Consider the following 49,037-nt stretch of genomic DNA (forward strand, 5'->3'; position numbering starts at 1 on the left):
AGCCGCAGCCGCAGCCGCAGCCGCAGCCGCAGCCGCAGCCGCAGCCGCAGCCGCAGCCGCAGCCGCAGCCGCAGCCGCAGCCGACCGTGCCGGGCGACAAGCTCTCCCCGCCGCGCGAAGCTCTCGGCAACGCGGCAACGACGACTGCCAGTCTTCCTCCGGCCGAAGTGACTCCCGCAGACCTGCCGTCTCGGCCCACTCAGCGAAACCGCCCGACAGCAAGGCGACCGCAGCACTCACACGCCCGACAACCAGCCGCCCCGCCCGCAGACCCGCAACAGACGGCAGTGAGGGCGTCGCCACTCCAGGGGCGGGGAGCAGCCCGGCCGCAACTGTCGGCAGTGAGGCCAGCCGCTGCGCCCAGGGCCGGCGGGCCGCCCAACCAACAAAGACCGCATCCGGCCGCACTCACCCCAACCAAGGCGCTCCTCGCCTGGCGAGCCGCCTGGCCACATCGAGACCGCATCTGGCGGCACTCACGCCGGCCACGGCGTCGCTTGCCTGGTCAGCCGCCCGGCCACAGCGGAACCGCAGCTGGCGGCACTCACGCCAACCACCGCGCCGCTCGCCCGGCCACAGAACGACCGGAAGTGGCGGCAGCGAGAGCGACCACGACGCCCAAGGCCTGGCGAGCCGCCCAGCCACCGAAGACCGCATCTGGCGGCACCCACGCCAACCACGGCGCCGCTCGCCTGCTCAGCCGCCCAGCCACCGAAGACCGCATCTGACGGCACCGACGCCAACCACGGCGCCGCTCGCCTGGTCAGCCGCCCGGCCAGAGAACGACCGGAACTGCGGCAGCAACGGCGACCACTACGCCCAGAGCCTGGCAAGCAGCCCACCCACCGCGAGACCCCCGTCTGGCGGCACCCGCCCAACCACGGCGCCCACGGACACCAACTACGAAGCCCAGCCGCCCGCCCAGGGAAAGGGCAGCGCCGACAGAGACCCCCTAATCGAGCGCCACAGCACCCCCACTGACCCGAACCCCCGGATCCCCGGGAACCAACGTGACAGTCAGCCGACTGGGCCGCCCAAGGTCGTCCCCCTGACGCAGATGCAAGGTCGAATCCGGCCCGACCAGCCGCAGCGCCCGCAGGTAACCACCGAGCGCCGCCGCAGCCGCCCCCGTAGCCGGGTCTTCCACGACCCCGCCGACCGGGAACGGGTTGCGGACGTCGAAGCTGTCGTCGCCGGTGCGGAAGACCAGCTGGATCGTGGTCCAGCCGCGCGCCTCCATCAGGCTCTTCAGCGCGTCGAAGTGGTAGTCGAGGCGGGCGAGCCGGTCGCGGGAGTTGGCGGCGATGATCGGGTGGTAGGCGCCGGCGTAGGCGACCTGCGGGGGCAGGGCCGGGTCGAGGTCGTCTGCCGACCAGCGCAGGGCGGTCAGCAACGCGGCCAGGGTGGAGTCGGGCAGCTCGTCGATGGTCGGGGCGACGCTGGTCAGAGTGGCTTGGCCGTCCGCGACCACGACGGGCACCTCGCCCGCCTTGGTGGTGAAGACGTGTTCGCCGGGGCCCAGGGCCACCCCGGTGGCGATGGTGGCGTGGCCGCAGAACGGGACCTCGGCGAGCGGGCTGAAATACCGCACCCGGTGGTGCCGCTCGCCCAGGGTCCTCGTCACGAACGCCGTCTCCGAGTAACCCACGTCGGCCGCGATCTTCAGCATGGTCGCGTCGTCCAGGTCGGCCGCGTCCAGCACCACGCCGGCGGGGTTGCCGCCGGCCGGGTTGTCGCTGAAGGCCACGTACCGTCGCACCACAGTCATGCCGTCAGCCTGCCGCCCCTGACCGGGCGCTGCCAAGGGTGTGGCACACACCGAACCTAGACCCAGGTCGGGGTCATGTCGCCCGCGTACCGGGCGCCCACCCCACCGGACGGCAGGATCTCGGCGATCGCAGCGAGGTCGTCGGCGGACAGCGACAGGCCGGCGGCGGCGAGGTTCTCCTCGACCCGGGCCACGCTGCGGCTGCCGGGAATGGGCACGATGTCGTCGCCCTGCGCCAGCAGCCAGGCCAGGGCGAGCTGCGAGACGGTGGCGCCCCGGGCGGCGGCGAGATCGCCCAGGCGCCGTACGGCGTCGAGGTTCTTCTCGTAGTTGCCGGGCTGCCAGCGCGGGTCGTGGCGGCGCATGTCGCTCTCGTCGTACGCGGCGGCCGGCTGGGCCGCGCCGGTGAGAAAGCCTCGGCCCAGCGGCGAGTAGGCGACGAACCCGATGCCCAGCTCGCGCAGTGTCGGGAACAGCTGCTCGACGTCGCGCTCGAACAGCGAGTACTCCGTCTGCAGCACCGAGACCGGCTGCACCGCGTGGGCCCGGCGAATGGTGGACGGGCCGGCCTCGCTGAGCCCGAAGTACTTCACCTTGCCGGCGTCGATGAACTCCTTGACCGTGCCCGCGACGTCCTCGATCGGCACGGTGGGGTCGACGCGGTGCTGGTAGAGCACGTCGATCGTGTCGACGCCCAGGTAACGCAGGCTGTTGTCCACGACCTCACGAATGTGCGAAGGGCGGCTGTCGAAGCCGAAGTCGTGGGTGAAGCCGAACTTGGTGGCGATGACGATGTCGTCGCGGAAGTCCTTGACGGCCCGGCCGACGACCTTCTCGTTCTCACCCCACCCGTACAGCTCGGCGGTGTCGAAGAACGTGACGCCCAGCTCGTGGGCCTTGCGGATGGCGGCGATGCCCTGCTGCTCGTCGCCGGGGCCGTAGGCGAGGTTGATGCCCATGGCGCCGTAGCCGAGGGCCGAGACGGTGAGTCCCTGCGTGCCGAGAGTGCGTTGCTGCACGGTCATCTCCCTGAGGAAGTAGTCAAACCAAACGGTTCGGTTTGACGTTAGCCCGCGATCCCGGCGAAGCCAAGCCGGCCGTAATCTTGTGACCATGGACTCGACCGAGGAGCGCATCGTCGCCGCGGCCACGGCCGAGTTCGCCCGGCACGGCATCGCCGGCGCGCGTGTCGAGCGCATCGCCAAGGAGGCACGCACCAGCAAGGAGCGCATCTACGCGTACTACCGCGGCAAGGAGGCGCTCTACCGGCACGTCGCCGCGCAGGAACTCACGGCCATCGCCGAGGCCACCCGGCTCGACCCGCAAGACCTTCCCGAGTACGCCGGTCGCGTCTACGACTACTTCACGACCCACCCGGAGCAGTACCGCCTGATGATGTGGGGCCAGCTCGAACTGCCGGCCGACGACCCGGCCGACGACCCGGCCGAAAACCCGCTGCGCACCTCGATGGGCCGCAAGATCGAAACGCTCCGGCAGGCCCAGGCGGACGGTCAGCTGGATCCGGGCTGGGACGCCGTCGACATCCTGATGTTCGTCAATCAGATCGCCATGGCCTGGGCCGGGCAGTCCGGCGTCACCCCGGTCCGGCCCGAGACGGCCGAACGTCGCGCGGCGGTCGTGGCCGCGGTGCGGCGGTTGTTCCCGCCGGGCGAGCGGCGGCAGATTGTCACAGGGCCGGAGTAGCGTTCGTGCGGTGACAGATGCACCAACCGCGATCACACCGCCCTCCGACCTTCCGCGCACCCTGGGCGAGCTGCGGGCCTCCGGCCACGAGTTCCGCACCGTCAAGGAAGAGCTGCGCGACAACCTGCTGGCCCGCCTGCGTTCGGGCGAGCCGCGCTTCCCCGGCATCGTCGGCTACGACGACACCGTCCTGCCCGAGGTCGAACGGGCCCTGCTGGCCGGGCACGACATGGTCCTGCTGGGCGAGCGTGGCCAGGGCAAGACCCGCCTCATCCGCGGCCTGATCGACCTGCTCGACGAGTGGACGCCGGTCATCACCGGCTCCGAGCTGCACGAACACCCCTACCACCCGCTCACCCCGGCGTCCCGGCGGCTCGTCGCGGAAACCGGCGACCTGCTGCCGATCTGGTGGCTGCACCGCTCCGAGCGCTACGGCGAGAAGCTGGCCACCCCCGACACCAGCGTGGGCGACCTGATCGGCGACGTCGACCCGATCAAGGTCGCCGAGGGCCGCGCCCTGGGCGACCCCGACACGATCCACTTCGGGCTGGTGCCGCGCACCAACCGGGGCATCTTCGCCGTCAACGAGCTGCCCGACCTGGCCGAGCGGATCCAGGTGTCGCTGCTCAACGTGCTCGAGGAACGCGACATCCAGGTCCGCGGCTACCAGCTGCGCCTGCCGCTCGACCTGCTGCTCGTGGCCTCGGCCAACCCCGAGGACTACACCAACCGCGGCCGCATCATCACGCCGCTGAAAGACCGGTTCGGCGCCGAGATCCGCACCCACTACCCGGTCGACCTGTCGCTCGAGACCGAGCTCATCCGGCAGGAGGCCGCGCTGGTGGCGGCCGTGCCGGAACACCTGATCGACGTGCTGGCCCGCTACACGCGCGCGGTGCGCGAGTCGCCGGCCGTCGACGCGCGGTCGGGCATCTCGGCGCGGTTCGCCATCGCGGGCGCCGAGACCACGGCCGCTTCCGCGTTGCGGCGCAGCGGACTGCGGCAGGAAAGAGAGGCTGTGGCGCGCGTCTGCGACACGGTCTCGGTGACGTCCACGCTGCGCGGCAAGGTCGAGTTCGAGAGCGGCGAGGAGGGGCGCGAGACCGAGGTGCTCGCCCACCTGCTGCGGGTCGCCACGGCCGAGACGTTCCGCGACCGGCTGGCCGGTCTCGACCTGTCCGGCTTCACCGACCTGGTGGCCGAGGGCGCCATCATCGAGACCGGCGACCTGGTCAGCGCCGACGAGCTGCTGGGCCAGATCGGCACGGTCCCGGGGCTGGCCAAGGTGCTCGACCGGCTCGGCCTGGGCGACGCGCCCTCCCCGGGCCAGGCGGCGTCGGCCATCGAGTTCGTGCTCGAGGGGCTTCACCTGACCAGGCGGCTGGCCAAGGAGATGACCGACGACGGCCGCACTCTGTACGGGAGCTGATCATGGCTTCAGGGCGATTCAGGTACGGCGCGTGGCGGGACGGGCCCGACCCGCTCGCCCCGCCGTACGATGTGCGGGCGGCCGTCGACGAGGTCGGCGAGCGCGTCCTGGCCGGCGACAGCCTGCGCGACGTGCTGCGTGACCTGGTCCGCCGGGGCCCGCAGGACGGCCGCGGGCTCGACGCTCTGCGCGACCGGGCCCGCCGGCTGCGCCGCGAGGCGCTGCGCCGGGGCAACCTCGACGGCGCCGTCACCCGGGCCCAGCAGCTGCTCGACCAGGCCCTCGCGGCCGAGCGCGACGAGCTGACCCGGCGCGACGACGACGCGGCCCGGTTCAGCGAGGCCGTGCTCGACAACCTGCCGCGCTCGACGTCGCGCGCGGTCGAGGAACTGTCCGACTACCAGTGGGCGTCGTCCGAGGCCCAGCAGCTCTACCAGCAGATCCTCGACGGTCTGCGCCGCGAGGTGGTCGAGCAGCGGTTCGCCGGCATGAAGCAGGCGCTGCAGCAGGGCGACCTCGAGGGTGTCTCCGAGATGGTGTCCGACCTCAACGACCTGCTGGCCAAGCACGCCCGCGGCGAGGACACGTCCGACGCGTTCCAGCAGTTCATGGCCAAGCACGGCCAGTTCTTCCCGGAGAACCCGAGCAACGTCGAGGAGCTGATCGACTCCCTGGCCCGTCAGGCCGCGGCGGCCGAGCGGCTGATGCGATCGTTGTCGCCGCAGCAGCAGGAAGAGCTGTCACGCCTGATGGACCAGGCGCTGGGCGACGGGCCGCTGCGCGGTCAGCTCGGCGAGCTGACCGACAACCTGCGGGCGTTGCGGCCCAACCTCAACTGGGGTCGCGGCGAGCGCATGCGGGGTCCGCAGGATCTGGGCTACGGCGACGCGGCGGCCGCCCTGGGCGAGATCGGCGAGCTCGACGAGCTGCTCGACCAGCTCGGGCAGGAGCACCCGGGGGCCACGCTCGACGACGTGGACGTCGAGATGGTCGAGCGCCAGCTCGGCCGGGGCGCGGCCGACGACGTCCGCCGGTTGCGCGAGCTCGAACGCGAACTCAGCCGGCAGGGGTGGGTCACCCGCGACTCCGAGGGGCTGACGCTCTCGCCCAAGGCGCTGCGGCGGCTCGGCCGTACGGCGCTGGCCCAGGTCTTCGACGATCTGTCGGGCCGCAAGCAGGGGCAGCACGACCTGCGCGACGCGGGCGCGGCGGGCGACCTGATCGGCTCGTCGCGGCGCTGGGAGTTCGGCGACGAGCAGCCGCTCGACGTGGTGCGGACGATCGGCAACGCGGTGCGGCGGCAGGCGGCCGGGGGTGGCGTGGGCGTGCTGCCCGTACGCCTCGAGCCCGACGACTTCGAGGTGGCCGAGACCGAGCGGCGGGCGTCGGCGGTGGTCGCGCTCTGCGTCGACCTCTCCTACTCGATGTACGCCGACGGCCGCTGGGGCCCGATGAAGCAGACCGCGCTGGCCCTGTCGCACCTGGTCGCGACCCAGTTCCCGCAGGACTCGCTGCAGATCATCGGCTTCGGCAAGTACGCCAACGCGCTGTCGCAGGGGCAACTGGCCGCGATCGACCCGACGGCCGAGAAGGGCACCAACCTGCAGCACGCGCTCAAGCTGGCGGGCCGGCACCTGCGCCGGCACCCGGGCGCCGAGCCGGTGGTGCTGGTCGTGACCGACGGCGAGCCCACGGCCCACCTCGAACCGGACGGGGAGGCCATGTTCTGGTGGCCGCCGCTGCCCGAGACGATCCGGGCCACCATCGGTGAGGTCGACCACCTGACCCGCTTCGGGGCCACGCTCAACTTCTTCATGCTGGGCGAGGACGACGGCCTGCAGAGGTTCGTGGCCGCGGTGGCCGAACGCAACGGCGGCCGGGTGTTCAGCCCGGACGCCGACGAGCTGGGGCGGTACGTGGTCGACGACTACGTGCGGGCCCGGCGCGGAAGGCGCTGATCCGTCATCCGTGCCGCGCGACTGATCAATCTGGTGTTGCTGCTGCAGTCGCGCGGCACGATGACGGCGGCCGAGATCGCGGCTGAGCTCGAGGTCTCGGAACGCACGGTCTATCGCGACGTCGTCGAACTGTCGTCGGCCGGGGTGCCGGTCTACGCGTCCCAGGGCCGCACCGGCGGCTACCAGCTGGTCGACGGCTACCGCACCCGGCTGACCGGGTTGTCCCGGGCCGAGGCCGAGGCGTTGTTCCTGGCCGGGCTGCCCGGTCCGGCCCGCGAGCTGGGGCTGGGCGAGCCGGCCCGCACGGCGCAGCTGAAGATGCTGGCGGCCCTCCCGCCGGGGCTGCGCGACGCGTCGTCGATCGCCGGGCAGCGGTTCCACCTCGACGCCCCCGGCTGGTTCCACGACCCGCAGACGCCGCCCGTGCTGGGCGAGCTGGCCCAGGCCGTGTGGCAGGACCTGGAACTCACCCTGCGGTACAAGCGCCACGACGAGGTGACGCGGACGGTCGAACCGTACGGCCTGGTGTTGAAGAACGGCGTCTGGTACCTGGTCGGCCGGGTGGGGGAGACCCTGCGCTCCTATCGGGTCGACCGGATCACCGAGGTGACGCCGACCGGGCGGACGTTCGAGCGCGACCCCGGGTTCGACCTGCCCTCGTTCTGGGCGGCCCGGGCGGTCGAGTTCGTCCGGCAGATGCTGCGGGATGAGATCACGATCCGGCTGTCGCCCGACGGGCTCCGCTTGCTGCGGTTCGCGGTGGAGGAGGTCGCGGCGCAAGCGGCGGTGACGGACGAGCCCGGCCCGGACGGTTGGGTCCGGACCAGGCTCCCCGTGGAATCGCTCGACGTGGCTTACACGTACATGTTGCGGCTCGGACCGGAGGTGGAGGTGCTGTCACCGCCGTCGCTTCGGTCGCGGATGGCCTCCGCCGCGGAGAGGACCAGCACGCTCTACCGGTAACCGGTCACGTCGGCCGGTTTGCCGGGGTCCTGCACCTCGACCAGGTAGCGCCAGGCGTCGGGCCGGCTGCCGTCGAGGTCGGTGAAGCCGTACACCTGAGCCAGCTCGCCGCTCGAGACGGACTTGCCGTTCCACCGGGCCTTGTCGTTGTCGCCGGCGAGGGCGGCCACGGCCCGGCCGACGTATGCCGGGGATTCGGAGATCGCGAAGTGCGGCTCCTTCGCGGTGGCGTCGCGCCAGTTCTCCTCGGTGACGCCGTAGACGTCGAGCATCATCTCCGAGCGCAACCAGCCCGGTGTCAGCGCGACCGCGGTTCCGCCGTGCGGCGCCAGCTCCTGCGACCACGCGAACGCCAGCCGGTTGACGCTCGACTTGGCGAGGTCGTAGAAGACCGACAGACGGTAGTTCTTCTCGTTGTACGCGGTCGTGCCGTCGCCGACCTCGATGACGAGGCCGCCCGGCTGCCGGATGAGCAGCGGCATCGCGTGATGGGCGGTGACGATGTGCGTGTCGACGGCCAGCCGCAGCAGCCGGAAACCCTTCTCGAGCGACTGCTCCCACACCGGCTTGTCCCAGGTGGCCAGCGGATCGCCGCCCCATACGTCGTTGACCAGCACGTCGAGCTTTCCCTGCTCGCGGTCGATGCGCCGGACGAGCTCGCCGACCTGCTCGGGCACCAGATGGTCGACGGCCACCGCGATGCCCTGCCCGCCGGCCGCCGTGACCAGGCCGGCCGTCTCCTCGATGGTCTCCGGGCGGTTCATCTCCGAGCGCTTGCCCCGGGTGCTGCGCCCGGTCGCGTACACGGTCGCGCCGGCCGCTCCGAGCTGCACCGCGATCTGACGTCCGGCGCCCCGGGTCGCCCCGGCGACGAGTGCCACCTTGCCCTGCAACGGTTGTTCTGCCATGAGAGCCATGCTCGCGGCAAAACCTGACAACCGGTGGCACCCTTTACCGGGGAACCTAGGCTGCGCGGCATGATCAGCGGAACGCGGGACGAGTTGCTCACCCACCTGGCCGACCTCGCCGAAGCGGTGACCCGGCCGCACCCGGCGCGGGTCGCGGTCGACGGACGGCCCGCGGCAGGCAAGACCACGCTGGCCGATGAACTGGCCGGGGTGTTGCGCGCGCGAGGCCGAGAGGTGATCCGGACGTCGATCGACAGCTTCCTGCGGCCCCGGGCCGAGCGCTACCGGCGCGGCGAGTTCTCGGTCGAGAGCAACTACCAGGATTCCTTCGACTTCGACGCCCTGCACCGGCTGCTGCTCGGACCGCTCGGCCCCGGTGGTGATCGGCGGTATCAGCCGGCGATCCGGGACCGGGCCACCGATGTCCCGGTGAACCTGCCCTTCCGGGAGGCCGCGCCCGATGCCGTGCTGCTGTTCGACGGGGTGTTCCTGATGCGCCCGGAGCTGAACGACCGGTGGGACCTGCGGCTGCTCGTCTCCACGTCGTTCGAGGTCACGCTCGACCGTGCGCGGATCCGCGACCGGGCCGAGTACGGCTCGACGAGTGTGGTCGAGCGACGGTTCCACCATCGTTACCGGCCCTCGCAGCAGCACTACCTCGACACGGTCCGCCCGGCCGAGCGGGCCGATGTCGTCGTCCACAACGACACGCCGGAGCAACCGCGCTGGGAAGTCCGGCGATAATGAACTAGGTTCCTAGGACGGCGCACGCGGTGTGCGACACGTGACGGGTCCGCGACTGTGATTCTGAAGCTCGTTATAGTTGCTCCGCGAGTGGCCGGTCGGGGGTCCGGGCGTCGGGGGACGCATGCATCCGGGCAGTGCCGTGCCGCTCGCCGGGGATGCTGCCGGGAAGCCCGGCGCCTGAGGGGGAGAGGAAGTCGCGATGTCGCAGCAGCCTGCGCCGTCCACTGTTTCCGCCCCCTCCAACCGGATCTGGACGATCCCCAACGTCATCAGCTTCATCCGGCTGCTGGGCGTGCCGCTCTTCCTCTATCTGCTGCTCGGTCCGCAGCACGACGTGGCCGCGGTGATCGTGCTGGCCGTCGGGGGCACGACGGACTGGGTCGACGGCTTCGTGGCCCGGCGGATGAACTCGGTCAGCCGCCTCGGCGAGCTGCTCGACCCGTTCGCCGACCGCCTCTACATCCTGGCCACGCTGATCGGCTTCACCGTGCGCGGCGTGGTGCCGTACTGGCTGACCGGCGCTCTGTTGCTGCGCGAGCTGGTCCTGGGCATCGCGCTGCTGGTCCTGCGGCGCCACGGGTACGGCCCGCCGCCCGTCCACTACGTCGGCAAGACCGGCACGTTCGTGCTGCTGGCGGCGTTCCCGGTGATCCTGCTGGCTCGGGCCGTGCCGTCGATCGACCCGTGGGCCGGACCCCTCGGCTGGGGGCTCGCCTGGTGGGCGCTCGGCCTGTACTGGGCCGCCGGCGTGCTCTATCTGCTGCAGGCGACCCGGCTTGTGCGGGCCTCCCGGGCGGCGGCCTGATGACCGACCCGCCCGGCGAGAAGGGCGAAGAGGTGCAGCCGCCGAAGCGGGTCTACGCGCCCGACTTCCTCACCGAGTTGTTCCGCAACCCGCTCGACCCCGGCTACGCCGACGCCGCGGCTCGCAAACAGCGTGAGGGCGAGCCCACCGGCACCCCCAAGGCGCTGCGCAGCGCGTCGCTCGCGGTGGCCCTCGTGGTGCTCGGCTTCCTGCTGGTCGTGGCGTATCAGCAGACCGTCGCGGAGGAGCCGGCCCGCACCACGGCCCGCGCCGAGCTGATCGACCAGGTCAAGAACCGCCGCGAGACCACCACCGAGCTGCAGCAACGCGCCGACCGTCTGGCCGGCGAGGTGTCGCAGCTGCGGGAGCGCGAACTCGGCGGCGAGGCGGCCCGGAAGATCGAGGACACCGAGGCCGCGACGGGGCTGGCGCCGGTGCGAGGCTCGGGCGCCAGGATCACCGTGGCCGACGGGCCGACCCCGATCAACCCGGTCACCGGCGAGCGCAACACCGCGGCCCGGGTCAAGGACTCCGACCTGCAGCTGGCCGCCAACGCCCTGTGGTCGCTGGGGGCCGAGGCGATAGCGGTCAACGGGCAGCGGCTGACCGCGACGTCGACGATCCGGCAGGCCGGTGAGGCGATCCTGGTCGACCTGAGCCCGGTCACCACCCCGTACGAGGTGTCGGCGATCGGCCCGGACGAGCTCGCGCGCGACTTCCACGACAGCTACGCGGGCCGGTTCTTCGAGCAGCTCGCGGCCAAGTATGGGATGTCGTTCGACGCCCGCCCGGCCGAGGACCTGCGGCTGGAGGCGGCGACCGAGCTCAAGCTGCGGGTCGCCGAACCGTCCGTCGCGCCGTCGGCCCCGCCGTCCGCCCCCTCCACCTTTCCCTCCGGCTCGCCGTCCACCCCGGCCGGGTCGTCCCGCCCATCGTCGGAAGGCGGCCGATGATCGCCGTACTTGCCCTGATCGCCGGTGTCGCCCTGGGCATCGTGTTCCATCCCACCGTGCCGCCCGAGCTGGCGCCGTACCTGCCGATCGCGGTGGTGGCGGCCCTGGACGCGGTGTTCGGCGGGGTGCGGGCCAAACTCGACGGCATCTTCGACGACAAGCAGTTCGTCGTCTCGTTCATCTCGAACGTGCTGGTGGCGGCCCTCATCGTCTATCTCGGCGACCAGCTCGGGGTGGGCACGCAGCTGTCCACCGGCGTCGTCGTCGTGCTCGGCGTCCGCATCTTCGGCAATGTGGCGGCGATCCGCCGGCACCTGTTCCGGGCGTGAGCGGCATGACCGACAAGAACGAGCGCGAGCACGAGCACGACGCCGAGCCGGGCATGCCCACGGCCGGCCGTGAGCCGCTGCCCGTCGAGAACGAGGCCGACGAGGTCACGCAGCTGCTGGGCGCCGACAGCGAGGGGCCGACGGTGGAGACGCCACGCAAGGCCCTGCTCGACCCGACGACGATCGATCTCGACGGCCCGACGCGGCGGCTGTCCCTGCCGTCGGCGTCACCCGAACCGGTGACTCCGGCCGAGGCCGTCCCGCCCACAGCGGCGCCGGCCGACGACGCACGCGTGAATCCGCCGCCTACGGCAGCGCCGGCCACTGACATACACGTGAGTGCGCCGATGGACGCAGCGCCGGGTGACGACCTGCGGGCGGACGCACCGCCCACGGTTGAGCGGCCAGAAGTCGTACCAGAAAAAGCTCCGCCACCGAAGGCCGGCATCCTGCGCCTGCTCGGCAAGCGCCCGTCGAGCCCGGCGGGTCTGCTGATCCTCGCGTTGCTGGCGTTGTTCGGCTTCACGCTGGTGGTGCAGCTGCGCAGCAACGACGGCGACGACGGACTGGCCGGCGCCCGGCAGGAGGACCTCGTCCGGATCCTGAGCGATCTGGAGGCGCGCGACAGCCGGCTGCAGAGCGAGATCAGCGCCCTGGAGACCAGTCAGCGCCAGCTGACCTCCGGGGTGGCGGGCCGGCAGGCGGCGCTCGCCGAGGCCGAGAAGCGGGCCGACGAGCTGGGACTGCTGGCCGGAACGGTCGCCGGCCGCGGGCCGGGTCTGCGGATCGTGATCGACGGGGTGAAGGCCTCGGCGATCCTCAACACCGTGCAGGAGCTGCGCGGCGCCGGGGGCGAGGTCATGCAGATCGCCGGGGCCGGGGGCAAGGCCGTCCGGATCGTGGCGTCCAGCTATTTCGTGGACGCCGAGGGCGGCGGCATCATCGTCGACGGCGACCAGCTGCCCGGGCCGTACGTTCTGACCGTGATCGGGGTGCCTCAGGTCATGCAGACCGCGTTGCAGATCCCCGGCGGGGTGGTCGCGTCGGTGAACTCCGGCGGCGGTAGCGTGACGTTGGAACAACGGACCTTGGTCGAAGTGACCGCGGTGCGTGACGCCACGACATTGCAATACGCACGGCCGGCGTCCTGAAAGGTGCGCCGGGGATTGATGAAAACGGGAGAGAACGCGTGATTCCTGAGGACCTGCGGTACACGGCTGAACACGAGTGGGTGGCCGGAGACGGCAGCGGGCCCGTGCGCGTGGGCATCACCCACTTCGCGCAGGACGCGCTGGGCGACATCGTCTTCGTCGACCTGCCCGAGGAGGGCACCGAGGTGACGGCGGGCGAGACGTTCGGCGAGGTCGAGTCGACCAAGAGCGTCTCCGAGCTGTACGCGCCGATCTCCGGCACAGTGGTGTCCAAGAACGCTTCGCTGGGCGACGAGCCGGAGCTCATCAACGCCGAGCCCTATGCGGCCGGATGGCTGGTGGAAATCGCGCCGGCCGATCCGGATGCGGTCGCGCAGCTGCTCGACGCGAACGCATACAAAGCTTTGACGGAGAGCTGACGCAAGTCAGTGTGTCCGGTTGCCCCGCGATATTGGCGCTGACTAGGCTCGCGGGGCACCACGTTTGTTATGCCTATAGAAAACCGATAGTCGTGCGTCCAAGCCTTCCGGCTGCGGCGGGGGAGACCCGTGCCGCGAGGCGACGACCAACTGATCCGCGAGGTGGTCCATGACGCGCCCAGACGACGAGTTCCCCCCACTCGACGTCACGTCCACGCTGAACCTCGGAGCCCTCGACGAGGTGCTCGAGGGTCCCGACACCGACGTGGTGCCGAGCCGCATGTCCGGCTCGCTCCCGCCCGGGATGGCGCTGCTGGTGGTGCGCCGGGGTCCCAACGCGGGTGCACGCTTCCTGCTCGACCACGACGTGACGACCAGCGGACGACACCCTGACAGTGACATCTTCCTCGACGACGTGACGGTGTCCCGCCGCCACGCCGAGTTCCACCGCGACGGCGGCACCTTCACGGTGCGCGACGTGGGCTCGCTGAACGGCACGTACGTCAACCGCGAGCGGGTCGAGGCGGCCACGCTCAGCAACGGCGACGAGGTCCAGATCGGCAAGTTCCGGCTGGTGTTCATCGCCGGCCCGCGGCCCGAGGGAGAGGGCAACTAGCAGTGAACGCGTCGGGGGCGGCGGCACGCGACCCGGGGGCCTCGCGCCCCCAGGGCGGGCGTGAGCAGGCGCTGATGAGCATCGGGGAGGTGCTGGCCCATCTGCGCACCGAGTTCCCCGACACCACCATCTCCAAATTGCGGTTCCTGGAGGCGGAGGGGCTGGTCGATCCCCAGCGCACCGCCTCCGGGTATCGCAAGTACTCGTGGAACGACATCGCGCGCCTGCGTTTCGTGCTGACGGCGCAGCGCGACCAGTACCTCCCGTTGCGGGTCATCCGCGAGCAGTTGGAACAGATGGAGTCCGAGCCGGTGGCGCCCAGCCGCCCGGCTCTGGTCGCCGTGGGCGCCGAGAAGGCGGCCGATCCGTCAGACACCCGGGTTCCCCGGGAGGATGTGATGGAACGCACGGGCGCCACCGCCGAGGTTCTCGACGAGCTCGAGCGGATGGGCCTGGTCACCGCGCGGCCGCCGGGCTGGTACGACGGCGACGCCGTGGTCATCGTGACGGCGGTTGTCGGTCTGACCAGGTACGGGCTCGAACTGCGCCACCTGCGCGGGTTCCGGGCCGCCTCGGACCGCGAGGTCGGCCTGTTCACGCAGTTGCTGGCGCCGCTGGTGCGGCAGAGCGACCCGGCCGCGCGTGCCCGGGCCAACGAGACCGCCCGCGAACTGCAGGCGCTCTCGCAGCGTCTGCACGCCGCTCTGGTCCGGGCCGGACTGCGGAGCGAACTCGGGCGTTGAGGCGCTTTTTAGGGGTATGCCGCAGCGGTGGGAAGCTCACTCCGTGCGTGTAACGTGCAGGTGAGGTGCAAATGCGGGGCGAGAACGACACGGAGGCGGGGCTGTGCGCGAGCTTAGCGTGGTCGGAGTTCGGGTGGAGCTACCCAGCAACCAGCCGATCGTCCTGCTGCGGGAGGTGGACGGTGATCGCTACCTGCCCATCTGGATCGGCGCCGTCGAGGCGACCGCCATCGCGTACGAGCAACAGGGTGTCAAACCGGCCCGGCCGCTGACCCACGATCTGCTGCGCGACATCCTGACGGCGCTCGAGGCGCCGCTGACCGCGGTCGAGATCACCGAGCTGAAGGACAACGTCTTCTACGCCGACCTGCTGATCGGCGAGGACGTGCGGGTCTCGGCCCGCCCGAGCGACTCGATCGCGCTGGCGCTGCGGGTCGGCGCGCCGATCCGCTGCGCCGAGCAGGTGCTCACCGAGGCCGGCATCGTCATCCCCGACGAGCAGGAGGACGAGGTCGAGAAGTTCCGCGAATTCCTCGACCAGGTGCGCCCCGAAGACTTCGCCGGCTGATCCTCGCCGTCGATCTTCGCGTCTGATCAGAAGCAGCCAGAAACCACCTGAGTGATCGACAACTGCCTCGCTCCCGCGCGGCGTGTCGCCGCGTTACTTCTCTGTTTCCGCGGGCGCTGAGATATACGCTCGTGAAGTCCAGGTGAAGCGGCGGCACCGCGCAGCGGGGAGGTGGTCGCGTGCACGAGCAGCCTCTTGAACAAGATGCTCCCCTCGTCGGCGAGGACGGCTCGGTCGGTTATCGCGGAGTCACGGCGTGCCAGGCGGTGGGCATCAGCTACCGCCAGCTCGATTACTGGGCGCGCACGACGCTCGTGGTCCCGAGCATCCGCGACGCGTCCGGCTCGGGCACCCAGCGGCTCTACTCCTTCCGCGACCTCGTGGTCCTCAAGGTGGTCAAGCGCCTGCTCGACGCCGGGGTCTCGCTGCAGAACATCCGCCGGGCGATCGAGGCGCTGCGTTCGCGCGGCGTCGACGACTTGGCCGGCATCACGCTGATCTCCGACGGCACCACGGTCTACGAGTGCCGCTCGCCGGAAGAGGTCGTCGACCTGCTCCAGGGCGGTCAGGGCGTGTTCGGCATCGCCATCGGCGGCGCCTTCAAGGAGATCCAGGGCTCGCTGTCCCACCTGCCGGCCGAGCCCGCGGGCGGCCCGGTGCCGCTCGGCGCCGAGCCCGAGCCGGCCGCCGGCGACGAGCTGGCGGCGCGACGGGCCCGCCGCCGCGCCGGCTGACTTTGCCGTTCCGGCAAGTTTCATTGGCGTGTTCCGGGGTGTGCCGCAGGCTGGGCGCATGAGCGACGAACAAGCGTGGGACGCCCGGTACAACGAGAACACCCGCATCTGGAGCGGCAAGCCGAATGTCGTGCTGGTGCGCGAGGTCGGCGACCTGCCGCCCGGCACGGCCCTCGACCTGGGGTGCGGCGAGGGCGGCGACGCGATCTGGCTGGCGAAGCGGGGCTGGCGGGTGACCGCCGTGGACATCTCCGGGGTGGCTCTCGCCCGGGCCCAGGAGCACGCCGATGATGCCGGGGTCAGCGTCGACTGGCGCAAGCACGACCTGCTCAACGACTTCCCGGACGGGATGTACGACCTGGTCAGCGCGCAGTTCCTGCACTTCTGGGGCGAGTTCGACCGGGAGAGCATCCTGCGCCGGGCGGCGGCCGCGGTGGCGCCGGGTGGCATCCTGCTGATCGAGGGACACATGGACACCGGACCGGTGCGCCGCCCCGAGCACGAGAACGCGCCCGAACTGCCCGGCCCGGACCAGGTGATCGAGCGGCTGGAGCTCGACGAGGGCTGGGACGTGCTGCTGGCCGAGGTGCACCCGCGCGAGCACATCATCGACGGGGTCGCGCACGAACGCTCCGACAACACGGTGAAACTTCGCCGCCGGGCTTGACCCTCACACTGTGTCAGTCGGCAGGGTCGAGACATGACGCAATCAACGATGACCGATCTCGGACGCCACGCGGACGCGGTGGCCGGGCTGCCGGGTGACCTCGCCTCGATCGTCGCCACCGTGCAGGGGCTGTTCATCCATGAGGGCTGGGCCGAGCGGTACGGGGTGAAGGTCGCCCATCCCGAGACCGCCAACCTCCGGCGTACGGAGGAACTGCTCGACGCCGCCGGTGATCGGCCGCTCGGCGAGGCCCGCGAACCGGCGGACCGGGTGGCCACCATGTGCCGCAGCTTCTCGGTGGTCACGGCCGCGATGCTGCGCGCGCACGGCGTCGACGCCCGCGCCCGGGCCGGCTTCGCCACCTACTTCCTGGACGGCTTCCACGAGGACCACTGGGTGGTGGAGCTGCGCGACGGCGACCGGTGGCGGCTGGCCGACCCGCAGATCGACGCCCTCCAGCGCGAGGCGTTGAAGCTGGACTTCGACCCGCTCGACGTGCCCCGCGACCGGTTCGTGGTCGGCTCCGACGCCTGGCGTTCGATCCGGGCCGGGACGGCCGACCCCGGCAGCTTCGGTTTCAGCGGCGAGGAGGAACTGCGGGGAGAGTGGTTCGTAGCGCGCTCAGTGGTCCTCGACCAGGCGGCCCGGGCCGGCTTCGAGGGTCTGCCGTGGGACGCCTGGGATCCGATGCCGGGCCCGGACGACGAGGTCGACGTGGCCCTGTTCGACCGGATCACCTCCGGCGCGGAACCGGTGATGATCCCGGCGGAAGTGTTCAACACACGTCGCCGGGCCCGGGAGAAGCTGTAGCGTCGGTAGGCGTGATCCCGCAGCACTTTCCGCTCTATCTGCGCGAGCTCGGCGCCTCTCCGGCCGGCGACAAGGTCTGGCTGGTCGTCGGCTGGATGCCCGACACCGTCTCCGGGCTGCCCCGCCAGCCGGTGGCCCTGCTGTGCGACGGCGACGTCGAGGAGCCGCGCGTCCTCGAGAAGACCTCCGTCTATCGCGTGCTGGGCCCCAGTCGGCACTGAGCGTGCCCGTGACATGACCTCAGGTGTTGTCTATGCTTCGGGTGCCTGAAGCCCGGGATCTGGGGGACGTGACGTGCCGCTGCCTACCGCGAAATCACCCGCTCCGCGCCCGCTCGACGAGGCCCGCCGGAGCCCCATCGACCAGATCGGACGCGCCGCCTCCGCGACCATCGTGCGGCGCATAGTCCAGCTGGATCGGTCCAGGGACCGTTCCGAGGTGACGCCCTTCTCGTCGGGGATCTGACCCTCAGGTGGACGGCCTGTGGCGCCCGCTGCGCCACTTCGTGCTGAAGGTCCACAGCCGCTGCGATCTCGCGTGCGATCACTGCTACATCTACGAGCACGCCGACCAGTCCTGGCGCGGGCGTCCCGTCGCGATGGCGCCGGAAACGGTGCGCGCCGCGGCCGGTCGCATCACCCAGCACGCCGCGCGGCACGGCCTGGCCCGGGTGGGCGTGGTTCTGCACGGCGGCGAGCCTCTGCTGCTCGGCGTCCGGCGGCTGCGCGGCGTCCTCGAGGAACTGCGCGGCACGATCAGCGGCGTGTGCGAGCTCGACCTGCGAATGCAGACCAACGGCGTACGGCTGGACGCCGCGACCTGCGAGCTGCTGCTCGAACATCGGGTGCGGGTCGGGGTGTCGCTCGACGGTGGCCGGGCCGACAACGACCGGCACCGGCGCTACCGCAACGGCGCCTCCAGCCACACGCGGGTGCTCAGCGCCCTGCACCTGCTGCGCCGGCCCCGGTACCGCCCGCTCTACGCCGGTCTGTTGTGCACGGTCGACCCGGCCAACGAGCCCGAGGCGGTCTACGAGGCGCTGCTGGCCGAGCGCCCGCCCCGCATCGACCTGCTGCTGCCGCACGCCACCTGGGATCAGCCCCCGGCGCCGGTCGGGGCGTGGCTGCGCGCCTTCCACGAGCGCTGGGCCGCCGACGGCCGCCCGGTCCCGGTCCGGCTGTTCGACTCGATCCGGTCCCTGGGCCTGGGCGGCCCGACCGGCACCGAGGCGGTCGGCCTGGACGACGGCGACGTGGTGGTGATCGAGACGGACGGGGCATGGGAGGAACCCGACTCGATGAAGACCACCGAGCCCGGCGGTGGCGCCACCGGCCTGACCGTGTTCGACGCGTCGGCCGACGACGTGACCGGGCTGCCCGCGATGCGCCGCCGCCGGTCCGGACTGGCCGCGCTGTCGGCCACCTGCCGCGCCTGCGAGGTGGTGCGCCAGTGCGGCGGCGGCCTGACCGCCCACCGCTGGAGCGCGCGCAACGGCTTCGACAACCCCTCGGTGTACTGCGACGACCTCAAGGAGCTCATCATCGCGATCAACGAGCATCCCGGTCCGGTCGCGGGCGACCTCGGCGCGCTCCCGGCGGACGCCTTCGACGGTCTGGGTTACGGCTACGGCGACGCGGCCACGGTCGCGTTGCTGGCCGACGCCGAGCTGGCCGTGAACCGGGCCCTGGTGGGCGAGGTGGTGGGGGAGACGGCGGCCGGCGGGCAACTGCTGGCCGAGCTGGAACGGCGCGCGCCCGAGGTCTTCGACGAGGTGCTGCGGCATCCGTTCGTGCGGTCGTGGGCGGTCAGCTGCCTCGACGGCGGCGGGTCGGACTGCGACCCGGACTGGGCGGCGGCGATCGCGGCGGCCGTCGCCGTGCGGGCCGGCATCGAGGTCGAGGTGCCGGTGCGGGCCCACGGCGGGCGCATCCACCTGCCCACGGTCGGGTTCTTCGCCGCGCCGGCGGCCGAGGTCACGGTGGTCCCCGGGCCGGGCGGGTTCACGCTGCGCTGGCCGGGCGGCCGGACGCAGGTGCCGGGGAACCGGAGCGGCTGGCACGCCGCCCGGTGGGTCACGGTCGACGGCACGCGGATCCTGCTCGAGGACGCCGACCCCTACCGCGACCGCCTCGAGCACGCCGCGGCCGAGCACCTCGACGCCGAGGCCGCCGGCGGCTGGTCGGCCGTGCTGGAGCGGGCCTGGGGCCACCTCGCCGCCGACGCCCCCGAGCAGCTCGACGGTCTGCGCCAGGGCCTGCGGGTGATCGTCCCGCTGGCTCCCGCGCCCGACGGCACCCTGCGCAGCGCCACGTCGCGGCACGCGTTCGGCGCCCTCGGCCTGGCCCGCGCCGACGACCCGGCCGCGGTGGCGGTGCTGCTCGTCCACGAGTTCCAGCACACCAAGCTGGGCGCGGTGCTCGACCTGATCGACCTGGTGCCCGAGGACGCGGCGGGCGAGCGGCTGCGCGTCGGCTGGCGGTCCGACCCCCGCCCGGTCGAGGCGGCCCTGCAGGGGGCGTACGCCCATCTGGCCGTGGCCGACATCTGGCGCCGCCGCGACAACCGCGAGCTGTTCCGGATGTACCGCGACTGGACCGCCGAAGCCATCGACGCCCTGCGCTCCGGCGACCGCCTCACCCCGGCCGGATCCCGCTTCGTGGCTCGCATGGCCGACACCGTGAACGGCTGGGGCGCCTGATCCGCCACTGTCCCTCGTGGAGGTTGCGATCACATGGTTGACTGAGCGTCTTGTGGCACAGGATGTGAGCGTGACAGAGGCGGCCGAGCGGGAGGATCCCGCGGCGCCGGTCTTCTTCCTGAGCTACTGGCGGCCCGACCCGCCGGCGTTCGGGGCCGGCCCGCCGCGCGAGGCCAACCGGTTCGTCATGCGATTCTTCGACGACCTCACCGAGGACGTCAACAACCTGATCGGCTCGGTGCCCGGGCGCGACCCGGGCTTCCTCGACGTCACCCGCGGCGGCGGCGAACTGTGGGAGCGGCGGCTGCTGCACGCGGCCGGCACCTGTCAGGTCTTCATCTGTCTGCTGTCGAGCCCGTATCTGTCGGGCAGCGAATGGTGCGCGCGGGAATGGGACCTGTTCTCGCGCCGGCAGGTGGTGCCCCGGCAGGGCCCCGCGGTGCACGACGAGAGCGCGATCGTCCCCGTGCTGTGGACGCCGCTGACCGATCCGCTGCCGCCGGCCGTCGCCGGCGTCAACCTGTTCATGCCGACCCGGCTGCGCGACGACTTCCGCGCCGACTACCAGGCCGAGGGGCTGCTGGGCCTGCTGCGCACCGGCAAGGAACCGATCTATCAGGCCATCGTCTGGCGCATCGCGCAGCACGTCGAACGCGTCCGCCGGCACTTCCGGGTCGAGCCGCTGCACGTGCCCGGGCCCGGTGACCTGCGCACCACCTTCGAAAGGGGTGGCCGATGACGCAGCCGCGCTACTACTTCTACCTCAGCTACGGCCACTCGGTGCGGCTGCGCGCCGACGACCGCCCCGACACCGACCACTGGGCCGGGCAGCTGTTCACCGAGCTGTCGGCCGAGGTGGCCCGGCTGGTCGGCGCAGACCGCCGCACCCCGGTCGGCTACTACGACGACCTCGTGCAGCCCCTGGCCGACTGGAAGACCGCGCTGGCCGACGTGCTGAGCAGCACGGACGTCTTCGTCTCGCTGCTGTCCCCGGGGTACTTCAACAAGTCGTGGCCGCTGCGGGAGCGGGCCTCGTTCATCAGCCGCTACGCCGACCCGGCGCTGGCCGAGCGCTTCCTGGTGCCGGTGCTCTGGGTGCCCTGGCCGCCCTGGGAGCACGAGCGCGAGAAGGGTGCGGCGCTGCGGCTCGGCGCCGGCATTCCCGAGTACGCCGAGGAGGGCCTGCAGGCCATGTCGAGGCTCAGCCTCTACCGCCGGCAGTACCGCACGATCGTCCGGCGGCTGGCCTACCGGATCGTCACGCTGGCCGCCGACGCCCCGCGCCCGGCCCCCCTCGCCGTCGCCATCGACGAGGTCAGCGCGGAACCGACCGCGGCCAGCGAGATCGTCTTCACCGTGGCCGTGCTCGCACCCGGGCGGGCCGACCTGCCGGCGGGCCGCTCGGCCGGGTCGTACGGCACGACGGCGCGGGCCTGGACCCCGTACCGGGATCTGCAGCACTTCCCGGTCGCCGAGTACGTCGCCAATGTGGCCGAACGGCTCGGCCAGCCCACCCGCATCGTCGACCGGCCGGGCGACCTGGCCGCGCTCGGGCAGGGCGCGGCGCTGGTGTTGATCGACCCGTGGACGGCGGCCAGTCCCGACGGCCTGGAACGGCTCTCCGTCGTGGCCGGGCGCATCCCCGAGTGGGCGACCGTGCTGCTGGTGGCCGATCGCTCCGATCCCGAGTACGCCGCGCGCGGCGCCACCCTGCACGCCACTGTGGCCGATACCCTCGTCACGGCCGGGGTGGCGCGCAGCCGGATCACCCTGCTGCGCGACGCCGACCGCCTGGTCGAACGGATGCCGTCCATCATCGACCAGGCGTGCACCGCGTACCGCCGGAACGCCCCGGTGTTCCTGCCCAAGGGCGCCGACTCGACCCTGCCCAGGATCACGGGGGAACCAGCATGACCGACGGCCGTGACGGGAAGGTCGTCACGTTCTACTCGTACAAGGGTGGCACCGGGCGCACGATGGCGCTGGCCAATGTGGCCTGGATCCTGGCCGCCAACGGCAAGCGGGTGCTGGTGGCCGACTGGGACCTCGAATCGCCCGGCCTTCACCGCTTCTTCCGGCCGTTCATCGACCCCGAGGCGCTGGCCGGCTCCGGCGGCGTGATCGAACTGGTCCGCGGCTACGAGCAGGCCACCCTGCAGGACGTGGAGCGTGACGACGACTGGCACCGCGACTACGCCCGGGTCAGCCGGCACGCCTTCACGATCGGCTGGGACCGCTTCCCGAACGGCGGCACCCTCGACTTCCTGGCGGCGGGCAGCCAGAACCAGGACTACGCGCGCAGCGTCTACGAGCGCGACTGGGACGAGTTCTACGAGCGGCTGGGCGGCGGCCAGCTGTTCGACGCGCTGCGCGACGACATGAAACGGCACTACGACTACGCCCTCATCGATTCCCGCACCGGGTGGAGCGACGTCGCCGGCATCTGCACGGTGCACATGCCGGACGTGCTGATCGACTGCTTCACATTCAGCGAGCAGGGCATCGACGGCGCCGCCACGGTGGCGGCCAACGTCTCGTCGCAGCAGGGCCGCCGGCAGATCAGGATCCTGCCGGTGCCCATGCGGGTCGACCTGGCCGAGCTCAAGCGGGCCGACGCGGGCCGGATCGCCGCCCGGCAGCGGTTCACCGGGCTCCCCGGCGGCATGTCGGCGGCCGAGCGCGACGCCTACTGGTCCACCGTCGAGGTGCCGTACGTTCCCTTCTACGCGTACGAGGAGACCCTGGCCACCTTCGGCGACCGGCCCGGCTCGCGCAGCTCCATGCTGGCCGCCTACGAGACGCTGACCGGCTACATCACCGGCGGCGCGATCACCTCGCTGCCGCCCATGGAGGAGTCGCTGCGCGAGCGCACGGCGGCCCGGTTCGTGCGCCCGTCGATCCTGCCCGAGTCGACGATCGCGTTGCGCTACGCGCCCGACGACCGGGTCTGGGCCGAATGGATCGGCAAGGTGCTCGAGACCGCGGGGGTCACCGTCAACGCGGTCGCCGTCGACCCGGACGCCGACAACGCGCGCACGCCGGCGGGCCGCGTCCTCACCGTGGTGTCGGCGGCCAACGCGCTCGCCGAGCAGGCCCGCGTCCCTCGCGACCGCAGCGATCCCCGTACGCCGCTGGTCGCCTACGTCTCCGACGTGAGCGCCCTGCGCGGGCAGTCCGAGAGCGACTCCGCCTTCCTGTCCGGCCAGGCCGAGGAGGTCGCCGTGACCCGGCTGCTACGGCTGGTCGGGCACCCGGTCGACGACTTCGACCGCAGCCGCGTCGGGTTGCGCTACCCCGGCCGCTCCACCGTGCTGTTCAACGCCCCCATCCGCAACGTCCAGTTCACCGGTCGCGAGAAGGACCTGCAGGACCTGCGGGCCAAGCTGCTGGCCAGCGGCAGCCCGGTGGTGCTCTCGGGCGCGTCGCCGGTGGCGTTGCAGGGCATGGGCGGCATCGGCAAGACCCAGGTGGCTATGGAGTACGCGCACCGGTTCCGCAACGCGTACGACTTCGTCTGGTGGATCGACGCCGACCCGGTGACCTTCGTCGACACCCAGCTGTCCGACCTCGCCCGCGAACTGGGCCTGGCCCCCGACGGCGGCATCGCCGACCAGGCCCAGGCCGTGCTGAGCGCGCTGCGCCGGGGCCGCACGCTGAGCCGCTGGCTGGTCATCTTCGACAACGCCGAGGACATCGCGGTGGTCAGCCGCTTCCTGCCCAGCGGCCCCGGCGGCCATGTCATCGTCACCTCGCGCGACGCCGCTTGGGGTGAACACGCCCAGACCGTGCCGGTCGACGTCTTCGACCGCCGCGAGAGCATCACCCACTTGCGGCGGCGGGTGCCCAGCCTGCGCGCCGACGACGCGTCCCGCCTGGCCGAGCTGCTGGGCGACCTGCCGATCGCCGTGGCCGCCGCCGGCGCCTGGCTGGCCGACACCGGCGCCCCGGTCGAGGACTATCTGCGCCACATCGAGCAGTACGGCCCGGCCAACCTCGAATCGGTGTGGGACCTGTCGCTCAAGCGGCTCGAGGAGCGCTCGGCCGCGGCCTACCGGCTGCTCACCCTGTGCTCGGTGCTGGCGCCGCAGATCGCCCTCGACCTGATCTACGGCGACCGGATGGCCGACCTGCTGCGCCCGCTCGACCCGATGGTCACCGACGCCATGTACCGCGGCTCGCTGATCCAGCAGATCAACCGGCTGGCCCTGCTCAAGCTGGATGTCGGCGGCGGCCAGATCCACGTGCACCGCATCGTGCAGCACGTGGTGCGCCAGCGGATGACCCCCGAGCAGATCGAGGAGGCCCGCCGCCAGGTGCACCTCGTGCTGGCCGCGGCCCGGCCCACCGGCGAGGTCGACGACCCGAAGAACTGGCCGCGGTTCCGGCAGCTCTGGCCGCACCTGGAGGTCTCCCGGGCATACCTGTCCCGCGAGGAACCGGTCCGGCGGCTGATCATCGACCGGGTCCGCTACGTGTGGCAGTCCGGCGGCTACAACGACGGCCGCCGCCTGGCCGAGGAGTACGTGCGCCGCTGGACCGAGCTGCGCGACCAGCTCACCGACCCGGCCGAGCGCGACTCGCTCAGCCGCCAGCTGCTGTACCTGCGCTTCAACCTGGGCAACATCGTCCGCGACCGGGCCGACTTCGCCGAGGCCCGGGCCCTGGACGAGCAGGTGCTGACCGAGCAGCGCGACCTGCTGGGCGAGACCCACCCGCATACGTTGACCACGGCCGGCGGCCTGGGCGCCAGCCTGCGCGCGCTGGGCCTGTACGCCGACGCGCTGCGCCTCGACGAGCGGACGACGGCGGCCTGGGTCGAGAACTTCGGCGAGGACCAGCTGCGCACGATGATGGCGATGAACAACCTGGCCAGTTCCCTGCGCCTGTCGGGCCGGGTGCGCGAGGCCCGCGACCGCGAGCGGCACCTGTACGAGCGCTGCACCCTGGTGCTGGGCGAGAACCACATCCTGACCCTGCAGGTCGGCAACAACTACGGCCGCGACCTGCGCGAGGCCGGCGAGTACGTCGAGTCGATCACGCTGCTCCAGGACGTCCTGGCCCGGCACCGCCGCGCGTTCGGCGACAACGCCCCCAAGACGTACAGCACGATGACCAACCTCGCCGTCTCCGAACGCAGCGCCGGCCGCTCCCGCGAGGCCGCGAACCGCCTCGACCTGGCCTACGACAACCTGAACCGCCTGCTCGGCCCGGACGGCCCGGAGACCCTGGCCTGCCGCCTGTCCCGCGCGGTGAACCTGCTGGCCACCGGCGAACCCGACACGGCCGGCGACGAGATGGCCCGCGTCGAGCGCTCGTACCGCACCCGCCTGGGCGCCTCCCACCCGCACACCGTGACGTGCCTCAACAATCGCGCGACGGTGGCCCGCGCCCTGAGCGACCTGGGCACGGCGAGGCGGCTGGCACGCGAGGCCGTCGAGGGCTTCGACCGCAGGCTGGGCCCCGACCACCCGTACACCTTGGCCGCCCGCATGAACCTGGCCATCTTCACGGCCGAGTGGGGCGCGGTCCCCGACGCGTACGACATGATCGTGCCCGTCGTGGCCGGCATCGAGCGCCTGCTGGGCCACAGCCACCCCGACACGGCCCGCGCCGAAGCCAACCTCTCGCTGATCAAGGCCGACCTCGAGGGCCACGACCCGGCGGTGGAGCGCGAGGCCGTCCGCCGCCTGCGCGACCTCCTGGGCGACAACCACCCCGCCGTCGAGGCGCTGCGCGAGGGCCGCTACGTCCACCGAACCCTCGATCCCCACCCGTTCTGACTTGTCGGAGGGCTGAGTGGCCATCGGAGCGGATGTTCCGTGGCCCACAGGAAAATTGCCAGCCCGTTGACGGTTAGGGCTCTAACAGTTAGAGTTCTGAGTATGGACGCGCCGAAGCTCACCACCTCCCTCGAACTGGTTCGCTGGATCGGGTGGGCCCAGCGCAGGGCCGCGGAGGACTGGGTGCGAGCGCGCGAGCTCAGCTTCGAGCAGAGCTTCGTGCTCGGCTACCTCGCCCAGCAGCCCGGTGCGATCCAGCGTGAGCTCGCCGAGATCACCCGGACGAGCGCGGCCAGCGTCTCGAGTCTGCTGCAGGGGCTCGAACGGCGCGGGCTGGTCGAGCGGCGGTCCGAGCCCGGCAACGAGCGCGTCAAGCGTGTCTTCACCACGCCGGCCGGTCGGGAACTGATCGCCGGATTCGACGTCGCGATGGCCGCCGCTGACGAGACCATCCTGGCTCCGCTCGACGACGCCGAGCGGGCCACCTTGCAAGCTCTCCTCCGGAAGATCACCGCGGAACTGCCGCAACCGACCCGCTAACACCCTCCAGCACCACACCCGCATCGCGCCGGTTCCGCCGCCGCGCGCTCCGCCCTGCCCTCAGGACGGAGCTGCGCCGCGGTGCGCTCCGTGGTGCCCGAAATCTCCCGAAAGAGGCAACCATGACCGCCGCCACCTCCAACCGCTGGTACCTGTCCACCGCGCCGATCCTGCGGGCCCTCGCGCACCTGTGCGTGCCGATGGCGGCCGCGATGATCGTGGGCGCCGTCTACAACGTGATCAACGCCGGGTTCCTCGGCTCGCAGCACGACACCGCGCTGCTCGCCGCCATCACGTTCGGCACGCCGCTGCTCGGCCTGGTCATGGCCATCGGCGGCGTGTTCGGGGTCGGCGGCGGGGCGCTCATCTCGCGGCTGTTCGGCGCGGCCGAGCACGACCCGGCCCAGGCCGCCGAGATCAAGCATGTCTCGTCGTTCGCCGTCTGGAGCTCGACCGCAGCCGGCGTGGTGGTCGGCGGGGCCGGGCTGCTCCTCCTGCATCCGCTGGTCACCCTGCTCGGCGCGGACACCGCGGCCGCGTCCACGACCCGCGAGTACGTCGCCGTCATGCTGGCGTTCGTGCCGGTGCTGGCGGCCGCGTTCTGCCTCGAGCAGATCGTGCGGGCCGAGGGCGCCGCGCGCCAGGCGATGAACGGGCTGATCCTGTCCACGGTGGCCAACGTCGCCTTCGACGTCGTGTTCATCCTGGTCTTCCACTGGGGCGTGGCCGGCGCCGCGCTCGGCACCGGGCTGGCCAACCTGGCCACGGTCGCCTACTTCGCGTACTGGCTGCAGCGCAACAGCGAGCACGTGAGCCTGGCCCTGCGCTGGTTCACGCTGCGCCCGGACGTCGTCAAGCCGGTCTTCGGGGTGGGTGTCGGCGAGCTGCTCCAGTCCGCCTTCATGATCGTCACTGTCCTGGTGCTCAACAACCTCGCAGCCGCCTACGGCGACGGCCCGCTCGCCGCCATGGGCGTCGCCGTCCGCATCGCGCAGGTGCCGGAGTTCCTGATCATGGGCGTCACGCTGGGCGTGCTGCCGCTGCTGGCCTACTCGTACGGCAAGGGCGACCGCGCCCGCCTCTACGCGGCGCTCCGGGCGTCCGCGATCACCGTCGGCGGGGTCATGCTCGTCCTCGGCGGCTCGGTGTTCGTGTTCCGCGAGCAGGTGCTCTCCGCCTTCTCGAGCGACCACGCGGTGCTGACGATCGGCGTCACGATCCTCGCGGCCCAGCTCGTGGCTACGGTCGCGAACGGCTTCGCGGGCCTGATCACCTCGCTGTTCCAGGCGACCGGCCGGGCCCGGCCCGCGATCATCATGTCGATGTCGCAGGGCGTCCTGTTCATCCCCATCGTGCTGCTCGGCAACCACCTGTTCGGCCTGCCCGGCATCATCTGGGCGCTGACCGTCACCGAGGGCCTGGTCTTCCTCGTCGGCGTCGGCATGTGGCTGGCGGCCCGCCGCTCGATCGACCGCGGCCTGGCCGAGGGCAACCCGGAGCGCGCCGAGCAGGCGCTCGAAGGCGCGGAAGCCTGACGGCTCTACGCTTCGAAGATGTTCGACCACGAGCCGGACGGCTTCTTCGGCTCCAGCGCGCACCCGGAACTCGTGACCGCCGAGGAGCGCCGCCCCTGTGCCGAACGCCTGCGGGCGGCATGGTCGTCCTGACCGATCGGCTCCGGCTCGAGCCGGTCGGAGCGGGAAACGCGCGGGATCTGTGGCTCGTGCTCTCGGACGACGCGGTGTGGCCCTCGTACGGCCGCGTGAAGCCGGCCTACGAGCAGGTGGAGCAGTCGGCGCGGGACATGGGGGAGGCCTGGCGGCGTCAGGGCGTGCACAAGTGGATCGCGTACGACCGGAGAAGCGGCGAGGTCGTCGGGCGGGGCGGTTTGTCGCGGCCGCCCGTCGATGCCGACTGGGGGCAGCTGTACACGTTCCTTCCGGACGAGCCGTGGGTGCGGGCCGCGCACCTCGGGGCGCACGCGCACTGGTACGAGCTCGGCTGGGCTCTTCGGGAAAAACACCGGGGACGCGGCTACGCGACCGAGATCGGGCGGGCCGGGCTGGCCCACGCGTTCGACGTGCTGGACGCCCAGGCCGTCGTCTCGTGCACGCTGCGGCACAACACGAACTCGCGCGCCGTCATGGAACGGCTCGGCCTGCGGTACGCCGGCGAGATCGTCAGCGACCGAGAGCCGTACGCCGTCAGTGTGATGCTGCGGGCGGAGCACCCCGGCGGACAGCGCCCAGGTCGACGCCTCGGGTGAAGCGGGTGCGGTACTCCGTTGCCGTCAGGCCGTAGTGGGCTCGGAACCGCCGGGCGAAGTAGTTCTGGTCGGGCCAGCCGACCCGTTCGGCGATGGCCCGGACCGTACGGTCGGAGTGCAGCAGCATCTCGGCCGCGAGCTCGACCCGATGACGCGAGAGGAAGGCGACCGGCGGCAGGCCGGTGACCGATTTGAACAGCCGGACCAGGTAGCCCGGGGCCAGGTGCAGGCCCTCGGCCAGGTCGCTCAGCGTCCAGTTGCGGGCCGGGTCGGCCTCGATGCGTCGCATGACCTCGAGGACGGCGGGATGCACCGGTTCGGAGCGGACGCCGTCGCCGACGGCCCTGGCCACGCAGCCCAGCGCCAGCACCACGCGGGCGATCATGTCGGTGCGGTGCAGGTGTTGCGGCTGGGTACGCAGCTCGGCCAGCGCGTCCAGGTGGGCGAAGCACTCGGCGCGCTCGTGCGGGCCCAGGTGGGTGGTGAGGATGCCGCGGCGCCGTTCGAGGTACGGGCCCTGGGAGAGCAGGTGGCCGAGCAGCGGGTCGTCGCGGGTCCAGCCGAGCTCCTGCCGCAGCAGTTCGGCCGAGAAGCAGAGGTTGTAGACCTCGAAGCTGCGGCAGTCCTCGTAGCCGTGCCACACGCCGGGGCGCAGCAGCACGGTGTCGCCGACGGTCAGCGGCTGGCGCCCGTTGAGGCTGTGGTGCACGGCCTCACCCTCGGACACGATCGCGATCTCGACGAAGCTGTGCGTGTGCACCGGCATGAGGCCCTCATGACGGTGCCGGCCCGCATAGGCGAAGGCGTCGTCGCCGAAGTACACGAGCGTGGAGGTGTGCTCGATCGTCTCGGGTGGCACGACCGAACCCTACCGCCGCCTCGTCGTCACAGGTCGCGGAGCAGGCCCAGCACGCGCTCGGGGCCGTCGCGCAGCACGTTGTGGGTCGTCGGCCATTCCACGTACTGCCAGTCCGGGTCGTTGCGCACCCGTTCCATCGAGACCGGCGCCTGCGGGCCGCCCGGGGTGTCGAGCGCGGCCGCGTACCGCTTGATCGGCACCGACTTCCACGCGCCGGTCAGCCGGGTCTTCTGCAGCAGAGTGGCGAACGGGTGCGGCCGGGCCCGCTCGTCGAAGAAGGGCATCGGCGCCAGGCCCAGGCCGTCGGCGCCGACCGAGTGGAGGAAGTACGTCCGGTTGTCCTCGGTGGTGACGTCCCAGCACGACTCGCCGTCGTCGAGCACGTCGGTGTCGAGGTGGATCAGCGCGCTCACCCGGGCCGGTCCGCGGTCGGCCACGGCGTTGATCACCTGGCCGCCGTAGCTGTGCCCGACCAGCACCACCGGGCCGGCGCCGGCTGTCAGATCCTCGACCAGGGTGTCGAGCTGCTCGACGTGGGCCGACAGATTGACCGGCCGCCGGGTGAGGTCGTCGTCGGGCCAGAGGCCGGCCAGCGTGACGCAATGCGCTTGATGCCCGAGTTTGTGCAGCTCGGCGGCGAGCGGTTCGTACCACCAGCCGCCGTGCCAGGCCCCCGGGACGAGAACGAACGTGGTCATGAGGCATTCCTATACCCGGGAGGGTGAGGAGTAAGGCAGCTGACTGCGCCCAGCGCGCCGCGGCGGATAGTGAGCCCCTATGGAACAGGTCGTGGAGCTTCGCGTGCACGGCGTCAGCGGCACACCGATCGAGTCGATGCTGGACGATCCGTGGCCGGCCCAGGTGGCCGGCGACGACGACGGCCGGATCTTCCGGCGTACGCACGACACCCCGCCCGACCGGGTGGTCGAGGGATACCACTGGGGCCGCTACACCGCCGGCTCCCCGTCCCGGGCGCTGTGGCTGCTGCTGCTCCCGTTCGCGCTGATCAACGTGGCCCGCTTCGCGCTGCTCATGCCGGACGACCGCCGTCCTCGTGACCGGTTCGCCGACGGCGTGGTGCGGCTGCTCGGCTTGATCCTGACCGTGACCGTCGTCGTCACCACCTGCTATCTGGCGTGGAGCGTGCTGGCGCGGCAATGCGTGCCCGGGGCCTGCGAGGGCGACTTCTGGCTGCTCGAGTGGTTCGGCCGGCGCTCGCCGGGCGCCCGGCTGGTCGTCGCGTCGGTGCTGCCGCTGGCCGTGCTCGCGATCTTCTGGCAGTTCGACCGCCTGACGTTCCAGGCCGAGCCGCCGGGCGTGCCGCGGGCGGAACGTCCGGGCAGCAACGGGGACGTCGGCGACGCCGGTTTCTGGCGCGGCCCGCAGCAGACCTCGTCACAGCGCGCCGCGCACGTCCTGACCGGCTGCGCGGTCGCGGGACTGCTCGCCCTGGCCATGCTCGGCGACATCCGCCAGTGGGCCGGCCTCGACGTCGTGTTCACCGTGCTGTGCGCGATCGTGGCCGTCGCCCTGGTGGGTGGCCTGGTCAGCGGCCTGTACGTCGTCATCGCCGCGCCCGCCCCGACCGGCCGCCGGCGCCAGGACGGCGACCGCCCGGCCGTGGTGCCCTCCGACGGGCACGACACGACCGAACTCGGCCTCCCGATGCTCGTCGCGCGCTACACGACCGTCGTCGCCGCGCTCGCCGCTGTCGCCCTGGCCGCGGTCGGCTTGGATCACGTGCGACCGGCCGGGCCGCGCGGGGCGGGCGCCTACTTCGCGGCCTTCGCCAACGGCGTCTGCCTCCTGCTGGGGCTCGCGCTGCTGGTCCTGCTGGTCGTGACCCTGCGCCTCGCGACCTGTGCCGAGGGCAAGGACCTGAGGGACGTGCCCAAGCCGTTCCAGCCCTTCTTCGGGGGCCTGGCGGGCTGGATGGGTGCCGCCCTCGGCGCGGCGATCGGGCTCGGCATGAGCGCCGCCGCAGTCTTCTGGACGGCCCGCGCGCTCGGCGACCCCGTGCTGGAGGGCGAAGCGCGCGAGCCGCACCTGATCGAGGTGGCGACCGTCTACTGGATCATGGCGGCCGTGTGGGGCGGACTCACCCTGGTGTTCGTGATCGCCCTGCTGCCCCTGGCCGCTTGGCTGCTCCGGCGCCGGGCCTGGTGGGCGCTGCTCGTCGCCCTGGCCGCCGGCCTCGTGGTGGCCGCCTGGCGGCTGCGGCCCGGCGACTTCAGCCCGGCCCTGCTCGAACAGGAGGCGGAGTGGCTGGTCGGCGCGGTCGTAGCCGTGGCGATCGTGGCGTACTTCGTCTTCCTGTTCGACCGTGACGACTTCGAGCGGCGCCTCTGCCAGGACTACACGGCCGAGAGCGGGCTGGAACGGGCCCGTGCCCGGGTGGCCGGACGCTGGCGGGTCGCGTTGATCCGGTACCGCTACCACCATGTGCTGGGTCTGCTGGCCACGCTCGGCGGGCTCGGGGTGTTCGTGGCGGCGGCCGCGTGCGGGTGGCTGCTGCTGACCCTCGCCGATCCGCCGGCGGTGCTGACCGGCAACGCCACCGGCCCGCTGGGGAAGCTCGGCGTGCTGGTGGTGTCGTTCGGCGCGACCGGGCTGGTCGTGCTCGGCCTCGGCACGTGGCGGAAGGCGGGGTTGCGGACAACTGTCGGCATCGTCTGGGACCTGCTGTCGTTCTGGCCGCGCCTCGGACATCCGTTGTGCCCGCCGCCCTACGGCGGCCGGGCCGTGCTCGCCGTGGCCGGCCGCGCTTCGCAGCTCGTCAACCGGGACGTGATCGCCGAGCCCGCCCCGTCGACCGTCAGGAAGCCGGCCGGCCGTGTCGTGCTCTCCGGCCACAGCCAGGGCAGCGTGATCACCATCGCCGCCTGCGCGGTGCTGGCGGCGCAAGCGAACTCCGCCGAGGGACCGCAGGACGATCTGACGAGCGAGCGCGCCGGCAGGACCGGGAAAAAGCTCTACATGATCACGTACGGGTCGCAGTTGCAGTTCCTGTACGCGCGGTTCTTCCCGTCGTACTTCGGCTACCACCGGCAGGAGTCGGTTCACGACCACCTCGGTGGCCGGTGGCGCAACGTGTACCGCTGGACCGACCCGCTGGGCGGTCCGGTCCTGGCCTGGGCGGCGCCGGCGTCGTCGTCGGGCTTCGGCCCGGACATCGACCGATGGCGCCTGATGAGCTGTGCCGAGAACTGCGACGGTCACGTGGCCGGCGAGCGGTGCGGCTGCCCGGAGAGCTGCCCCGGCGACACCGGCCCGAAGGAGAAGTGCCCCTACCCGAAATACTGGGCGGTCGGCCCGGACCTGCGGTTCCGTGATCCGGCGACCATCGAGGACGACCCGTTGCAGCCCAAGCGAGCCGCACGCGGGCACAGCGGATACCCGTCCGATCCGGCCTTCGAGGTCGTCTTCGACGACCTGCTGGGCGGGACGGTGGTGGACCCGGGGCCGTGCGTGGTGCGGGGTCAGGCGACCAGCGCGGGCTCGGCCAGCCAGGACAGGATCTCGGGCAGGATCTCCATCGCGCCGAAGTGAGCGGTGCCGGTCTGCACGGTCAGCTCGGCGCCCGGGATGCGCTCGGCGAGCCAGCGGGCGTGCGCGGGCGGGACGCAGTTGTCCTCCGCGCCGTGCCACACGCGGACGCGCTGGTGGATGTCGCCGAGGTCGAACCCCCAGTCGCGGCGCGCGGCCAGCACGTCGTCTATCCACCCGTAAGGGCCGCCGCGGGTCGCCTCGGCGTACGTTTCGACCAGGAGCTGCTGCATCATCAGGTCGCGGACGACCTGCAGGTCGGGGCCGGCGATCTCGCGGCGCAGCGAGTCGAGCAGGCTGACCGGGCTGCGCCGGGTGCGGTCGGCCTGCAGCCGCAGGCTCTCGACCAGGCGCGGCTCGTCCTGCGAGGCGGCGCCGAACTCCTCCACGTTGGACGGCATCATGCCGCCGAACCAGTCGATCTCGGCGTCGTGCGGGGCCAGGCTGACCAGCACGGCGGCGCGGGTGACGCGGGCGGGCAGCAGGGCGGCGGTGGCCAGAGCGTGCGGCCCGCCGCCGGACCGGCCGACCACAGTGAACGTGTCGAGACCGAGGTCGTCGGCGATGGCCGCCACGTCGGCCGCGCAGTCGGCCACCGTGCGGCCGCGGTGCCGGTCGGAGCCGCCGTAACCGGGCCGGTCGTAGCTGATCAGCCGGATGCCGAGGCGGTAGAGCACGCCGGCGCGGGGCTTGGGACCGATGCGGCTGCCGGGCGTGCCGTGCAGCAGGAACGCCGGGACCCCGTCACGGGCGCCGGACACCTCGTAGCGCAACCGGCGACCGCCGGTCGTGAACACGTCGCTGTGGGACACTGGCCACTCCTGCGCATCGGTCGTGCCGTCACCGTACTGATCCCCGGGAGCCGGGGCCAGTAGCCGACGGGACCCCTTACGGCTGAAAACGGTAGCCCATGCCGGGTTCGGTGATCAGGTGCCGTGGCCGGGTCGGGTCGTCCTCGAGTTTACGCCGCAGCCGCGCCATGTACTGACGCAGATAGTTCGTCTCGGTGCCGTATTGCGGACCCCACACGTCGTGCAGCAGGCTGCGCTGGGTGATCAGCTTGCCCGGGTTGCGCAGCAGCTGTTCGAGCAGCTGCCACTCGGTCGGGGTGAGCCGCTGCTCCGGGGTGATCGTGTGGCCGGCCAGGTCGACCGTGTACCTCCCGACCGTCACCGGAGCGGGCGGAGCGTCCGACGGCTGCACGCGCCGGGTGACCGCGCGGATGCGGGCCAGCAACTCGTCGACGCCGAACGGCTTGGTCACGTAGTCGTCGGCGCCGGCGTCGAGCGCGGCCACCTTGTCGGTGCCCTCGGCCCGGCCGGAGAGCACGATGATCGGCACGCTGGTCCAGCCCCGCAGCCCGCGGATGACCTCGGTGCCGTCCAGATCGGGCAGGCCCAGATCGAGCACGACGAGGTCGGGCGCGTGGGCGGCCGCCGCCTTGAGCGCGCCGGCGCCGTCGGACGCCACGTCCACGTCGTACTCGCGGGCGCGCAGGTTGATCCGCAGCGCCCGCAGGATCTGAGGGTCGTCGTCGACGACGAGGATCCGGGTCACGGCTTGCCCATCGGCAGCGTCAGGACCATGGTGAGCCCTCCTCCGGCGGTGTCCTCCGGGATCAGTGTGCCGTCCATCGCCTCGGTCAGGCCGCGCGCGAGCGCCAGACCCAGACCGACGCCGGTGTGATTGTCACGGTCGCCCAGCCGCTGGAACGCTTGGAAGATCCGCTCGCGGTCACCCGGCGGGACACCCGGCCCGTGGTCGACCACCCGCAGCTCGAGGCGGCCGTCCCGGGCCCGGCCGGTGATCTCGGGCGGGCGGTCGGCCGGGCTGTAGCGCAGGGCGTTGCCGACGACGTTCACCAGCACCCGGTCGAGCAGGCCGGGGTCGGCGTGGGCGGCGGGCAGGTCCTCGGGCAGCCGTACGGTGATCTGCCGCCCGGCCGGGCCGAGCTCGTCCAGCGCGGCCGGGACGACGTCCTCGAGGCCGACGTCGGTGAGGTGCACCGCCAGGGCGCCGGCCTGCAGGCGGCTCATGTCGAGCAGGTTGGCCAGCAGCGCGGACAGGCGGTCGAGCGACTCGTCGGCGGTCGCCAGCAGCTCGCGGCGGTCGTGCTCGTCGAAATGGACCTCGTCGCTGCGCAGGCCCGCCACGGCCGCTTTGGCCGACGCCAAGGGCGTGCGCAGGTCGTGGCTGACGGCGGCGAGCAGGGCCGAGCGGACGCGGTCGCCCTCGGCCGCGGCGGTCAGGCGTTGCTGGCGCAGGGCGACGGCGGCCTGCGCGCCGAAGGCGCGGGCGATCGTCATCTCGTTGACGTCCAGTTCGCGGCCGCGGAGCGCGAGGACCAGCCCGTCGTCGGCCGGCACCCGGGTTTCGCCGTACGGTGCGAATTCGGCTGCGGCCGCCGGCTGTGGACAAGTCGCTTCGCCCGTTTTGCGCGCGGTACGGTTCGGCCCACCCATGAGGGCGGGGGAGGTGGAGGCGACCCGGGAACGCGACGTTTCACGTGAATCCGAAAAGCCGGACAAGTCCGAAACTGCGGCGGGCTGCCAGCCGTCGGCCGTGCGCTCCAGCAGCGTCACCGAGGACAGGCCGAACAGCTCCCGCAGCTCACTCAGCAACCCCCGCAGCGGGTCCGGCCCGGCCAGCACGGCGCCGGCAACCGCCCCCAGCGTGTGCGCGTCGGCGGCGGCTGCCGCGGCCTGCCGGGTCCGGCGCGCGGCCAGGTCGACGATCCACGACACCGCGAGCGCGACCAGCACGAACACGGCCAGCGCGAGGGCGCCCCGCGTGGTGTTGATGTCGAGGCTGCGTACGGGCGCTGTGAAGTAGTAGTTCAGCAGCAGGAACCCGCCGACCGCGGCCAGCAGCGCCGGCCACAGCCCGCCCAGCAGCGCCACCCCGACCACGGCCGCCAGGAACAGCAGCACCCCGTCGGTGAGCTCCAACCGGGCCGCGTGGGCCGCCCACGCCAGCACCGGCAGCCCGAGCAGCGCGACGGCGAAGGCGGCGGCGACGCGCCGGTGGCTCATTCGTGGGGGCCGACCGAGGTCACGACGATCGCCGCCGCGCCGATCTCGTCCGAGGCGGCCAGGTCGACCGTGGCCTCGATGCCCCAGTCGTGGTCGCCCTCCGGGTCCTCGAAGACCTGGCGGACGACCCACGCCGTCGGGCCGGCCTCGATGTGCAGGAAGGCGGGACCGCGCGCGGCCGGGCCGGTGCCGAGCGAGGTGTACTCGTCGAAGTAGTCGAGGATGGCATCCTGCCAGCGTTCGGCGGTCCACCCGGACTCGGCGTCGAGCTCGCCCAGCAGGTCCCAGCGGCGCAGCGCGGCCAGCTCGACCCGGCGGAACAGGGCGTTGCGGACGAGCACCCGGAACGCGCGGGTGTTGCGCGTGACCGCGGGCGGCTTGTCGTCGATGCGTACCTCTTCGATCTCGGCGCCCGGGTTGCGCAGGCGCTCCCACTCGTCGAGCAGGCTCGAGTCGACCTGCCGGACCAGTTCGCCCAGCCACTCGATGAGGTCGGTGAGCTCCTCGGTGCGGGCGTCCTCGGGCACGGTCTGGCGCAACGCCCGGAACGCGTCGGCCAGGTACCGCAGCACCAGGCCCTCCGAGCGGGACAGCCCGTAGAACGACACGTACTCGGTGAACGTCATCGCCCGCTCGTACATGTCGCGGACCACGCTCTTGGGCTTGAGCTCGTAGTCGGCGATGTACGGGTGGCCGCGCCGGTAGGTCTCGTACGCCGCCTCGAGCAGCTCGAGCAACGGCCGGGGATGGGTGACGTCCTCGAGCAGCGTCATCCGCTCCTCGTACTCGATGCCCTCGGACTTCATCGCGTTGACAGCCTCGCCGCGGGCCTTCTGGCGCTGGGCGGAGAGCACCTGCCGCGGGTCCTCGAGCGTCGACTCGATCACCGACACCACGTCGAGCGGATAGTCGGGCGCCTCCCGGTCCAGCAGTTCCAGGCTGGCCAGGGCGAACGGTGACAGCGCCTGGTTGAGCGCGAAGTCCAGCTGCAGGTCCTCGGTGAGGCGGTAGACCCCTTCGTCCGTACGCTCGATGACACCACCCGCCACCAGCGCGCGGGCGATGGCGATGGCCCGGCGGATGTGCCGGCGCTGAGCGGCCGGCTCCTCGTGGTTGTCGGTGAGCAGGTGGCGCATGGCCGAGAACGGGTCGCCGCCGCGCGCCAGCACGTTGAGCAGCATCGCGTGCGACACCTGGAACGACGAGGTCAGCGGTTCGGGGTCGGCCGACACCAGCCGGTCGAACGTGGGCTGGCCCCAGCCGATCGAGCCCTCCGGCGGCTTCTTGCGCACCACCTTGCGGCGCTTCTTCGGGTCGTCGCCCGCCTTGGCCAGGGCCCGCTCGTTGTCGATGACGTGCTCGGGCGCCTGCACGATGACCGTGCCCAGGGTGTCGAACCCGGCCCGGCCCGCGCGACCGGCGATCTGGTGGAACTCGCGCGCCTTGAGCAGGCGGGTCTTCACACCGTCGTACTTGGACAGGCCGGTGAACAGCACCGTGCGGATGGGCACGTTGATGCCGACGCCGAGCGTGTCGGTGCCGCAGATGACCTTCAGCAGCCCGGCCTGAGCCAGCGTCTCGACGAGGCGGCGGTACTTGGGCAGCATGCCGGCGTGGTGGACGCCGATGCCGTGCCGAACGAGCCGGGACAGCTGCTTGCCGAAGCCCGCGGTGAACCGGAAGTTCCCGATGGCGGCCGCGATCTTGTCCTTCTCGTCGCGGGTGGCCATGTTGATGCTCATCAGCGACTGCGCCCGTTCCAGGGCCGCCGCCTGCGTGAAGTGCACGATGTAGACGGGCGCCTGCTTGGTCTGCAGCAGCTCCTCGATCGTCTCGTGCAACGGCGTCATGGCGTACGAGAAAAGGAGCGGGACCGGCCGCTCGACGCTGGCCACGACGGCGGTCGGCCGGCCCGTGCGCCGGGACAGGTCGTCGACGAAGCGCGTGGTGTCGCCGAGGGTCGCCGACATGAGGACGAACTGCGCCTGGGGCAGCTCGATGATCGGCACCTGCCAGGCCCAGCCGCGGTCGGGCTCGGCGTAGAAGTGGAACTCGTCCATCACGACCTGGCCGACATCGGCGTCCGCGCCCTCGCGCAGGGCCAGGTTGGCCAGCACCTCGGCCGTGCAGCAGATGATCGGCGCGTCCGCGTTGACGCTGGCGTCGCCGGTCAGCATGCCGACGTTGTGGGCGCCGAAGACCGCGCACAGGGCGAAGAACTTCTCGCTGACCAGCGCCTTGATCGGAGCGGTGTAGAAGGTGGTGCGCCCGTCGGCCAGGGCCACGAAGTGGGCGCCCGTGGCGACCAGGCTCTTGCCCGACCCGGTCGGGGTGTTCAGGATGACGTTCGCCCCCGTGGCGATCTCGATGAGCGCTTCTTCCTGATGGGTGTAGAGGGCCAGGCCCTGCTCGCTCGCCCATTTCTGGAAGGCGTCGAAGACGGCGTCGGGTTCGTTGGAGCCGGGTAGGCGGTCGGTCAGCGTCATGAGGCCTTTAGTCTGTTTTTGGGCGGCGGGTGGGGCGGTTGGATGGGGTTCACTATATGGATCATTTCCTCGGCCACTGCGCCAGGCGCTGCCGCAGGTCGTCGATCTGTTGTGGGCTGAGGCCGTAGAGCGCGAACCGCGCGTCGTGCAGCCGATCGAGATAACGCCCGGCGTCGGCCACATCTTCCGGGTCGAGCGCGGGGTCCGCGGTACGGCCCAGTTCCAGCAGCACATCGAGGGGGTAGCGCTCGAGGGCGGCCGCGACGTCGATGTAGTCGCGCACCTCCCGCCGGTTGACCAGCGCGGCCACCTTGGTCGCGACCAGGTCGTCGAGGTGCATGACCGGCCCGAGCGCCATGACGACCGGCTTCTGCGACCGGTCGAGCCGGCACAGCGTCAGCCGCAGCGCCCGCGTGTCGGTGGCGACCAGGAACTCCTGCAGGTCCTCGTCCATCCCCGCGAAGAGCTCGTCACCCTCTTCCCGTACGACCCGGTAGCCCGCCTCCCGCAGGGCCGACGACACATCGCCGGCCGCCGCCGCGACCCCGCCGGCCGTGTCGGTGAACAGGTCGACATCCTCGGTGGGCCGTTGGACGAGCCCGTTGACCAGCCAGGCGAACCCACCGCCGAGCACGAAGCCGTGCTTGGTGGCCACGGCGAGCGCGATGCGGGCGACATCGGAGTAGAAGTCGTCGACGCTCGCCACCGGCCCAGGCTATCGGCCCGCCCTAGTGCGCGGCGACCAGGCGCGAGGCGGCGCGCAGCCGGGCGTGGCGGACCTCCCAGGCCGCGCGGACGCCGCGAGGCAGGTTCAGCTCGGGCCAGACCCGCACGAGGGTGGGGCCGTGCAGGTAGGCGCGCAGCTCGTCGACGCGGATCGCCTCGCGGAGCACGTTCTCGTACATCCAGGCGAGCATCGTCGGCTCGTCGAGATCGAACGCCCGCTGCGGACCCCACCACAACCGCAACGGAAGCTCGACCAGGCCCGTCGTAGGACCGCTGAGCTCGCTCAGCGTGCCCGCCACCAGCACCGGCCGATGGGGCCGAGCCAGGTGGACAGCGACACGAGCAGCGGTGGGCATGCGATCAGCGTAAACCGACACGCTTCACAAACCGAGTTCCTAGCCTCCTAGGATGCCGTAGCGGCAGAGCCGCGGACCACCAGGCAGGACGCCTTCGGCGACTATCGACCCGTCAAACGGCGCAGGGCGGCGCGGGCGGGTGGGGCCCAGCTGGGTTTGCCGCCGGGGCCGGTGTCGGCGCCGATGAGGAGGCCACTGAGGACGCGGGCCATGGCCCAGCCGCGGGTGCGGCGTCTGGTGGCATCGTCGGCCGCGGGCTCGTAGGCGTCGAAGAACGGCTCGGGGTCGGGCAGCAGGAGCCAGGCGGCGGAGAGGTCGTAGGCCGGGTCGCCCGCGCAGAGATCGCCGAAGTCGACCACGCCGGAGATCGTGCCGTCCGTGGTGAGGACGTTGGCCGGGTGCAGGTCGGCGTGCAGCCAAAGCGCCGGTCCCGTCCAGGGCGGGGCGTTCACGGCGTCCTGCCAGACGGCGCGCACCGCGTCCGGGTCGTCGATCAGCCCGAGCCGGCTGGCCGCGGCCACGCCCGAGGCGAACCCTCGGGCTCTGTCGGCCAGCGGACCGCCCCGGTCCCGTCCGGCGGGCGCGCCGGCGGGCGCCGGGTGGTGGAGAGCCGTCAGGAACGCGGCGAGTGACCGGGCCGCGTCCGTGCCGCGGGTGACCGGGCTGCGGTCGGCCGGCGTGCCGGGGAGCCAGGTGGTGATCAGCCAGGTGCGGGGGAACCGGTCGGACGGCTCGCCGAGTCGCAGGGGGACGGGCACCGGGAGGGGGAGGCGTGCGGCCAGCCCGGGTACCCAGGTGTGCTCGTTGCGAAGCTGATCCACCTCGTCGGGCGCCCACGGCACGCGGACGGCCAGGTCGTCCCCGAGCCGCCACAGCTGGTTGGCCCAGCCGCGGGCGCCCAGCCGGACCGGCCGGTCGGCGAGGTCCGGGTGCTGGTCGCGCACCAGCCGGCGGACGAGGTCCGCGGTGATCTCGAGGTCGGCGTGGGTCATGCGCTGCGACCTTAGTGCCGCGGGGCCACAGGCACGGCGGCCTGCCGCCCCGCGGCGCGGCCTCAGAGCTGCCGGTAGTAGACGGCCACCGGCAGCATCGTGCAGTTCAGGCTTTCGTACAACGCCCGCGCCGGCGCGTGGAACGGGTCGCCGCCGGTGCCGATGGTCGCAACCTCGGCGCCGAGGTGGCGCATCTCGTCGAAGGCGTGCTCGCACAGGGTGGTGCCCACCTGATGCCGGCGGTGTGCGGCCGACACCGCGAGGTGGCTGATCTCGCCGTTGCGGCGGGCCGGGTCGACGCTGTACGCCACGTAGCCGGCGATGTCGCCCGCGTCGTCGGCGACCGCGACGTACCTGTGGTTGTCGGGCTGGTGCAGTGTGGCGACCTCGAGGCGGTAGTCGTCGCGCCAGTTGCCGTGCTGGTTGGTGTAGACGACGTCGCCGACCAGGGGCCGGAAGGACTGTTCGTAATAGGGCCCGAACGTTTCGATCGTCAGGTCGGTGACCCGGGCCAGGTCGTGCTGGACGAACGTACGGATGTGCATGGGTTGCCTCTCGGGCTGAGGTCGATAGCCGGACGAAACAGGCATCAACCGGCGCGCGGCCCAGGACGGCCCTGGCGGCGGGCCGGTCCTCAGCTACGCGTGCGCTCGGTGGCGAAACACTGCACCCCCGGAGGCTACCGCGTTGCCAGCCGCGCTTTCACCACGATTTCGTGCAGCGCGTCCACCGCGGCCGGGTCGGGGTGCGGAGGCAGGGAAGAGCTGTCGCGGGCTTCTTCCAGGGCGGTTCGCAGCGCCGCGGTGTCGGTGCGCAGCGTCTGCTCGAGTGCGGCTGGGAAGGGGCCCTTCTCGGCTGACCGCTTCAGGGCGATCAGCTCCGGCACGTACGGCAGGGACGTGCCCAGCACCGCCAGGTCGGTCTCGAGTTCGCCGGTGCGCATCAGGTGCTGCCCGGTCAGCAGGACGCGCAGCCAGTACAGAGCAGACTTCAGCGAGCCGGTCCTGTCGAACAGCTTCTGCTGGGAGGCGGCGAAGCCCAGGTAGTGCTGGGCGTGCCCGGAGGTGATGAACGACGGCGCCAGCTCGATCAGGGCGGCGTGCAGCGGGCCGGTCGTCACGACCAGCGGCGACAGCAGTTGTTCCAGCACGTAGCCGTTGCGGCTGTTGAGCAGCCGGGCGAACTTGCGCAGGTCGTGACTGACCACGTCCAGTTCCACGCCGTCACGCCAGCCGCTGGTCGAGATGGTCTCGGGGCCGAGGCGCAGGCCCACGAGCTCGCTGACCGGCAGCAGGTGGGCGGCGCGCAGGTCGAGGTCGGAGTCGACCGACGCGAAGCCGTAGAGGTGCGCTCCGCTCACCGTCGCGAAGATCACCGGGTACGGCAGCTCGGCGACCGCCTGGGCCGACCAGGCGGGCACGACAGTCGTCACGTCAGATTCCTTTCCCGTACGCCGGCCAGCAGTTGATCTATCGTGCGGCGATCAGGTGACTCGGGCAGACCGGTCGCCGCCCGGGCCGACGCAAGATCATGCTGCAGCTCGTCGGCCCAGGCCACCACCGAATTCCACGGCACCGACCCGCTCCTGATCTCGAGCAGCCGGGATCGCAGCGACCGCACCTCGACGAGCACGTCGCCGGTGCGCAGCACGTGGGCGCCGGCCAGCAGCAGCCGGATCATGTGCATGGCCTGCTTCCAGTTGGTCTCGCCGGTGCGCTCGCGGCGGGCGGAGACCCGGTTGAGCTGGTCGCGCGCGTATTCGCCGTACGTCGCCGCCACCTTGCTGGAGAGGAACGCCTGCCGCGCCGCCAGCAGCTCCCGGCCGTCCGGCGTCAGGGTTTCGACGATGGGGGACCAGAGCACCTCGAGCACGGTCGGGTTGGCCTGCAGCGCCAGCACGCAGAATCGCTCGACCTCCCAGGTGAACTGCTCGGGCAGTGGTCCGTCGAAGTGGGTCGGCGGCTTGTCGAGCGACCAGAACGCCCGGGTCGGCGCCGCGTACACGCCCCGGCGGTCGTGGTCGGAGCCGGGCCCGTCGAGTCCGTAGGCGCGCGATCCGACCACGACCCCGAGGATCGTGCGCTCGATCACGTCTAGAGATCCAGCACGGTGCCGTCGATGTCGCCGATCTCGGACGCGCTGAGCGCCAGGTTGCCGATCGTCGCGACGTTGTTCTCGAGCTGCTCGACGCTGCTGGCGCCGATGATGACGCTGGTCATCCGCTCGTCGCGCAGCGCCCAGGCCAGCGCCATCTGGGCCAGCGACTGGCCGCGGCGCTTCGCGATGTCGTTGAGCGCGTGGATGCGGCCCAGCGTCTGGTTGTCCAGGGCGTCCTCGTTGAGGAAGCGGCTGGTGCGTACCCGCGAGTCGTCCGGGATGCCGCCGAGGTAGCGGTCGGTGAGCAGGCCCTGCTGCAGGGGGCTGTAGGCGATGCAGCCGGCGCCGGCTTCCTGCAGGGTGTCGAGCAGGTTGTCCTTCTCGATCCAGCGGTTGAGGATCGAGTACGACGGCTGGTGGATCAACAGCGGTGTGCCGAGATCCCGCAGGATGGCCGCCGCCGCGGCGGTCTGCTCAGAGGTGTAGTTCGACAGGCCGACGTACTGGGCCTTGCCCGCGCGCACCACGGCGTCGAGCGCGCCCATGGTCTCCTCGAGCGGCGTCTCCGGGTCGGGCCGGTGGTGGTAGAAGATGTCCACGTAGTCGAGCCCGAGCCGCTGCAGCGACTGGTCGAGCGAGCTGACCAGGTATTTCCGGGAGCCGAAGTCGCCGTAGGGCCCGGGCCACATGTCGTAGCCGGCCTTCGTCGAGACGACGATCTCGTCGCGGTGGGCCCGGAAGTCGGTGGCGAGGACGCGGCCGAAGTTCTCCTCGGCGCTGCCGGGCGGCGGCCCGTAGTTGTTGGCCAGGTCGAAGTGGGTCACGCCGAGGTCGAACGCGCGGCGCACGATGTCGCGCTGGCGCTGCCAGGGGCGCTCGTGCCCGAAGTTGTGCCACAGGCCGAGCGAGACGACGGGCAGGCGCAGGCCGCTGCGTCCGGTCCGCCGGTAGGGCATGGTGTCGTAGCGGTCGCCCGCGGGGGTGTAGATCACAACCCCACCCTAGAGACACACGGTGGAAACGTGTCCGCTGGTAGGTTGGTTGCCAGCCACGCGGGAGAGACCGAGGTCGACCTCGGCGCCGAAGGGGCAAATCCTCCCCGGAACCTCTCAGGCAAAAGGACCGCGTGGGCAGACGACTCTGAAGCATCCGTGCGCCTGCGGTTGGTGGGCCAGCTCGGCGGTGACAGAGGGGGAGGCCGACTAGTCGACCTCTCTGAGGAGCCGTCATGACGTTCGCGAACCGGCATATCGGGCCGGACACCGACGAGCAGACCCACATGCTCAAAGCCATCGGGTACGCGTCGCTGGACGCCCTGATGGACGCCGCGATCCCCGAGGTGATCCGCTGGCACGGGTCGCTGAACCTGCCCGCGGCCGCCTCCGAGGAGGAGACGATCGCCGAGCTGCGCGCGATCGCCTCGCGCAACCGGGTCACCGCCTCGATGATCGGCCTGGGCTACTACGGCACGCACACCCCGGCCGTGATCAAGCGGAACGTCCTCGAGAACCCGGCCTGGTACACGGCATACACCCCGTACCAGCCGGAGATCAGCCAGGGCCGGCTCGAGGCGCTGCTCAACTTCCAGACCATGGTGACCGACCTCACCGGGCTGACCACGGCCAACGCCTCGATGCTGGACGAGGGCACCGCCGTCGCCGAGGCGATGACGCTGGCCAAGCGGGCGTCCAAGTCCAAGTCCCAGGTGTACGCCGTGGACGCGGACACGCTGCCGCAGACCCTGGCCGTGCTGCGGACCCGGGCCGAGCCGCTCGGCATCCAGCTCGCGCTGGTGGACCTCGACGCGGGCTCTTCGCTGCCCGAGGAGTTCTTCGGGCTGCACCTGCAGTACCCGGGGGCTTCGGGCGCCGTACGGGACCACGCGCCTTTGATCGAAGCCGCCCACCGCCAGGGGGCCCTGGTGACGGTGGCCGCCGACCTGCTGGCGCTCACGCTGCTGCGCGCGCCGGGTGAGATCGGCGCCGACATCGCGGCCGGCACGACGCAGCGGTTCGGTGTTCCGCTGGCCTTCGGCGGACCGCACGCCGGCTACCTGGCCGTGCGGGCCGGGCTCGAGCGGTCGCTGCCCGGCCGGCTCGTGGGTGTGTCGAAGGACGTGGACGGCGCCCCCGCCTACCGTCTCGCCCTGCAGACCCGTGAGCAGCACATCCGCCGCGAGAAGGCGACGAGCAACATCTGTACGGCGCAGGTCCTGCTCGCCGTCATGGCCAGCATGTACGCCGTGTACCACGGCCCGAAGGGGCTGCGGGCCATCGCGTCGCGGGTGCACTCCCACGCGCTGACGCTTGCCGGCAGCCTCACCGCGGGCGGTGTTTCCGTGCAAAGTGACGCCTTCTTCGACACCGTGACGGCTGTCGTTCCGGGCCGCGCGGCCGCTGTGGTCGCCGCGGCCGCCGACGCCGGCATCGATCTGCGGCTCGTGGACGCCGACCGGGTGTCGGTCGCGACCGACGAGACGACCACGGACGCGCATGTCGCCGCGGTGCTCGACGCGTTCGGTGTCGCCGTCGCCGGGGCCGCCGAATGCGGCGCTCAGCCCCTCGCGCGGACCACCGAATACCTGACCCACCCGGTGTTCAGCTCGCATCACTCCGAGACCAGCATGCTGCGCTACCTGCGCAAGCTGTCGGACAAGGACTACGCGCTCGACCGCGGCATGATCCCGCTCGGCTCGTGCACGATGAAGCTCAACGCCACGACCGAGATGGAACCGGTCACCTGGCCCGAGTTCGCCAACATCCACCCGTACGCGCCCGCGTCCAACACGGCCGGCTACGAGGAGCTCGTGTCGACGCTCGAGGGCTGGCTGGCCGAGATCACCGGGTACGACGCGGTGAGCGTGCAGCCCAACGCCGGTTCCCAGGGTGAGCTGGCCGGCCTGCTGGCCATCCGCGGCTACCACCGCTCCCGCGGCGACGAGCACCGCAACGTGTGCCTGATCCCGTCGAGCGCGCACGGCACGAACGCGGCCAGCGCCGTCATGGCCGGCATGCGCGTGGTCGTGGTGGCCTGCGACGACGCCGGCAACGTCGACCTGTCCGACCTGCACGCCAAGATCGAGACCCATGCGGCGAACCTCGCGGCGATCATGGTGACCTACCCGTCGACCCACGGCGTCTACGAGACCTCCATCGCCGACCTGTGCGCGGCCGTGCACGAGGCCGGCGGCCAGGTCTACGTCGACGGAGCCAACCTGAACGCGCTGGTCGGCTTCGCCCGGCCCGGCAAGTTCGGCGCCGACGTGTCGCACCTCAACCTGCACAAGACGTTCTGCATCCCGCACGGCGGCGGCGGTCCCGGCGTCGGCCCGGTCGCCGTCCGCTCGCACCTGGCCGAGTTCCTGCCGGGCGACCCGCTCGAGCCCGGCGACCACCACGCGGTGTCGGCGGCGGCGCACGGATCGGCCGGCATCCTGCCGATCTCGTGGGCCTACCTGCGGATGATGGGCCCGGACGGGCTGGCCGCGGCGACCGGCACGGCCGTGCTGGCGGCGAACTACGTGGCCTCGCGGCTGCGCGAGCACTACCCGGTGCTCTACACCGGCAGCGGCGGCCTGGTGGCGCACGAGTGCATCCTCGACCTGCGGCCGATCACGAAGGCGACCGGCGTCTCCGTCGACGACGTGGCCAAGCGGCTGATCGACTACGGCTTCCACGCGCCGACGATGTCGTTCCCGGTGGCCGGCACGCTGATGGTGGAGCCGACCGAGAGCGAGGATCTGGCCGAACTCGACCGCTTCGTGGCCGCCATGATCGCCATCAAGGGCGAAATCGACCAGGTCGCGGCCGGGGCGTGGCCCAAGGACGACAACCCGCTGCGCAACGCCCCGCACACCGCGTCGGCGGTGACGGCCGACGAGTGGGAGCACGCCTACCCGCGGTCGGTGGCCGGTTTCCCGGCGGGAGTGGACCGGACGGCGAAGTACTGGCCGCCGGTGCGGCGCATCGACGGCGCCTACGGCGACCGGAACCTGGTCTGCTCGTGCCCGTCGCCCGAGGCGTTCGAGGACTGAGTTTCCCGGTGGCGCGCCCTTCGTCGTCGGGGGGCGCGCTCTCCGCTACTGTGTGTAGCGAATTGGTGCCGACGGCAGCGTCGGCTTTCAGCTGTTTTTCAGTCAGGCCGCGAGGGCGTGCGGGGCCGGACCGCGGTGCGGTTCGATCATCGTGCCGTCGGGCAGGATCTCGCCGGTGTCCTCGAAGACGATCACGCCGTTGCAGAGCAGGCTCCAGCCCTGCTCGCGGCAGGCCGCAACGGTCCGCGCGGCCTCGCGGTCGACGGCTTCAGCGGTGGGACAGGGGTTCGTGTGCTGGCACATCAGGTGTTTCTCCGGTCGGGGGGCTTGTGTGATGACTCACAACGACGGTGACGGACGTTACCTCAAATCGAACGACGACGGTTCGAGCCGGTGACGGTGTCGCCATTGACAGAATCCTCGCCTTCCATGCTCCACGGAAGCCGGTCGTTCGGCCACTTCCCGACACCTCCCCTCGTCGCTCCGCCGGGTGCTCCGGCGTCCTGCCAGGGCCGTCACCGTGCGTCAACATGGTTCCGCTGGTCCAGGTCCGACGGTGGCGACCCCGCAGAGCTTGTCTCCGACTACCTCGCCGACAACGGACTGCGCGTGCGAAACATTGGCCGAACGGCCACCGACGTCCGCCCGATCGGCGCTGGCTCAGTCTGCGGAGCGGCACTGTACGTATCCGCCGACACCGGTTCCGTGATGGCCGGCGGCGCCCTCGCCGCCCCGTCCCCGGTCCCGTCGATCCCCGACGTCTTCGTCGTGGTCTACGAACATGTCCCCTTCGATGATGACTCCTCGTCGCAACCCGTTATCGCCTGGTCACCGGGCGCCAACTCCGGGCCGCCGGGGCTCTGGACGCCGGGGGAACGCGCCGGCGGATCGTCGGGGGGCAGGGAGTCGTCTGAGCGCGCTGCCGGGGCGCCGGAGGGCTGGGCGCCGTCGGAGCGTGCTGCCGGATCGCCGGAGGGCCGGGAGTCGTCTGCGCGCATCTCCGGGCTGCCGGAACGCCGGGGGTCGGGGGAGCGCGCTGCCGAATCGTCGGGTGGCCGAGGGGCGTCCGAGCCCATTGCCGGGATGTCGGAAGGCCGGGAGTCGTCTGACCGCACATCCGGGGTGCCGGAACGCCGGGAGCCGGGGGAGCGCGCTGCCGAGTCGCCGGGTGACCGGGAGTCGTCTGAGCGCGTTGCTGGGGCGGCGGAAGAGCGCGTTGCCGAATTTTCTGGGGGCAGGGAGTCGTCCGAGCCTACTGCTGGGGTGCCGGAAGGCTGGGCGCCGGGGGAGGGCGTTGCCGGATCGTCGGTTGGCCGGGAATCGGCTGAGCGCCCATCCGGGGTGCCGGGGCGCTGGGCGCCGGAGGAGCGCGCTGCCGAATCGTCGGGTGGCCGGGGGTCGTCCGAGCCCGTTGCCGGGATGGTGGAGCGTTGGGCGCCGTCGGAGCGCGCTGTCGCCGCGCCGGGCGGATCGTCGTTGTCGGACGCGGCCGCCGGCGGCTGGGCGTTGGGGGAATGGACACCCAGCTGGACGCCGGAGGAGCACGCGGCCGCGGTGTCGCAGGTGCGGGCAGCCATCGGGCGCGGCGACGTCTATCAGGTCAACGTCGTCGGGCACACTAGGGCGCCGTACACGGGAGATCCGTTCCCCGCCCTGAGCCGGGTGGCCGCGCTGCCGGGGGCGCGCTACGGCGGCGTCCTGGCCGGCGACGGCTGGGCGCTGGCCACCGCGTCGCCCGAGACGCTGGTCGAGGTGCGCGACGGCCGGGTCATCACCCGCCCGATCAAGGGCACGCGCCCGGCCACCGCTCAGGGCCGCCGCGAGCTGCTCGCCTCGACCAAGGAACGGGCCGAGCACGTGATGATCGTCGACCTGTCGCGCAACGACCTGTCCCGCCTGCCCGGTGTGGGCCCGGTCGAGGTCGAGGAGCTGTTCGCCGTACGCCGCTGGTCCGGCCTCTGGCAGGCGGAGTCCGTCGTGTCGGCCCCCATCACCGGCGAGCTCGACCTGGCTTCCCTGCTGCGTGCCCTGGTGCCCGGAGGTTCGGTGACCGGCGCTCCGAAGATCGCCGCCCTGTCCCAGATCGCCCGCCTGGAACCGGTCGGCCGCGGCGTGAGCATGGCCGCGGTCGGCTGGATCGGCCACGACCACCTCGACCTGGGCCTGACCATCCGCACCGTCGCCGTCGACGGCGCCCACGTGCACGCCTGGGCCGGCGGCGGCATCGTCTGGGACAGCGACCCCGAAGCCGAAGTCGCCGAAGCCGCCGCCAAACTGGCCCCCATCAAGGCCGCGCTGGTCGGCCCACCCCCGCCCACCGACTGACAAGCCGCCGCGTCTCGGGCTGGCCCCCA

Annotated in this window: 45 protein-coding genes and 1 riboswitch; of the genes, 28 read left to right on the forward strand and 17 right to left on the reverse strand. The window is 71.9% G+C overall.

From position 1 onward, the window contains the following. Positions 1 to 590 precede the first annotated feature (590 nt). Positions 591 to 728 carry a hypothetical protein gene (locus tag KXC43_RS18835; protein ID WP_221377396.1) on the forward strand — a complete coding sequence of 46 codons (138 nt, stop codon included), beginning with the start codon at positions 591 to 593 and terminating at the stop codon, positions 726 to 728. Positions 729 to 952: 224 nt separating this feature from the next. Here the strand turns inward: KXC43_RS18835 and KXC43_RS18840 are convergent, their stop codons facing one another. Beyond that, positions 953 to 1,768, reverse strand: a complete 816-nt coding sequence (locus tag KXC43_RS18840; protein WP_221377397.1) for a PhzF family phenazine biosynthesis protein — start codon at positions 1,766 to 1,768, stop codon at positions 953 to 955. A 56-nt stretch (positions 1,769 to 1,824) separates the two neighbouring features. Further along, positions 1,825 to 2,787, reverse strand: coding sequence for an aldo/keto reductase (locus tag KXC43_RS18845; protein ID WP_308129143.1), 963 nt, complete (start codon positions 2,785 to 2,787; stop codon positions 1,825 to 1,827). A gap of 94 nt (positions 2,788 to 2,881) precedes the next feature. On the opposite strand from KXC43_RS18845, the gene KXC43_RS18850 reads away from it, so the two are divergent. From KXC43_RS18850 to KXC43_RS18865, 4 genes are read left to right on the forward strand one after another with little or no spacing between them, the layout of a single operon-like run. After that, positions 2,882 to 3,472: a TetR/AcrR family transcriptional regulator gene (locus tag KXC43_RS18850; protein WP_221377399.1), complete on the forward strand. Its 591-nt coding sequence runs from the start codon at positions 2,882 to 2,884 to the stop codon at positions 3,470 to 3,472. A gap of 10 nt (positions 3,473 to 3,482) precedes the next feature. Further along, positions 3,483 to 4,901 carry a sigma 54-interacting transcriptional regulator gene (locus KXC43_RS18855; RefSeq protein ID WP_221377400.1) on the forward strand — a complete coding sequence of 473 codons (1,419 nt, stop codon included), beginning with the start codon at positions 3,483 to 3,485 and terminating at the stop codon, positions 4,899 to 4,901. Positions 4,902 to 4,903: 2 nt separating this feature from the next. Continuing rightward, on the forward strand, positions 4,904 to 6,859 hold the full coding sequence (locus tag KXC43_RS18860; RefSeq protein ID WP_221377401.1) for a VWA domain-containing protein: 1,956 nt from the start codon (positions 4,904 to 4,906) through the stop codon (positions 6,857 to 6,859). 33 nt (positions 6,860 to 6,892) lie between these two features. Further along, a complete protein-coding gene (locus tag KXC43_RS18865) occupies positions 6,893 to 7,822 on the forward strand; it encodes a helix-turn-helix transcriptional regulator (protein WP_498370564.1) in 930 nt (309 codons plus the stop codon). Here KXC43_RS18865 and KXC43_RS18870 read toward each other — a convergent pair. Further along, a complete protein-coding gene (locus tag KXC43_RS18870) occupies positions 7,813 to 8,730 on the reverse strand; it encodes an SDR family oxidoreductase (protein WP_221377402.1) in 918 nt (305 codons plus the stop codon). The genes KXC43_RS18865 and KXC43_RS18870 overlap by 10 nt on opposite strands. A 69-nt stretch (positions 8,731 to 8,799) precedes the next feature. Here KXC43_RS18870 and KXC43_RS18875 point away from each other — a divergent pair, with 69 nt between their 5' ends. The 20 genes from KXC43_RS18875 (at position 8,800) to KXC43_RS18970 (ending at position 28,556) form a co-directional block, all read left to right on the forward strand. Next, on the forward strand, positions 8,800 to 9,474 hold the full coding sequence (locus KXC43_RS18875; RefSeq protein ID WP_221377403.1) for a nucleoside/nucleotide kinase family protein: 675 nt from the start codon (positions 8,800 to 8,802) through the stop codon (positions 9,472 to 9,474). Between the two features lie 202 nt (positions 9,475 to 9,676). Further along, entirely contained in the window at positions 9,677 to 10,282 is a 606-nt protein-coding gene (clsA, locus tag KXC43_RS18880) for a cardiolipin synthase ClsA (protein ID WP_221377404.1), read from the forward strand. Beyond that, entirely contained in the window at positions 10,282 to 11,235 is a 954-nt protein-coding gene (locus tag KXC43_RS18885; protein ID WP_221377405.1) for a DUF881 domain-containing protein, read from the forward strand. Before clsA ends, KXC43_RS18885 begins: the two co-directional genes overlap by 1 nt. Further along, entirely contained in the window at positions 11,232 to 11,564 is a 333-nt protein-coding gene (locus KXC43_RS18890; protein ID WP_221377406.1) for a small basic family protein, read from the forward strand. The genes KXC43_RS18885 and KXC43_RS18890 overlap by 4 nt, the downstream gene beginning before the upstream one ends. A 5-nt stretch (positions 11,565 to 11,569) precedes the next feature. Further along, entirely contained in the window at positions 11,570 to 12,715 is a 1,146-nt protein-coding gene (locus KXC43_RS18895; protein ID WP_255644347.1) for a DUF881 domain-containing protein, read from the forward strand. Between the two features lie 38 nt (positions 12,716 to 12,753). Continuing rightward, entirely contained in the window at positions 12,754 to 13,134 is a 381-nt protein-coding gene (gcvH, locus tag KXC43_RS18900; protein WP_221377407.1) for a glycine cleavage system protein GcvH, read from the forward strand. A gap of 169 nt (positions 13,135 to 13,303) precedes the next feature. Beyond that, a complete protein-coding gene (gene odhI, locus KXC43_RS18905; RefSeq protein ID WP_203813631.1) occupies positions 13,304 to 13,750 on the forward strand; it encodes an oxoglutarate dehydrogenase inhibitor Odhl in 447 nt (148 codons plus the stop codon). Between the two features lie 74 nt (positions 13,751 to 13,824). Continuing rightward, on the forward strand, positions 13,825 to 14,493 hold the full coding sequence (ftsR, locus tag KXC43_RS18910) for a transcriptional regulator FtsR (protein ID WP_221377408.1): 669 nt from the start codon (positions 13,825 to 13,827) through the stop codon (positions 14,491 to 14,493). Between the two features lie 103 nt (positions 14,494 to 14,596). Further along, on the forward strand, positions 14,597 to 15,061 hold the full coding sequence (locus tag KXC43_RS18915) for a bifunctional nuclease family protein (protein WP_221377409.1): 465 nt from the start codon (positions 14,597 to 14,599) through the stop codon (positions 15,059 to 15,061). Between the two features lie 179 nt (positions 15,062 to 15,240). Beyond that, positions 15,241 to 15,795, forward strand: coding sequence for a MerR family transcriptional regulator (locus KXC43_RS18920; protein WP_221377410.1), 555 nt, complete (start codon positions 15,241 to 15,243; stop codon positions 15,793 to 15,795). Between the two features lie 58 nt (positions 15,796 to 15,853). Further along, positions 15,854 to 16,462, forward strand: a complete 609-nt coding sequence (locus tag KXC43_RS18925) for a class I SAM-dependent methyltransferase (RefSeq protein WP_221377411.1) — start codon at positions 15,854 to 15,856, stop codon at positions 16,460 to 16,462. Between the two features lie 33 nt (positions 16,463 to 16,495). After that, on the forward strand, positions 16,496 to 17,272 hold the full coding sequence (locus KXC43_RS18930; protein ID WP_221377412.1) for a transglutaminase-like domain-containing protein: 777 nt from the start codon (positions 16,496 to 16,498) through the stop codon (positions 17,270 to 17,272). An 11-nt stretch (positions 17,273 to 17,283) separates the two neighbouring features. After that, positions 17,284 to 17,493 carry a hypothetical protein gene (locus KXC43_RS18935; protein WP_221377413.1) on the forward strand — a complete coding sequence of 70 codons (210 nt, stop codon included), beginning with the start codon at positions 17,284 to 17,286 and terminating at the stop codon, positions 17,491 to 17,493. A 251-nt stretch (positions 17,494 to 17,744) separates the two neighbouring features. Beyond that, positions 17,745 to 19,970 carry an FxsB family cyclophane-forming radical SAM/SPASM peptide maturase gene (locus KXC43_RS18940; RefSeq protein WP_221377414.1) on the forward strand — a complete coding sequence of 742 codons (2,226 nt, stop codon included), beginning with the start codon at positions 17,745 to 17,747 and terminating at the stop codon, positions 19,968 to 19,970. A gap of 70 nt (positions 19,971 to 20,040) precedes the next feature. Then, complete coding sequence (locus KXC43_RS18945) at positions 20,041 to 20,709, forward strand: TIR-like protein FxsC (RefSeq protein WP_221377415.1); 669 nt, start codon at positions 20,041 to 20,043, stop codon at positions 20,707 to 20,709. After that, positions 20,706 to 21,884, forward strand: a complete 1,179-nt coding sequence (fsxC, locus tag KXC43_RS18950) for an FxsC protein (RefSeq protein WP_221377416.1) — start codon at positions 20,706 to 20,708, stop codon at positions 21,882 to 21,884. The genes KXC43_RS18945 and fsxC overlap by 4 nt, the downstream gene beginning before the upstream one ends. Continuing rightward, positions 21,881 to 25,750 (forward strand): FxSxx-COOH system tetratricopeptide repeat protein, encoded by a 3,870-nt coding sequence (gene fxsT, locus KXC43_RS18955; protein ID WP_221377417.1) that lies wholly within the window; start codon positions 21,881 to 21,883, stop codon positions 25,748 to 25,750. Before fsxC ends, fxsT begins: the two co-directional genes overlap by 4 nt. Before the next feature lie 102 nt (positions 25,751 to 25,852). Then, positions 25,853 to 26,290, forward strand: coding sequence for a MarR family winged helix-turn-helix transcriptional regulator (locus tag KXC43_RS18960; RefSeq protein WP_221377418.1), 438 nt, complete (start codon positions 25,853 to 25,855; stop codon positions 26,288 to 26,290). 122 nt (positions 26,291 to 26,412) lie between these two features. Beyond that, entirely contained in the window at positions 26,413 to 27,825 is a 1,413-nt protein-coding gene (locus KXC43_RS18965) for an MATE family efflux transporter (protein ID WP_221377419.1), read from the forward strand. 119 nt (positions 27,826 to 27,944) lie between these two features. Continuing rightward, positions 27,945 to 28,556 carry a GNAT family N-acetyltransferase gene (locus tag KXC43_RS18970; protein WP_221377420.1) on the forward strand — a complete coding sequence of 204 codons (612 nt, stop codon included), beginning with the start codon at positions 27,945 to 27,947 and terminating at the stop codon, positions 28,554 to 28,556. Here KXC43_RS18970 and KXC43_RS18975 read toward each other — a convergent pair. Beyond that, complete coding sequence (locus KXC43_RS18975; RefSeq protein WP_221377421.1) at positions 28,495 to 29,415, reverse strand: helix-turn-helix transcriptional regulator; 921 nt, start codon at positions 29,413 to 29,415, stop codon at positions 28,495 to 28,497. The genes KXC43_RS18970 and KXC43_RS18975 overlap by 62 nt on opposite strands. Before the next feature lie 26 nt (positions 29,416 to 29,441). Further along, complete coding sequence (locus KXC43_RS18980) at positions 29,442 to 30,113, reverse strand: alpha/beta fold hydrolase (RefSeq protein WP_221377422.1); 672 nt, start codon at positions 30,111 to 30,113, stop codon at positions 29,442 to 29,444. A gap of 79 nt (positions 30,114 to 30,192) precedes the next feature. Here KXC43_RS18980 and KXC43_RS18985 point away from each other — a divergent pair, with 79 nt between their 5' ends. Continuing rightward, a complete protein-coding gene (locus KXC43_RS18985) occupies positions 30,193 to 32,964 on the forward strand; it encodes a hypothetical protein (RefSeq protein ID WP_221377423.1) in 2,772 nt (923 codons plus the stop codon). On the opposite strand, the gene KXC43_RS18990 is transcribed toward KXC43_RS18985, so the two are convergent. The 11 genes from KXC43_RS18990 to mgrA all read right to left on the reverse strand — a co-directional run bounded on the left by KXC43_RS18990 (position 32,895) and on the right by mgrA (position 43,642). After that, entirely contained in the window at positions 32,895 to 33,773 is an 879-nt protein-coding gene (locus KXC43_RS18990; RefSeq protein ID WP_221377424.1) for an alpha/beta fold hydrolase, read from the reverse strand. The genes KXC43_RS18985 and KXC43_RS18990 overlap by 70 nt on opposite strands. A 76-nt stretch (positions 33,774 to 33,849) precedes the next feature. Further along, on the reverse strand, positions 33,850 to 34,518 hold the full coding sequence (locus KXC43_RS18995; RefSeq protein WP_221377425.1) for a response regulator: 669 nt from the start codon (positions 34,516 to 34,518) through the stop codon (positions 33,850 to 33,852). Next, positions 34,515 to 35,993, reverse strand: a complete 1,479-nt coding sequence (locus KXC43_RS19000; protein ID WP_221377426.1) for a sensor histidine kinase — start codon at positions 35,991 to 35,993, stop codon at positions 34,515 to 34,517. Before KXC43_RS19000 ends, KXC43_RS18995 begins: the two co-directional genes overlap by 4 nt. Then, positions 35,990 to 38,479, reverse strand: a complete 2,490-nt coding sequence (locus tag KXC43_RS19005) for a DEAD/DEAH box helicase (RefSeq protein WP_221377427.1) — start codon at positions 38,477 to 38,479, stop codon at positions 35,990 to 35,992. Before KXC43_RS19005 ends, KXC43_RS19000 begins: the two co-directional genes overlap by 4 nt. Before the next feature lie 61 nt (positions 38,480 to 38,540). After that, the gene (locus tag KXC43_RS19010; protein ID WP_221377428.1) at positions 38,541 to 39,185 is read right to left on the reverse strand and encodes a nucleotidyl transferase AbiEii/AbiGii toxin family protein; all 645 of its coding nucleotides are present in this window, start codon (positions 39,183 to 39,185) and stop codon (positions 38,541 to 38,543) included. A 22-nt stretch (positions 39,186 to 39,207) separates the two neighbouring features. Then, the gene (locus KXC43_RS19015) at positions 39,208 to 39,561 is read right to left on the reverse strand and encodes a hypothetical protein (RefSeq protein WP_221377429.1); all 354 of its coding nucleotides are present in this window, start codon (positions 39,559 to 39,561) and stop codon (positions 39,208 to 39,210) included. Positions 39,562 to 39,662: 101 nt separating this feature from the next. Then, a complete protein-coding gene (locus KXC43_RS19020) occupies positions 39,663 to 40,553 on the reverse strand; it encodes an aminoglycoside phosphotransferase family protein (RefSeq protein ID WP_221377430.1) in 891 nt (296 codons plus the stop codon). A gap of 62 nt (positions 40,554 to 40,615) precedes the next feature. Next, on the reverse strand, positions 40,616 to 41,098 hold the full coding sequence (locus tag KXC43_RS19025) for a GNAT family N-acetyltransferase (protein WP_221377431.1): 483 nt from the start codon (positions 41,096 to 41,098) through the stop codon (positions 40,616 to 40,618). A gap of 134 nt (positions 41,099 to 41,232) precedes the next feature. After that, on the reverse strand, positions 41,233 to 41,985 hold the full coding sequence (locus KXC43_RS19030; RefSeq protein WP_221377432.1) for a nucleotidyltransferase domain-containing protein: 753 nt from the start codon (positions 41,983 to 41,985) through the stop codon (positions 41,233 to 41,235). After that, positions 41,982 to 42,644 (reverse strand): nucleotidyltransferase domain-containing protein, encoded by a 663-nt coding sequence (locus KXC43_RS19035; protein ID WP_221377433.1) that lies wholly within the window; start codon positions 42,642 to 42,644, stop codon positions 41,982 to 41,984. The genes KXC43_RS19030 and KXC43_RS19035 overlap by 4 nt, the downstream gene beginning before the upstream one ends. Positions 42,645 to 42,646: 2 nt before the next feature. Beyond that, positions 42,647 to 43,642 carry an L-glyceraldehyde 3-phosphate reductase gene (gene mgrA, locus KXC43_RS19040; RefSeq protein ID WP_221377434.1) on the reverse strand — a complete coding sequence of 332 codons (996 nt, stop codon included), beginning with the start codon at positions 43,640 to 43,642 and terminating at the stop codon, positions 42,647 to 42,649. A gap of 51 nt (positions 43,643 to 43,693) precedes the next feature. Further along, positions 43,694 to 43,785, forward strand: a riboswitch (glycine riboswitch). A 93-nt stretch (positions 43,786 to 43,878) separates the two neighbouring features. On the opposite strand from mgrA, the gene gcvP reads away from it, so the two are divergent. Next, positions 43,879 to 46,683, forward strand: coding sequence for an aminomethyl-transferring glycine dehydrogenase (gene gcvP, locus KXC43_RS19045; RefSeq protein ID WP_221377435.1), 2,805 nt, complete (start codon positions 43,879 to 43,881; stop codon positions 46,681 to 46,683). A 102-nt stretch (positions 46,684 to 46,785) separates the two neighbouring features. Here the strand turns inward: gcvP and KXC43_RS19050 are convergent, their stop codons facing one another. Further along, positions 46,786 to 46,986, reverse strand: coding sequence for a DUF5999 family protein (locus KXC43_RS19050; protein ID WP_221377436.1), 201 nt, complete (start codon positions 46,984 to 46,986; stop codon positions 46,786 to 46,788). Positions 46,987 to 47,946: 960 nt separating this feature from the next. Between KXC43_RS19050 and KXC43_RS19055 the strand changes: the two genes are divergently transcribed. Further along, positions 47,947 to 49,008: a chorismate-binding protein gene (locus KXC43_RS19055; RefSeq protein WP_438870901.1), complete on the forward strand. Its 1,062-nt coding sequence runs from the start codon at positions 47,947 to 47,949 to the stop codon at positions 49,006 to 49,008. Positions 49,009 to 49,037: the final 29 nt, after the last annotated feature.

The organism is Paractinoplanes polyasparticus, assembly GCF_019710575.1.
Taxonomy (GTDB): Bacteria; Actinomycetota; Actinomycetes; order Mycobacteriales; family Micromonosporaceae; genus Actinoplanes; species Actinoplanes polyasparticus.

Bases quoted from the DNA above. Each gene is read 5' to 3' on its own strand.
- KXC43_RS18925 (WP_221377411.1), top strand. From the start codon at position 15,854: ATGAGCGACGAACAAGCGTGGGACGCCCGGTACAACGAGAACACCCGC.
- KXC43_RS18885 (WP_221377405.1), top strand. From the start codon at position 10,282: ATGACCGACCCGCCCGGCGAGAAGGGCGAAGAGGTGCAGCCGCCGAAG.
- KXC43_RS19050 (WP_221377436.1), bottom strand. From the start codon at position 46,986: ATGTGCCAGCACACGAACCCCTGTCCCACCGCTGAAGCCGTCGACCGC.
- KXC43_RS19000 (WP_221377426.1), bottom strand. From the start codon at position 35,993: ATGAGCCACCGGCGCGTCGCCGCCGCCTTCGCCGTCGCGCTGCTCGGG.
- KXC43_RS18895 (WP_255644347.1), top strand. From the start codon at position 11,570: ATGACCGACAAGAACGAGCGCGAGCACGAGCACGACGCCGAGCCGGGC.
- KXC43_RS18965 (WP_221377419.1), top strand. From the start codon at position 26,413: ATGACCGCCGCCACCTCCAACCGCTGGTACCTGTCCACCGCGCCGATC.
- KXC43_RS18930 (WP_221377412.1), top strand. From the start codon at position 16,496: ATGACGCAATCAACGATGACCGATCTCGGACGCCACGCGGACGCGGTG.
- gcvP (WP_221377435.1), top strand. From the start codon at position 43,879: ATGACGTTCGCGAACCGGCATATCGGGCCGGACACCGACGAGCAGACC.
- fsxC (WP_221377416.1), top strand. From the start codon at position 20,706: ATGACGCAGCCGCGCTACTACTTCTACCTCAGCTACGGCCACTCGGTG.
- KXC43_RS18875 (WP_221377403.1), top strand. From the start codon at position 8,800: ATGATCAGCGGAACGCGGGACGAGTTGCTCACCCACCTGGCCGACCTC.
- KXC43_RS18980 (WP_221377422.1), bottom strand. From the start codon at position 30,113: ATGACCACGTTCGTTCTCGTCCCGGGGGCCTGGCACGGCGGCTGGTGG.
- KXC43_RS18960 (WP_221377418.1), top strand. From the start codon at position 25,853: ATGGACGCGCCGAAGCTCACCACCTCCCTCGAACTGGTTCGCTGGATC.
- ftsR (WP_221377408.1), top strand. From the start codon at position 13,825: ATGAGCATCGGGGAGGTGCTGGCCCATCTGCGCACCGAGTTCCCCGAC.
- KXC43_RS18890 (WP_221377406.1), top strand. From the start codon at position 11,232: ATGATCGCCGTACTTGCCCTGATCGCCGGTGTCGCCCTGGGCATCGTG.
- odhI (WP_203813631.1), top strand. From the start codon at position 13,304: ATGACGCGCCCAGACGACGAGTTCCCCCCACTCGACGTCACGTCCACG.
- fxsT (WP_221377417.1), top strand. From the start codon at position 21,881: ATGACCGACGGCCGTGACGGGAAGGTCGTCACGTTCTACTCGTACAAG.
- KXC43_RS18850 (WP_221377399.1), top strand. From the start codon at position 2,882: ATGGACTCGACCGAGGAGCGCATCGTCGCCGCGGCCACGGCCGAGTTC.
- KXC43_RS18985 (WP_221377423.1), top strand. From the start codon at position 30,193: ATGGAACAGGTCGTGGAGCTTCGCGTGCACGGCGTCAGCGGCACACCG.
- KXC43_RS18970 (WP_221377420.1), top strand. From the start codon at position 27,945: ATGGTCGTCCTGACCGATCGGCTCCGGCTCGAGCCGGTCGGAGCGGGA.
- KXC43_RS18840 (WP_221377397.1), bottom strand. From the start codon at position 1,768: ATGACTGTGGTGCGACGGTACGTGGCCTTCAGCGACAACCCGGCCGGC.
- KXC43_RS19005 (WP_221377427.1), bottom strand. From the start codon at position 38,479: ATGACGCTGACCGACCGCCTACCCGGCTCCAACGAACCCGACGCCGTC.
- clsA (WP_221377404.1), top strand. From the start codon at position 9,677: ATGTCGCAGCAGCCTGCGCCGTCCACTGTTTCCGCCCCCTCCAACCGG.
- KXC43_RS18860 (WP_221377401.1), top strand. From the start codon at position 4,904: ATGGCTTCAGGGCGATTCAGGTACGGCGCGTGGCGGGACGGGCCCGAC.
- KXC43_RS18870 (WP_221377402.1), bottom strand. From the start codon at position 8,730: ATGGCAGAACAACCGTTGCAGGGCAAGGTGGCACTCGTCGCCGGGGCG.
- KXC43_RS19025 (WP_221377431.1), bottom strand. From the start codon at position 41,098: ATGCACATCCGTACGTTCGTCCAGCACGACCTGGCCCGGGTCACCGAC.
- KXC43_RS19020 (WP_221377430.1), bottom strand. From the start codon at position 40,553: ATGACCCACGCCGACCTCGAGATCACCGCGGACCTCGTCCGCCGGCTG.
- KXC43_RS19015 (WP_221377429.1), bottom strand. From the start codon at position 39,561: ATGCCCACCGCTGCTCGTGTCGCTGTCCACCTGGCTCGGCCCCATCGG.